We start from the raw sequence: 42,643 nt of genomic DNA, 5'->3' as shown, positions 1-42,643 counted from the left end.
TGTCGGGAACCCTTGTAAGACCTCCCCGGGTAAGAACGACCGCTTTCCTTCCATGTGGCTGCTGCATATACTGTTTGAGATTCGGGCAGTATTGGACTTCACCTTGTTACGCAGGCTTATCCGTCTCTATTCAGCCTTAGTATGCAGTTCTTGTTCATCAGCCCAGAAGTTTGCCTCCGGCTTCCTTCAGATTCCACCTCACGATGGACACCCTTGCCTTTGGCTAACAGTTCCTACTGCCAAGCCTGTAGCGGACTTTCACCGCCTAGCTGTCGTCCATGCCGGGCGCACATACAAAAAACCGGACGAGTAGACCCGTCCGGTTTTTTAACTAATCTAGTTAGTTCACGACATCATAGCCTTGATCTTCGACAGCATCCTTCATCTGGTCGAAGCCAACCTTTGCCTCATCATAGGAAACGTCGACTTTACCACTTGCCAAATCTACTTCTACTGCAGAGACACCTTCCAATTCATTCAAAGCGCCGCTCACCGCCATTTTGCAATGACCGCAGCTCATTCCTTTGACTTCCAATGTGCGTTCAGCCATGTTCTCACCTCCTCAAAAGAATGATCAGGTTAAACTTTCATCCGTTTGAGCCGCAAACTGTTTGCAACCACGGATACAGAGCTGAATGCCATAGCCGCACCTGCCACCCAAGGTGCGAGTAAGCCTAGCGCGGCAACCGGAATACCAACCGTGTTATAAAAGAGCGCCCAGAACAGATTCTGCCGAATGTTGCGCATCGTTTTCTTACTCAAATCAAGTGCCTTAGAAACATGCATCAGTTCACCGCCGACAAGTGTAATATCTGCCGCTTCTATCGCGACATCAGCACCAGTGCCGATCGCCATACCAATATCAGCCACAGCTAGAGCAGGGGCGTCATTAATCCCATCGCCAACCATTGCCACGCTAAGCCCTTGGCTCTGCAACTCCTGAACTTTTTTCGCCTTATCTTCCGGCAGTACTTCAGCAAACACATGATCAATGCCGACCTTTTTCGCAATCGCCTCCGCTGTTCGCTGATTGTCGCCGGTGACCATGTAGACACTGATTCCACGTGCTTTTAGTGCTTCAATCGCGGAAACAGATGAGTCTTTAATTGTATCCGCGACGGCGATCACGGCTTGAAGTTTTCCTCCGACAGCGACAAACATGACCGTCTTGCCATCCGATTCCAGATTTAGGCTGTCATCCAATGCTTGGTGAATACTAATGTCGTTCTGTTTCATCAGTCTTCTTGTGCCGATCAAAATTTGATTGCCGGATACCGAAGCTGTAATACCCAATCCGGTAAGTGTCTCAAAATGATCAACGTCTGGTAAATCGTCGTTTGAGTAAGCGGAAACAATGGCTTTTGCCAGAGGATGTTCACTGGCGCGTTCTGCGGCAGCTGCACATCTTAGCACTGCGTTTTTGTCCCAGTCGCCGAATAAAACGATATCGGTGACTTCCGGTTTTCCATTGGTAATCGTCCCCGTCTTATCAAACATAATGGATTGCAAATTCTGCGTTGTCTCCAGAAATTCGCCGCCCTTAAACAGAATCCCTTGTTCGGCTGCTTTTCCGGTGCCGACCATGATTGATGTTGGCGTCGCGAGTCCTAATGCACAGGGACAAGCGATGACCAGAACACTAATTGCCGCAGCAAGTGCCGCATTCCATTGGCCCGGTTGAATCGCGGCAAGCCAAACGGCGAAGACGAAGACGGCAATGACAATCACAATCGGCACAAAGATGCCTGAAATGCTGTCTGCAAGTCGCTGAATCGGCGCTTTTGAGCCCTGCGCCTCTTCAACAATACGCACAATTCCCGCCAATGCTGTATCCTTGCCTACCTTTTCGGCTTTCATGATAAATGATCCGGTCGTATTCACCGTTGCTCCGATCAACTTATCTTCAGGACGTTTCACTACTGGTAACGATTCACCAGTGATCATCGATTCATCGACCGCAGATTCTCCCTCAACAAGCACGCCGTCTACCGGAATTTTTTCACCCGGTCTGACACGTAGCAGATCACCGACATTAACTCGATCAATGGGCACAAGCTCTTCCGTGCCGTCTACGATCCGACTAGCTTCTTTAGCCTGTAAATCCATCAATTCCGTGATCGCAGCCGTGGTCTGCCGCTTCGCGCGCGTCTCCATATATTTGCCGAGCAGAACGAGCGTGATCAACACGGCACTTGTTTCAAAATAAAGATCCGGATGGTGAACACCCGCAAATTGATAGCGGAGCGTTTCAACTACACTGTAAAAATAAGCGGCACTTGTTCCGAGTGCTACCAGAACGTCCATATTCGCGCTTTTATTCATTAACGCCCGCGCGCCGCCGTTGTAAAATGGCCAGCCAATGTAAAATTGGACGACACTTGCCAGTGCAAACTGAAACCACGGATTCATCAGAAGCATGGGAACGGGACCATGATAGAACGGAAGATGCGTCACCATAGTCAGGAGCAAGGGCAGGGAAACGATTGCGGACAAGATCAGCTTATTCCGTTTCCCACGTATCTCTTTACTTTTCGCTTCATCCGGCGCATCATTTTTCAGCGCTGCTTTATAGCCGAGCTTGCGCACTTTTTCGAACACATCTTCAAGTTCAACAAATCCCGGCTGGTAGTGAACGGTCGCGGATTCCGTCGCCAGATTCACATTTGCGGACCTAATGCCGGGCAAACGATTCAGTCCTTTTTCGATCCGCGTGGCACAAGCCGCACAGGTCATTCCTGTAATTGCAAGATTCATACGCTCGCTTGTTACCCCATAGCCAAGCTTTTCAATTTCTCCAGTAATGTCATTCGGTTTAATTTGTTGATCGTCATAGTCTACTTTTGCCTTCTCCATCGCTAAATTCACATTAGCGGACACACCATCCATCCGGTTCAGCCCACGTTCAATTCGATTGGAGCAAGCGGCACAAGTCATGCCAGTAATGCCTATATGAGCAACCTTCTTCATAGCGTCTTCCCTTCCTTCTTCGCGCCCATCTATTTAAAATGCTTTAAGACCTTAAGCAGTTCATTAATCTGTTCTTCTCCATGTCCTTCTTCAACAGCTTTAGCGACGCATGACTTCGTATGACGTTCAAGTACAGAAAAGCCGATAGTTTGCAAGGCGGCCTGAACAGCAGAAAGCTGAATCAGGATATCGACACAATAACGATCATCTTCAATCATCTTTTCGATGCCGCGTACTTGACCCTCTACTCGCTTCAGGCGATTCATTATCTTCCTTTTTTCTTCAGAAGTTCGCGGTACCAGCGGCGCACGGTTAGCGGACACATCCGCACAATCAGACAACTTCTCGCCGCATGTACACTCATTTTTATGTTCTTCCATGAAATCGCCTCCCCAGATCTCATTATACCCTATAGGGGTATTAAATCAAATGATTCGTTTTTGAAAAGCAAACGGTAAAGTGGACCCCAAAAAAATGAACAAAAAACGGCGCAACTTCATCTGCGAAGTTGTGCCATATCCTGTTCACCGATTCGACATTCAAACAAACCCATTACACATTCGATCAGAGCTGCCCGTTATTTAGCAGGTTAGCCGATTATTTAGCAGGTTAGCTGATTATTCAACAGGTTAGCGAGTTATTTAGCAGGTTAGCTGATTATTCAACAGGTTAGCGAGTTATTTAGCAGGTTAGCGAGTTATTCAACAGGTTAGCTAGTTATTCAACAGGTTAGCTAGTTATTCAACAGGTTAGCTGATTATTCAACAGGTTAACGATTTATTTAGCAGGTTAGCCGGACGATTTTATACCCGCTTGGTTTCAGACACGTCGCTGGTTGTTTCATACGGTGACGCTTCATTGAAAGCAGCTTCCAGTTCGCGCGCGTACTCTTTCGTTTGCTGATCCGACCACTGTAACTGCTCAGCCATATAATCCGTCACCGGCTGCGCCCACTTTCTCGCCGATTGAATAGAGAAAAGCGTCATACCCGAGCGTCTCGTAAAATAGTCCACAGGTGAGAGGATCATTTCATGAGTCAACGCGTAGTGAACGGCAGCCAGCAGTGCAGGAGGCAGTTGATACTTTTTCGCCTCTTCTTGATTCATCTGAATATAACCAAAGAGTTCGCCTATATTCGTTCCATATTTCTTCGCAAGTTCTTCCGCTTCCTTTTCGGTCAAGCCAAGACCGATTCCTATCTGTTTTTGCTCCTGAACATAAGTCGCATAGTGCGTCGAACCGCCGAAGTGTCCGCCCGAGAGCTCAATGTGTGCTGTACGGCATGCTGGATACGTCTTTCCGCCTTCACGATGAAGCTGCGCTGCCACCTCATCAACGACGCGTTCAGCCATTTTTCGATACCCGGTCAACTTTCCTCCTGCTATGGAGATAAGCCCTGAACGTGAAATGAAAATTTCATCTTTTCGCGAGATCTCAGAAGGTGACTTCCCTTCTTCCTGAATCAACGGACGAACGCCGGCCCAACTCGATTCTACATCATCCGAGGTAAGATGAACGGAGGGGAACATGCCGTTAATCGCGTCAAGAATATAATCTCGGTCTTCAGCCGTCGGTTTCGGATCAATCGGCCAGCGCGAATACGTCGTATCTGTGGTTCCTGCGTAAACCTTCCCTTCGCGCGGGATGACAAAAAGCATTCGCTTGTCGCCATTAGTTGTGTCGAAGTACACCGACTGTTTCATTGGAAATCGCTTGCCATCGATCACAATGTGAACACCTTTAGTCAAATGCAGGTGCTTGCCTTTCTTCGAATGATCCCGCTCACGAATCGTATCAACCCAAGGACCCGCCGCGTTGACAATCTTTTTCGCAAAAATAGAGTATTCTTTTTTCGTCAGCCGATCTACAACACGCACACCGATCAATTTCTTCTTCTGGTTATAGATTAAGTCTTCCACTTTTGCGTAATTAACAGCGAGCGCGCCTCGATCCGATGCTTCTTTTATTACCTCAATGGTCAACCGCGCGTCATCCGTCCGGTACTCCACATAATAACCGCTCCCCTTCAGTCCTTCCTTTTTGAGCAGCGGTTCTTTGGCCAAGGTCTCTTTGCGGCTGAACATTACTCGGCGTTCTTCCTTTTTCACACCGGCGAGAAAATCATAGACTTTCAAGCCAAGCGACGTGGAAAAACGGCCAAAAGTGCCACCCTTGTAGATCGGCAGCATCATCTTTTCCGGCGTGGTCACATGAGGCGCATTTTCATAGACGATGGCGCGCTCTTTGCCAACCTCTGCAACAATTTTCACTTCAAACTGCTTCAAATAACGCAACCCGCCATGCACAAGCTTGGTTGACTTGCTTGATGTGCCGCCGGCGAAATCCTGCATATCCACCAAACCGACCTTTAACCCGCGGACTGTTGCATCAAGAGCGATCCCCGCTCCTGTTATTCCCCCGCCAATTATGAATAGATCCAGTGGATTGCCGGCCATTTTTTCCAAGTATTCATTTCTATTAAAAGTTGATAACATCCTATTCATTCCTCCATTTTCAAATTTATAGGCACTACTCGGCATTTCATCCATGTAGAAAAAGACCACAAATACACCTCCGAGCCATTTATTGATTGGCAGGTTGTGTACTGTGGTCTTCTCATTCACCCATGACCTGTGATTAACTTGTTTATGCCTTATTTAAAGGCTCTTGCTGCGTTTACAGCCTTTTTCCAACCCTGATAAAGTTCTTCACGCGTGTTGTCTTCTATTGCCACTTCGAACTTCTTTCCTACCTCCCATGCTTCCGCAAGCTCAGACTCGTTTTTCCAGAGACCGACGGCGAGTCCGGCGAGATAGGCCGCACCAAGAGCGGTAGTCTCACTGCTTGTCGGTCGTTCAACCTCAACACCAAGGATATCGCTTTGAAACTGCATCAGGAAATTGTTCATCGAAGCTCCGCCGTCGACGCGCAATTTTTTCAATGTAATTCCGGAATCTTCCTCCATGGCATTGAGTACATCCTTGGTTCGGTAGGCGAGTGACTCAAGCGTCGCGCGAATAAAATGTTCCTTGGTTGTGCCGCGCGTGATCCCGAAGGCGGCTCCGCGCACATCCGAATCCCAATACGGTGTACCCAGTCCAACAAAGGCCGGAACGAAGTACATGCCCTCGGTTGACACTACACGGCGCGCATATTCTTCACTTTCCTGTGAATAACGGAACATGCGCATGCCGTCACGAAGCCACTGAATCGCCGATCCGGCAACGAAAACGCTCCCTTCAAGCGCATAAGTAATCTTGCCGTTCAATCCCCAAGCGATTGTCGTCAGTAAACCGCTTTTCGAACGCACTGCCTGCTCGCCGGTATTCATCAGCATAAAACAGCCGGTTCCATACGTATTTTTCACCATACCTTTGTCGTAGCATGCCTGGCCGAAGAGCGCGGACTGCTGATCACCGGCAATCCCAGCAATCGGCACTTCCTCACCAAAAAAGTGGTAATCAATCGTTTTGGCATAGATCTCAGATGATGAGTGGACTTCAGGAAGCATGACCTTTGGAATTCCTAAGATGTCGAGCAGTTCGTCATCCCATTTCAAATCATAGATATTGTACATTAATGTTCGGGATGCATTCGAATAATCCGTAACATGTGCCTTTCCCCCAGATAGTTTCCAGACAAGCCATGTATCGATCGTTCCAAAAAGCAGATCTCCTTTTTCCGCCCTTTCACGCGCTCCTTCCACATGATCCAGAATCCATTTGACCTTGGTTCCTGCAAAATAAGGATCCAGAACCAAACCAGTCTTGTTCCGAAATTTATCTTCATACCCGGCCACTTTAAGTTCACGACAGATATCCGCCGTTTGCCTCGATTGCCACACAATCGCATGATAAATGGGATGACCTGTCTGACGATCCCACACAACCGTCGTCTCACGTTGATTGGTGATACCAATCCCGGCAATCTCCTTTGCATTGATTTCTCCGGTAAGCAATGAATCGGCAATCACGGATAAGATTGAGCCCCAAATCTCATTCGCATCTTGTTCTACCCATCCGGGTTGCGGGAAAAACTGTGTGAATTCCTTTTGAGCTATTTGTACGATCTTGCCTTGTTCATCGAAAATCATCGATCGTACACTGGTCGTTCCTTCATCAAGCGCCATAATGTATTTTCCCATAATTAAAAAACTCCTCTCAATTCACCTATAAAAATTAGTAATTATTTTCTAAAGAACTGCCGATTGCCTTGTTTGAATCCATCACTTTATGCTGCTTCTCAGTAATAAGAGCACCAATGATTACAACGAGTAGAACAACTGAACAAATCCAAAAGGCCGGTGTCATTTTTCCGAGGAAAAATGTTTGGTAGAAAAACGCGCCAAATACGCCGCCAAGAATCGGACCAGCAACTGGAATCCACGCGTATCCCCAGTTCGATCCGCCTTTGCCGTCGATTGGAAGCAACGCGTGAGCCAGTCGCGGCGCAAGGTCTCGTGCCGGATTAATTGCGTAACCGGTCGTTCCGCCAAGCGCCATACCGATCACAACGATCAAAAATCCGACAATGAGCGGATTCAATCCATGAGCGAATTCATTCGCACCGATCGCAAGAATGGCAACGACTAGAATAAAAGTACCAATTAGTTCACTAAGAAGGTTTGACCAACTTTGCTTGATAGCGGGTCCGGTGCAGAAAATTCCTAGTTTAACCGCCGGATCCTTGGTCTCGCGCCAATGTGGCAGATAGTGCAGATAAACGACACAAGCGCCGAGAAAACCGCCGATCATCTGCGCGGCGAGATACGCGGGCACATCCCTCCACGGAAATTCGCCAATCGCTGCAAGTCCGAGGGTGAGTGCCGGATTTAAATGCGCGCCGCTGAATTGGCCGACCGCATAGGCACCAATTGCCACCGCTAATCCCCAACCAAACGTAATGACGATCCATCCGGAGTTCTTTGCATAAGACTTCGTCAAATTGACACCGGCACAGACACCGTCTCCAAGTATGATTAATATCATTGTGCCGATTAATTCACCAAGAAACCCCGACATGACAACGACCACCCTTTTCCCTAATATTCAAGTCAACCATTGATTCAAGGAACCGCCACGTTCAGAGCAAAAAAAATCCACAACAACTGACAACGAGCTGCCGATACGCTCGTTATCTTGCGTGGATGGTCCAATCTCAGTATCCGTAGCAGTGCATTAACTTGATAGTTATATAGTAGCTGTTGATGTAAGCGCTGTCAATAAATTGTCACAAAAAATATAAATTTTGTTCACATGTACCTGATTTGAAACGAATACGCCAAGTTACACTCGTCCGAACAGCGATCGATCCCAGAGCTCTGCCCTCGATGTGGATATTGCCGCGGCTCCCGCATGGATTGCCCTTTTCATGTCACGAGTCGTTCGAATTAATCCGCCCGCGATCACCGGCACATGGACTTTGCCGCGTATCTCTTGAATTAATTCTGGAATTATTCCGGGCAGAACTTCTACCATATCCGGTTGTACTTGATCAAACAAGCGATAGCCCGTCTCCATTGAACGCGAATCAAGTAAGAACATCCGTTGAACGGTGACTAGCCCTCGTTTCTTTCCAATCTCAAGCATATTGCCTCGTGTTGAAATGATACCATACGGGCGTATACTTTGACACACAAACTCAGCACCAGCCAGGTCATTCTTCAATCCCTGAATTAAATCCGCGTGAACAAATACGTGTTTATGATTTTGTTTTCCCATCCGCACCATCGTCGTGATCAGCGAAAGACGACTATCCAATAGGATTAGATTGTGACATGGCTCGCTAAGTAAGCGTTCAAAGCTTTTCATGTTATTGGCCGCTGGAATCACTTGTTGACCATCAAGAATCATTAAATTCCCTCCCTACACCTATGAGACTCTAATCATTTGTATGGATAGCCACATTTTTTCATGATGCTTTACTCCTCAATGGACACGCAAAAAAGCAGCGAACGCTGCTGTTTTTGCTGAATCGAGGAGGGGGTATGGGGGAGTTGCTGCCAATTAAGAAATCGGCTCGGTTAGTCAATTCATACAGAGAGGGACTCCGCTTCTTATTCTGCGCCTGCTCAAACCCTGTTGATCTCCGGAAAACAAGCCCGTCATTTCAGAAGCCGTCAGTCGAACTTCGATGAACTAAGATCAGTTGATCTTGTCCTTTTAACGGATCGCTTGTTTTATAAACAAGGATAGCGTTAATTAATGTTTGAGCGCGCGACTGACGGTCAACCTTAATGGGTGCCAGCGATTATCCGTTGAGCAAGTGCCCGATGCTTCGTCATTACTCTCTGTACAAAGATCATAACCTGATTTCAAAATGGATGCAAAAGCATGTTTTACATAGTATAACGCTTACAATACGTCGAATCCATAAAAATAATAACGAACAATCATCCAAAAAAGCGGCTTTATACTATTTTTTACTATTTAGGCAAAAGTTTGAGGGGCTATAGTTGACCCGTTGACACTAGCTCCGATACAATTAAGTTAAACGTTTGCAAAATTGAGCGATGCAAAATCATTATTTTTTTAATGCCGGTTGGCTAGTTGGACATACTTTTAAGTGAAGTATAGTTCAGCATTAGTAAAGATGGGAGCGAATTAATGAATATCAAAGAAACTGATTTACCAGGTATCGGAAGAAAATTTGTACTGACAACAGACCAGGATGAGCGGGTTGTCGTCGTTATTCATGATGACGGACGCAGAGATGTGTACCATTACGCTGAAAATGACCATGATGAATGCATTTCATCGGTAAGTTTTACAGACTCTGAGGCGCGCCAGTTCGCCTCAATTATCGGCGGTATGGCATATAAACCGAAAGCGATGGAAACTGTGGAAGTCGCCTTAAATGATCTAATCATCGAATGGTACAAAGTACTTGGCGACGCACCGATTGCCGGTAAAACGATTGGTGAAGTCGGCATGCGGCAGAATTATAAAATTAACGTGATCGGGATTATTCACAAAGATCAGACCAAACAATTAAATCCGGGAGTGGACTCACGCGTTCTCACCGGAGACACCCTTGTTGTTTCGGGGGAACGCACTGATCTTAAGCGCGCATTTAACGAACTGTTCTCCCGAGGGAAAGAGGAATAAATGGATCATTTAGTCTTTGAGGTAGGTACAGCTCTTGTACTTGTTGCGATTGCGGCATTGATCGCAAATTGGCTCAACTTTTCCATTATTCCTTTCCTGATCCTCGTTGGTATGATTGTTGGTCCTCATGCCCCTCAATTCTGGATCGTCAACTTGAAATTCATTCACAGCGCCGAACTTATTGCATTTCTCGGGAGGATCGGTATTCTCTTTCTCCTTTTCTACCTTGGTTTGGAATTTTCAACCAGCAAGTTGATCCGGTCGGGCAAGTCCATACTCGTCGGCGGCTCGATCTATATTGGCATTAACTTAACGCTTGGGCTTCTCTATCCGACTGTTCTGGGGTTTCCGCTTAAGGAAACGTTGATTATTGCCGGGATCATCACCGTTTCATCAAGTGCGATTGTAGCCAAAGTTCTTGTTGATTTGCGACGTACCGGTAATTCGGAAACCGAGTTGATTTTGGGAATCATCATGTTCGAGGATATTTTTCTTGCCGTTTATCTTTCGGCCGTCTCCGGACTTGTGCTTGGGAAATCGCAATCGTTGGTCGGAACGCTGCTCTCGATCCTGCTCTCATTGGGCTACATGTTGCTGTTCTTCATTATCGCAAGAAAAGCAGCCCCTCTGCTTAACAAGCTGCTCAAAATTTCGTCTGATGAACTTTTTATCATTGTCATTTTCGCATCACTATTCTTTGTTGCCGGATTTTCGGAAACGATCCATGTTGCCGAAGCGATCGGTGCCCTCCTGCTTGGGCTTGTCTATTCAGAAACCAATCAGGCAGAGCGCATGGAGCATTTGGTCATTCCCTTCCGCAATTTCTTCGGAGCTATCTTTTTCTTCAGCTTCGGGCTTAGTATCGATCCGACGAAACTTGGCGGAGCGGTTTGGATTACCCTCGGCGCGGTATTGATCACAATCATCGGGAACTTTGTGGCAGGACTCATCGCCGGAAGGTTTGCCGGACTATCCTATAAGTCTTCAACGAACATCGGGCTGACCATTGTGTCTCGTGGTGAATTTTCCATCATAATGGCTAACCTTGGTATCGCCGGCGGGCTTATGACGATCTTACAGCCGTTTTCCGCGTTATACGTTTTGATTCTTGCGATTGTCGGGCCGATTTTGACGAAAGAATCCAAACACATATTCACTATAATGAACAAGATTTTCAAATGGCAGCCCGTAACTGCTCAAACAAGCAAAGCTGCAGCAAAAAAAAAGCGAGAGCGTTGAGTTTATTTCACCTCTGCATCGGCAGATAAGCAGAATGTTTTGATTTTTACTTGTGACTATTCATATAATAAAACTATGAACAACTTTTTCCGGCAGCATCTCACTTTGCCGGTTATACATAACGTTAAGCTTTGTCATTCAATGGTTCTCATTCATTTTTCGCTCCAGATTTTCTACGCATATACCTGAGTACCATCAACGGCAACGAAGATGAATGGGACAAAGCCTTCATTATTATGTACCTAAATTTTGAGAGGTGTGGTCCACAATTGGAAGCAGCAGAACAACTAAGTAATCCCCCGAAACAGAAACACAAAGGGTTAAAATTTTATCAGTACGTCATTCGCGCGTTACTGATCGCCATCGGAGTGACATTCGAAGCCATTTCACTTGAGGCATTTCTTGTGCCGAACAAAATTATCGATGGCGGCGTTGTCGGCATATCAATTATGATGGAACATCTTACCGGCTTTCCTCTTGGTGTGTTTCTTGTCATTATCAATATCCCTTTTTTCATCATTGGTTACAAGCAAATGGGGAAGACCTTTACAATCACATCTGCGTGCGGCGTAACGCTTCTCGCTTTTCTCACATCACTCTTCACGCCGATTCCTCGGTTCACCAACGATTTATTACTTGCCGCTGTTTTCGGCGGCATTATTATGGGTATCGGCGTTGGTTTGGTCATCCGTAATGGAGGATCTTCAGACGGAACGGAAATTCTTGCTGTGCTTTTCAACCAAAAATCTCCATTTTCCGTTGGTGAGATTGTACTTTTCGTCAACATTTTCATTCTTGGATCGGCAGGATTCGTGTTTGGCTGGAACTATGCGATGTATTCGCTTATCGCTTACTTCGTTGCTTTTAAGATGATTGACATCACAAGTGAAGGACTGGAATCATCAAAAGCCGTATGGATTATCAGCGACCAGCACGAAGAGATTGGCGACGCGCTGAATGACCGGCTTGGACGCGGAGTTACCTATTTGAATGGCGAAGGCGCGTATACAGGGGACAATAAGAATGTCATTTTCACTGTAATCAGCCGGCTTGAAGAAGCGAAAGTCAAGAATATAGTTGACTCAATTGATAAGAGTGCGTTCCTTGCCATCAGTGATATTCACGATGTAAAAGGCGGACGATTTAAAAAAAGAAGCATCCACTAAGTACAGATGCCCCACCTCTTTACATTCAGTTTATCTTTAAAACTATCGGAGTCCGCCTCGCGCGGCTTCGATTTTTCTTTCCCTTTTTTTCACAAGCATTTCCGAGGCGACCACCCATCCGGCATTAATGAACAGGAGCAGACTCGTGGAAAAGAACACATATTTGATACCGTAAATGGCTGCCATATGCCCGCCAAGCAGGGACCCGCCCAAAGTGCCAAGAAATTGGGCAGACTGGTTGTAACCGAACAATTGGCCGGTAATTGCCTCTGGAGCCATCTTTTTGACAATCGTGTTGATCGACGGCAGAATTCCTGCGGTCGCAAGTCCAAGCATAAAGCGCAAAACCGTCAGTTGCCATGCATTGGTAACGAACGCCTGCGGTATAAAGATCACACCGGTGAAGAGCAGTGCGTAAAGCAGGATGCGCCGCGGTCCGATCCGGTCGGAGAGTCTGCCAAGAATAGGCGCAGCGATGACACTGGCTAAGCCTGCGGCAGCAACCACAACGCCACTCATCAGTTCAAGATGCGCCGCTCCTGGGGAAAGGAGCTTCACGTACACAGTAATGATTGGCTGGATCGACATATTGGCAAGCTGCACCATAAACGTGGTGAGGAACATGGCTAAGAACAAACCGACATGCGGCGTCATGGCCCAAACTTGTTTGATGGACGGCTGTTTCTTTTGCGAAACAACCACCTTCTCCTTAACAAAGAATAAGGACGCTAGAAACGCGCACAGCAGCAGGACACTGGTATCAATGAAAACAAGCCGCATCCCCATATACTCGGAAAGCACACCGCCAACCAGTGGACCGATGAGTGATCCGCTGATCCCGCCCGTGGACAACATGCCTAGCGCCCAGCCCGAATGTGATTTCGGCGTCTGCGTGGCAACGAGTATGATTGAGGCAGGAATATAACCGGAAACCACGCCCATAATAAGACGCAGTCCAAACAGCTGATAAACATTCTGCGCAAAAGCCATCAGGAACACGATGAGACACATGCCTAAACTCGCTCGAAGCAGCATCGGTTTGCGCCCGTACTTATCGGCAAGCCGCCCCCATAGCGGGGAAACAAATGCGGATACCAAAAATGTCGCTCCGAAGATCAGCCCTGACCAGCTTTCAATAGCAGATGTTTCTGTTATTCCTAATTTTTCAATGTAAAGCGGCAGGAACGGAATGATCTGGCTCATTCCCGCCGCAGTGGCAAATGATCCGAACCAAACAACATATAAATTTCTCTTCCAAAGTGGCAAAGCCAATGAATACACCTTACTTTTGTTAAATTTCCCGATAGAAAATGCGCCTCGAACGTGGCGCATCGTTTACAGTTACTATATTAGTCTGTATTGCTCATTAATACCAATAGATATATTATTATAAATGTATAGCTTTGAAACTATTAATAAATGATTTTCCAAGGAGGACACAAGTCATGGAGCTGCTTCAATTAAAATATTTTCAAACCGTCGCCCGAACCGAACACATGACAAAAGCTGCGCAAGAACTTTCCATTGCGCAGCCTTCGCTCAGTCAAACAATTAAACGGCTTGAAGACGAGATCGGTGTTCCCCTTTTTGATCGCAAAGGCCGGCGAATCAAATTGAACCGGTACGGAAAAATCTTCTTGGAAAAGGCTGAACTCGCATTCTCCATCCTGCAGGAAGGCCGGCAGGAGGTCGTTGATTTAGCAAAATTAAATGAAGACAGCATCTCCATTGCCGTCATGCGTACACCAATTGTTCCAGAACTGCTCAGCAGTTTCCGAAAGCAGCACCCCTACGTTCGATTCCGCGTAAAACAGATTTCCCGATCGACGATTCAGCATCAGTTGGAAAATGGTGAAATCGATTTGTGCATCACGCCCTATCCACTGGAGCAGAATAAGCCGCTTCAGTCGCGCCTGCTTATGAATGATGAGATCTATCTGGTCGTTCCGAAGACGCACATTCTTGCTTCCAAAAAGAGTATCGATCTGCACGATATTGCTCATGAACCGTTTGTTTTAAAAGCAAACGGCGCATTTCGCGAGACTACCGATACCTATTGCCGTATGGCAGGTTTTCAGCCGGATATTGCCTTTGAAGTGGACGATTCCTTGTCCATTCGCGGACTCGTATCAGAAGGATTAGGCGTCGCCTTTTTCTCCTCGCTCACGTTGAGAACAGTCAAAGACGATTCCATCGTACCGCTCAGAATCAGTCATCCGCACTGCAACCGTACCATTAGCTTGGTGTGGAACAAAGATCGTTTCCATTCATCGATCGTCTCGGATTTCTATCAGTTTATCACGCAGTATTTTGAACACTTCAATCATGACTCGCCAATGATCCGATAGTTCAAGAGACTGTTTTAACCGCTTGATTTTGTTTATGCTGCTTCATACTCTTTCTCTGGCTAAGCCATCCGAAATAAAGCACAACCGCGATGGTGATGATCGCAACCGGCCATTCTGTCCATGCGACGAGATCTCCCAACCATTTAATGATAAACGGTTCGGCGAACAACATCCGAGCAGCCGTCATCGCGAGAATTCCGGATCCAACATAAATTAACCAAGAGAAACGATCCAATAGTTTCAAAATGATCGCGCTGCCGCCCATCAGAAGCGGGATGCTGATGAGCAGTCCGAAGATAACAAGCAGCGGATCATTCTGTGCTGCTCCGGCAACGGCAAGCACATTATCGAGTCCCATTAGAGCATCGGCAACAACAATCGTCTGAACAGCGCCCCACAAGCTTGTCTGTGCCTTGACCTCTTTCTTCGACTTCGATGATTCGGCCGGACTAAGCAGACGGTACGCGATCCAGATTAACAACAAGCCGCCGATAAAGTGAAGGCCGGGAACCATGAGCAAGTAAACAACCAAAATCGTGCACAGTGCACGCAGAATCACCGCACCGACTGTCCCATAAAGAATGGCTCGTCCCCGTTGATGATTTGGGAGACGGCGCGCGGCAAGCGCGATTACCACCGCATTGTCTCCTGCTAAAAACAAATCAATTCCGACAATAATAATTAAAGATGACCAAAATGCCATTGTAAATAGTTCCATAAACCAACAATCCTCCTATGAACCAAGACCAAATTTGAATAGGTAAAAGGCCGACATGAGGCATGTCGGCCGAAACATGGCGGTAATCGCCAAGGTCAATGTCTCGATTAAATCGATTCTTCAACAGGTACCGCTTTAGCTGATTGCTTGTGTCCTTGCTGGCTTCTCCACCCGAAGAAAATCACGGATATAACAATCAAAATGATAATCGGCCATTTTATCCACGACACGCCAGCGATCGCATCGTAGACAATATGATCGGCAAAAATCATTTTCCCGGATGTAAATGCAAGGATACCCGATCCTGCGTATGTGATCCAAGCATAGCGATCAACTAACTTCAAGAACAACGCGCTTCCGCCCATCACCAGCGGAATACTGATCAGCAAACCAATCACCACAAGTACATAGTTACCCGAGGCCGCTCCGCCAATAGCAAGCACGTTATCAAGTCCCATTAACGCATCAGCCATAATGATCGTGCGAATAGCTGCACCAAGGCTGGTCGTCGCAACAATTTTTTTGCTCTCCTTGTGATCCCGAAGTAAACTGTAGGCAATCCAAACGAGCAAAACGCCACCGATCAAATGCAAGCCCGGAACTTTAAGCAGCCAAACAACGGCCAGTGTGGCAACGATGCGAATAGCGAGCGCACCAAGTGTCCCATAAACGATCGCACGTTTTCGTTGATGATCCTGCAAACGCGCTGCTGCAAGTGCAATAACAATCGCATTGTCACCGGCCAAAATCAAATCAATACCAATGATCAGCAGTAGAGCGGTCAAGAACTCAAGCGAAAAGAAATCCATTCAATCATCCTCCTCAAATAGGGTTCTTCAATTTTGTAAAATAAAAACAGCCGCTCCGACAATGACCGGAAAGGCTGCGTATACATAAAAATACCTTTGCCTTTTCATCCGTCCGAGGCAAAGGTCTCGCCAACAGCACCTAGGCTGCCAGAGAAGCCGGGGATCTCTCCCGTAATGACGACTTTACTCTGCTGGCTACTCCCCTTTTACGAGGCTGATTCACTTGTTACTACTATTATATTATGAGGCTATTATTCTGTCAACGCGGACAGTATCCCATTATTTTGTAAACAAATGGTTTTGATAAGCATAGACCGCCGCTTGCGTGCGATCTGCAACATCCAGCTTGCTGAAGATACTGCTGACATGTGTTTTTACCGTCTTGATACCGATAAATAGAGTTGCTGCAATTTCCGCATTATTTTTGCCGTCAGCGATCAATCGCAGCACTTCTTTTTCTCTGGCGGTCAGCTGATCGAACGGCTGAGGACTCTTGCGCAATCCTGCCACAAGTTTTTGCGCGACTTTCCCATCAATCACTGTTTTGCCTCGATGCGCTTTATGAATGGCTTGGATGATTTCCTCCGAAGAAGCTGTTTTCAACAAATAGCTCATCGCCCCTGCTTCAATTGCCGGAAAAACTTGCTCATCGTCGTAAAAGCTCGTGAGAATGATGACTTTCATTAAGGGGGCTTTGGCCAGAATCTGTTTTGTTGCTTCGATACCATTGCCGTCTTCCATAATTAAGTCCATTAAAATCACTTCCGGACGCAATGATTCAAAGGAACGGACTGCTTGATTTCCACTAGAGGCTTCGCCGACAATCTCAATATTTTCCTCCGTTGAGAGATAGGCTTTCAGCCCTTTCCGGACCATGTCATGATCATCGACGATCATGATTTTAATTTTCTCTGTCATTTTCCTTAGCCTCCCTATGAATCGGCACACGTATATGAATGGATGTGCCTTCTCCTTCATGCGCCGTCAGCATAAAATGACCACCGATTTCTTCCGCACGTTCTTTCATCGTCTTTAATCCATATGAAGCTATTTTCTCTTGTTTCGGATCAAAGCCTTGGCCGTTGTCAAATATGGTAAGCGTCACAAGCTGATCCTTCTCATGCAAAGAAAGCACAACCTTTGTCGCTTCAGAATGTCTGAGCGCATTAGACAGCGCTTCTTGGCTAAGCCGGAAAAGATGATTTTCCACTCCCTTGGTGAGACCGGGAACAGGATGAATCGATGCTTCAAAATGAATCATCGTCTTTCCGTCTAATTCATGAATCAGCCGCTCCAAACCTTTATCAAGCGATTCATTATTCAGGCGTACCGGCCTAAGATGAAGCAGTAATGCTCTCATTTCTCCCTGCGCCTTGCGCGCAATATCCGATACGTCGGCGATATTTTCAGCCGCAAGATCAGGATTGCTGTGAATCGTCTTCTCTGCGGCCGACGCCAGCATCGACAGAGCGAACAACTGCTGGCTGACCGCGTCGTGCAAATCTCTGGCTAGGCGTTGTCTTTCCGCAGTAACCGCCTCATTTTTTATTTTTACATTCATCTGTACATTTTCATCAACGAGTCGTTGAAGCGATTTCACCTGTGTATCGATTTTATCAGCCAATTCGTTCAGTGATTGCTCCACATGGCTGATTGCGCCAACGTTTTCAACGTTCATTCTGGCTGATAATTTCCCCGCCGATAAGGTTTTAACGAACAGATCAATACTGTCTATGTGGTCGAGAAGAAGCCGATAGTCCTTCGTTAAAGCATTGGTTTCCAAAATAAACTGAGTGACAAAGCTTACTGTAAAGACAAACGCGCTCACTAGCAAGGACTGTTCAAACGGGAAGAAAAATGCGAAAATCTGCACGAATGTAAACAGTATAAGCGATGAAAAAAAACTGACAATCAATTGAAAGCGAGCTGTTCGAATTCGATAATTTTGCATCGATCACACCTGCACAATACTTAGATCAATGACCTGAAAATCAAACGTAAAATCAATTTTACGCGCCGCCTCATCATAGTTCGGTGTTTGATAGCTGATATTTCGCAGCACACCGCTCTGTTTGTCACCGCCTATTTTGGCGTCACCCACCTTCGCATGCACATGGACGCGGTAAGCCAGATCATCCGGCAGCGTAATCCGGATATTACCGACCCAGCCCGACAAAGTAATCGGAATCGTCTCTTCCGGAATAAATGCCTTGGTAAAATCAAACGTGTAGTCACCGATACGTACGCGTTCGTTCATCGGTTTTACCATCCAGTTTTCATGTTTAAACGTTGATTCATTGACAAATGTATAAGAATCTCTGTTATTTTTTGACGATTGTTCACTGTGGTGGTGCTCATTATCCCAGGAAAAATCAATGCTATGTCTATGATGCTTCTTCTTACTTCTTCTCCGTTCATCTGTAACTGAAACCGTAAAATTTTTTCCAAATAGCATGCCTAATCCAAAATAAATAATCAGGTAAGGCCATAGTTTCCAGAAATCATTCCATTGAAAAACCAACAAATCGGACTGACCGGCAAACAGCAGACTGCCATAAATCAAGAAGAACAAGCCCCAGAAAAAATGTGGTTTCTTCTTATCAAAAAGTGGAGCAATAATGAGCAAGGCCCCGAATAAAATCGGCAAAAATGGAAAATAAGCGCTAAAAATTGGCATCATTCCCTGGGAAATAAGATTGAGGCTGTCCAGCAGCCAATAGACACCGAGCAAAACCACCGCCAGAGCAACCAACAGTTTTCCAAAAGACATTTTGCCTCATCCTTTCTTCTCTATAAAAAGCCGCATGACATCAAGATCCTGACCAAGCTTATAGCTTAACTATACAGAGTAGCGCGTCACATTTCCATAGACTGCGAACGGTTTTTTACTCCGTCCCAAGTCTGAGTGAACCAGTCTAATATGTGAACAGAAGGTGACAATAAGTGTTCTGTTTATCGTTTTTCACGGAATAGGTTTATTATGAGTGCTGTAAGGGTAATTTTAAGATATGTTTGATGAAAGGGTGACTGACATGGACAAGAAAGTCCAAGCTTTAATTGATGGTTTAAATAAAGATCTTGCAGGTGAATATTCTGCGGTTATTCAGTACAACTATTATGCGACAACCGTATCCGGTTTGAATTACCAAATTCTCAAGCCTTTCTTTGAAGAAGAAATTCCTGACGAATTAGGACATGCCTCTTATCTTTCTGAAAAAATTGCCAACCTCGGCGGCGAACCAACTACAGTACCTGCCCCAGTTGCAAAAGTAAGTGACGCCAAAGCCATGCTTGAAGGGGCGCGTCAAGCAGAAGCCGATACACTGGAAAACTATCGTGAACGCCGCAGCCAAGCTCAGGAGCTCGGCATGATCGAATTGGTTGTTAAACTGGAAGACATGATCGCTGATGAACAGAATCATTTGGAAAAGCTAACAAAAACATTGACCGATCCTGTATTTGCTTGATAAAAAGCAAAAAAAAACGGAGTTGAGGAGAAATCCCCAACTCCGTTTTTTTATGCGGCACGCTGAATTCTTCGCTTTATATAGCTCTTTGAGAAAAACAAGCCGACTGCTGAACCCGCACAAATAAAAATCAGAAAAGCCGTAAACGAACGCGTGCCGAAGCCTGCCGCAAGACTAAGTACAACACTCTGCCCGATAAGCAGCCGGGTGGCAAGCTGAACGAATGGATCACGTTTCAATTGTTCAGCGAGCGGATACAAACCGGCAAGTGCCTGCGGAAAAGGATGGTTCCAAATGGGCAGAAGTTGTAATCCAGTTAAATAAACAACCGAAACAACGATAAAAACGGAAAAATAACCGATGTTGAGAAAATAAGCGAGCAAAGCACCGATCACAGTCAGGCGCATGTACATGCCTAAGTACTCATCCGAGCGTATAAATGTCTTGATGAAAATCTGAGCGAACACCGTTTTCTCTTCAAAACGGCGCACAGGGAACAAACTACTCAATAGGCGGCGTGCACGGGTTCGCCGCTTCAGCCGCGGAACATCGGTAAACAAATTGGCAAAACGAAGGAACTGCATTGCCTGCCGCTCATCGTTTTCAAGGATACGCGACCAGCGCAGCAATGCGTCCGCAGCTTGTCGGCGAAACAAAAACACTGCGACCAGGACCATGATTACAGCGCACGCGCCAATAACAATTAAGGTTTGACGACTGAGCACGAAGTAAATGAAGCAGAACGAAAGCGTGGTCCGTAAAAAACGAAGCGGCAGCGTATCCTCAATAAATTGTTCACGCCAACTACAATTGATATTCCATGCTTTTACTGCCAGCAATGCGGCAAAACCGGCAAAAAACATACCTGTTCCTAATCCGGTGGATTGAAAATAGAGCGGCGCGCAAATAATCCAAAGCACAAGCAAACCCACACTTTGCATCCAGAAACTATATCGTTTGCTTTTTCGAAAATAGTCGCCAAGTTCGGCTTCGGCAGGCAGAAGAAATACAAGATCAGCACGCTGGAAAAAGGTCCGAATCGGTGCATGGGCACAAACCAAAGCGAGTACGATGCTGGTCGCAAGTACTCCTGGAAAATTTGCCGGAAGCGTGTCGAGCCATTTTTTATAATAAAAGCCGCCAACTAAGATCATTGCATACACAAAGAACATCAGGCCGCTGTTCCGGCCAATCAAGTTCCAGTAGCGCAGCTGCATCTGAAAATTTTCCTTGCATCGCTTACTCCAAAGCGTGCTCATTCCATCCATTGCGTCTCGCCCCTTGCCACGGCCAGATAAATTTCATGAAGACTTGCCTTCGAATTGCCGAACTGACGGCGAATCTTCTCCAAAGTCCCCTGCACCGCAATTCGTCCTTCATGCAAAATAATGAAGCGGTCGCAATACTGCTCTGCAGTTGTCAGGATATGTGTGGACATTAGAATCGACGAACCTGACTTTTTCATATCAGTCATAAGATCGAGCAGCGATTGGATGCCGATCGGGTCCAAGCCGACGAAAGGCTCATCAACAATATACAGCTCCGGACGCACAAGAAACGCGCACATAATCATCACTTTTTGACGCATTCCTTTTGAGAAGTGAGTTGGAAACCAGTGCTTCTTCTTCTCCATGTTGAAAAGCTTCAGCAACTGCTCGCTTCGTTCTTTGTAGGTTTTCTGATCCAAGTGATAGGCCATTGCCGTCAGTTGCAAATGTTCCTCGAGCGTCAGCTGTTCATAGAGTTCCGGCATTTCAGGAACATAGGCCATGCTCTTTCGATAGCCGATCTTATCCTCGCGAATCGTCCGGCCACTGATACGTATTTCTCCCGAATAGGGTTCTAAAAGCCCAAGAATATGCTTAATCGTTGTACTTTTGCCTGCACCATTCAAACCGACAAGTCCCACAAGTTCGCCCGCGTTCATATCGAACGATACGTCATGGAGTACCGGTCGCTGGCGTGAATAACCGCCACTTAGCTGTTTCACAGATAGCACTGGATTCATAGCTCTCTAGCCTCTTTCATTTTTTGCTTTGAAGTGTAAACGTCTTAACCGCCGAAACAGTTTCATCTGTGTCAATGTACTGAATGGACACGCTGTCCCCAACCTTCAGAAAAACGCTGTATGGATTTTGCCCCGAAGACACGGTAAAGATTTTCTCGCTGCCCTTGATCATAAACTGAGTCACCGTCTGCCGTGATTCGCTATCTTGGTATTTGTATACCTGAGTCACAGCCCCTTCCAACTTCTTGATCAGCGCTTGATTGGTTGGGACCGTACTGTCGCCGCCAAGCTTCGTCGCCACGGCGTATTTATAGGTATCGAAAAGACTGCGCTTATCCGCCTCCGCACTGTAGACATTTTCATTCTTCGCATGAATCAGCATCAGCTCGCGAAGCACATCATTGCTGTCCATTAACGGGACAACCCATGTCTCCTGTCCATAAATCGTATAGAGGTTCGGAATGCCTGCCTCATACTTATTCTGCTTGAACGTCTTTTCCGCGACATTCATCGCTGATTTCCCATTAAGCAGACCGTTTGCCCCCGAATAATAGGTGATTTTCCCCGTCCGAGTATTGAGCATCGAATAGCCGACCATTGCGCCGCTTCCTGACTTCGGACGCGTAAAGTCCGTAAACCAGTTCAAATCAAGTGCGTGATCAAACACACCATTCACTTCATCGGAATGCGACCACTCCGTTGGGCGTTTGATATCTTCCTGAGCGAAGATCTTATTCCAAAAACCGTGGACGTTCTCTCCGTACCATGCATTCCACTGCTCAGCGACATTAGATGGAATCGCCTGATCGATAAATGCGGGAAGTTTATTCATTGGATAGCTGCGGATCTTTCCGGTTTTCGGATCGACAACAAACACACCCTTAATATTGGGAATCTGCCGCAACTTATTATAGTACCCATACGCTACGACATAATAAGGTTTTCCCGATTCATCCGGTTCGAAACTTGGGCGGAACAAAATAGGTGCTTTATTTTCGCTGCGCACAAGGCGTTTCAGATTCTCAGAGAAATAGGCAGAGGGTACATATCTCATCTCTTTTTTTACAAACGATGCGTTCGCGTTTTCATCCTCGGCACTCATCCTAATGTAACCGGGAATGCGATGGCTTTTCATCCATTTGAAGAAACCGCTATAGTCAACCGGCGTCACCCAATAAAGATGCCCGTCAATTTTTTGCAGTGATGTATGACCAAGTTCGTAATAGGATACATGTGCCAGCTCTCCGAGAATTTTCTCACTTTTATAACGCGCATACTTTTCCGGAACAACCGGAATATGCTGTTCATTCATCGATTGCGCATCACGTGTAACCACCGTTGTTTTTTCAGCAACGAAATTATATTTTGCCTTCGTCACCGTGAGAGGGTAAATGACATGCAGGTACCCGAAAAACAGAAGCAGCAACACGCCCGCCAGGAGATTGATCGAGATCAATCGCTCCTTCGCATAGAGTACATCAATAAGCAGAAAGATTCCCCAGAACAAAGACCCATAGCTTAAAAAAGCCTGCCAGGTGTGATCAATGAGACCAACATAAGACAACAGAAACAGGACAATTAATCCCGCAATCACGCGCGTCGCCTGAGCAAAAAGGAAGGTTCTGCTTTTGTACTTTTTCATCCACACAAAAGGATTTAAGGTTAATGCAAGTAAACTGAATAAGTAAATCATAAGTTCCCCCGTCTCTTATCTCACAGCAGTAACTTTTTTTCACTGCCGCAATCTCTTTCTTTATAGTGTAACTTAGTGAGCGCATTGCGCGCCATACAAGTAACTAAATTCACCATGCAGATCTTCAATCCCTTTATAAAATCAGTACAGAATGTGCTAAAATGGACAAAAAAGCAGACAAGGAAGGATGATTTTCATGTGTGAAGCGGCAGATTGCATTTTCTGCAAAATTATTAAAGGCGAAATTCCAGCGGCTAAGGTTTATGAGGATGACGATATCTTGGCTTTTCTCGATTTGGGACAAGTAACGGAGGGTCATACGCTGATCATTCCTAAAGTACATCAAAAAGACATTTTCACTCTTGATCCGAAGGTCGCAGAAAAACTGTTCAGCAAAGCACCTGTGATCGCCCAAGCGATTCAAAAAGCTTTTCACCCGGTGGGTATGAATCTGCTCAACAATAACAGCGAACTTGCCGGACAAAGTGTTTTCCATTTCCATCTCCATTTGATTCCACGCTACGGGGCGGACGACACGTTCTACTTCAGCTTCCAATCGCATATGGATGAGTACTCAAATGAAGCCCGCGCTGAGATCGCTCAGGCGATTGCAAAAGAAATCAATTAATTCGTTTATGTAAAAATTTCTGAATTTGAATTGAAATTTCCGTGTAACACGTGTATAGTATGAATACACCTTGCAGCAGGCCGTTGGGGCACTGCTGAAGGAAACATTAGCTCAGTTGAGGAGAGATCAGAATGAAACTTAAGAATTTGATTGTTGTCGCTTTATTGCTTGCTATTGGAACGGTGCTTCATGCCGTTGTTCCAGGGTTGCCTTTTGGAATGAAATCCGACTTTAGCCTTGTAATGCTTTTCTTTGCTCTTTATTTTTTTGCCGATATCAAGACCTTTCTCATTATCGGACTTGTTGATGGCATTTTAGCTGGATTGACTACATCGCTGCCCGGAGGATTTTTCCCAAATGTGATTGATAAATTAGTGACTTCAACGGTTGTATTCTTTGTCTTTTACTTATTTGCGCATTATTTTCAGGCAAAAGGAAAATATGTCTTCGGTGTTGTTCTCGCAGGACTCGGTACCATGCTTAGCGGGACCATTTTCCTGGCATCAGCAATCTTGATTGCAGGAATTCCTGCGGTAGCGTTCGGTGGGATGTTTATCAGCATGGTACTTCCGACCGCACTAGTCAATGCCGTACTGCTGGCGATCATTTATCCGATCATTGTTAAAATCGGCGAACGCAGCGGATTCTTCCATGCAGCTCCGAAACCAACGCTTCACTAAAAATAGTCTATTGAAATCTCCGATTCTAAACAGAATCGGAGATTTTTTGTTCGTCGACTATATGCTTTCAAGTGATAAGCGTGAACGTCTAGGGTATAATAGAAGTAATGACGAACGTATACTTTAGTTGAAGAGGTGAATGGAATGAGCAAATTTTTTTCGTACACAATCGGAGCGGTTGTCGGCGGTATTATCGGCGGCACCATCGTCCTTCTGACCACACCTAAGAAAGGTGAAGAAATCAGAAGCGACATTAAGGAAAAGGCAGCTTCAATCCAGCAGCCATTGAAGGACGCGGCAAACAGCTTGAGCCAGGTTAAAGATCGCGTCGTCGCATTAAAAGATGAGAGCGTACCGGTTCTCAAGTCTGCAGTCTCAGATATCGGTAATCTTCTTCAGGAATGGAAAGAGGATGTTCAGCCTTATCTGACGAAAATCAAGAACAATGTCGTTCAGTTGGAAGCTGCAAAGGAAAAGCTGACCAATAAATTGACAGAGAAATCGCCCGAGAAAAAACCTGGCGAAGAAGAAACACCGCCCTCACTATAAAAAAAGATCCCCACCTGTGTTTGTTCAGGCGGGGATCTTTTTTTATAGTTAAAAAGCCCAGACTCCGTTTCGGAAGACCGGCTCCCATTCACCGTTGGCATTTTCGCCATCAATGTCCAACTGATCGGAACCAATCATAAAATCGACATGGATCAAACTGACATTTGCTCCGTGCTTTTTTAGTTCCTCCGCAGACATATCCGTGCCCCCATCGAGACAGGTCGGGTACGCTTTACCGATCGCAAGATGACAGGACGCGTTTTCATCATACAAAGTCGTGAAGAAAACGAGCCCTGATTTTGAAATAGGTGAGTCATTGGGCACAAGCGCCACTTCGCCCAAGAAATGTGACCCTTCATCCGTATCGATCATATGATTGATAAGTTCTTCGCCTTCCTTAGCATTCACCCGAGTAATACGCCCGTCCTCAAAAGTGATTGAAAGCTTCTCAATCAATTTTCCACCATAAACAAGAGGACGCGTCGCCATGACCGTTCCATTAACACCATTTTTTAATGGCAAGGTATATACTTCTTCCGTTGGAATGTTTGGAACAAAGGTTGTACCGACGCTGTTCACCGCAGCACCGCCATCCCAATGGTAGTCGGGATCGAACGCGATTTCTAAGTCAGTCCCCGGAGCCTTATAATGCAGTTTTTTATATTTTTTCTTATTCAGAAATGCGACTTTCTCCGCTAGAGTCTTCTTATGATCCTCCCATGCTTGTACCGGATCATCACTATCAACGCGTGTCATTTTGAAAATAACATCCCATAGATCAGCGACTGCAAGCTCTCTTATTTTTCCAGGGAACAGCTTTTTCGCCCATTCGACTGTCGGATAGATCAAAATTGTCCAGCTGACTCGGTCAGACATGCGATAATCATAATATGTGTTTAGCGCGCGCCACATCGTCTCTTGGTCGAGTGCCGCTTTTTTCGGGTCGATCCCATCCATTAAGCCAATTCCCGTTGTGCGGATATCAATACATGCTGCGCCGCGTTTCACCAAATCTTCCAATTTAGTCGCTTTCCAGACCGGATACTCGCCAATCACTTCCTCAGAGGCATAGTTTAGCCGCAAATGATCAAGTTTATCATCCGTCCAATTAAAGTGCACACGTTTGGCTCCGGCTTCATATGCTTTCTCAGCTACAATACGAACAAGCTCGCCCGCGTCAATTGGTGCTTTAATCAATACCTCTTGCCCCTTCTGCACATTTGCGCCGACTTTGACCGCAAGTTCCGCATACTTCTCTAATTTTTGAGCAAAGGTTTTCAAATCGAATGCCTCCCATCTATGATTCACCTATAAAATCTGTTCGAAATTGAGCACAAAGGTTTTTGCCGATTATTCGGACATCATTCGTAAGATGTATTTTCCTACCAACTCTATTCTAACACTTGCTGTATGTATAAATGCAAGCGCTACCAGTAATAAAATTCAAAGCTTTATTACTTTTTCTGATGAACACTGAACGACACATCGTTGTTTGCCAAATCCATTGACTTCGCACGAAGATAAAGTCCCTTTTGAACCTGCACACTTGTCAAGTTAATATAAATTTGACGCTTATTTGGCTGAATCGCAACCCATTTTGGAAAATTAGAGCCGCTTTTTAAGAAACTAAGCACCTGCTTGTCCGGCAAAGGTATGCTTCCTAGTTTAACGTTGGTTTCCTTGAGTACGACATCCCCTTTATAAACGCTTGGGGTAAACGTAAGCGAAAAGGGAATCGCCGTGAAAAGGAGCTTATACTTACCGTTTAACACGAGTTGATCGTCAATATCAACATGGTAGCTTAGCCTCTTGTTTCCTTTTGCATCGATTTGATCGTTCACCATATTTTCCATCTGCTGTTTATTCGCCTGCACGGAAAAAATGGCTTGCCCCTTCGTGCGATCGGTTTGCGGTGTAGGTGTATCTGAGGCAGAGAAACCGTTTGTAATCATTATTAACACGATAAGCACTGCCAATACCTCAAGGCTAAGCAATGTTAGAAGTGCGATTTTCCAAAAATTCTTCTTTTTCTTGGGATAAGCTGCAGAAGTCACTATTCTTCTTCCTCCCCTTTGTATTCTCAATACATAACAGACATATGGACTGATTTTTATCCAAATTAAGACATGCTCCGTAATTTCCTTATTATAGCGCATTTCATGATTTGTGCGAAACGTGCAGATAAAGGTTCATTTTGGAGCCGTTATACGAAAATTTTGTAAAAAAAAACAGCGAACCATTCGGCAATACTCGACAATGAGGGTCCGTTTCAGTTAGAATGAACATTGTCGGTAAGCGGACAACCGCTAAGGGATGGACGAAAAACTTGTCCTTTGCGACGGATAACCGCACGCAGCTACGAAATACTGTTGTAATGTGGAACAATTTAAAATAGGAGTGGACATAGTGAAGAAACTGATGATGATTCTAGCCGCCGTTATCGTGCTCGCAAGCCTCGCAGCCTGCGGAAACGGCGGAGATAACGCCGCTGTTGTAAAAACGAAGAGCGGTAATATTACCAAAGAAGAATTCTACAACGAATTGAAGAAGACGAACGGAGAAGCGGTGCTTCAGAATTTGGTCTACGAAACGCTGCTCGAAAAGAAATACAATGTTTCTAAAAAAGCGGTTGACGCAAAATATGATCAGGTTCGCAAAACCTTCTCCACCGAAACACAGTTCGAACAGGCGTTGACTCAGAACAAGCTGACCAAGTCCCAATTCAGACGTCAGATCAAAGATTCACTGATGATGACGAAGGCACAGCAAACGGGCATCAAGGTTAACGACAAAGTGCTCAAGGATTACTATAATAAAAACAAGGTTACTTTAACTGAGTTAAAAGCGAGCCACATTCTCGTTAAAGAAAAGAAAACCGCGCAGTCGATTCAGAAACAATTGAAAGGCGGCGCAGACTTCGCTAAATTAGCGAAGAAGTATTCAACGGACCCCGGTTCAAAAGCGAAAGGCGGCGAACTCGGCTGGTTCAAACAATCAACGATGGTTCCTGAATTCAGCAACGCAGCGATGAAACTGAAGGTTGGTCAAATCAGCCCGCTCGTTTATTCAAGCACTGATGGCGGTTATCACATCATCAAGCTTGAAGGCAAGAAAGACGCTTATAACGATCTGAAGGCTTCCGTCAAAGAAGCATATCTTGCCAGCAAGGAAAAGTCTCAAGACGCAGTGATCAAAAAATTGATCAAAGACGCCGACGTTCAGGTTAAAGACAAATCCTTCAAAGATCTCTTTAACTCAACGTCAACAACTTCAACGACGACTCAGCAGTAATAGCGAGCACTTAAGAAGAACACGGATCGAAGAAACCTTTCGATCCGTGTTCTTCTATTATGCTTTGAGCCGTGCCAAATGTGGCAAGGCTCGAAGCCAAGAAAAACAATTACTCGTTTTCAATAATTGTTGCGAAAAATTGATAGGCGCTCACTTCTAATTGACCAAGACTCCCTTCAGGTAATTCTGGATGTGACTTGAGAGTCACGACGTATTCACGCTCTCCATTGGTCGAAATTTTATCCGTGGTACGAACCGTGGTGGTCATCCGATTGAAGAAAACAAATCCACCATGGCCACCGTTAAGCATAACAATAGCCGGACTGACATCTCTTTTTTCAGCGACCAGAGTGCTTCCCAAACTGTCTCTTCTCCAAATTTGGATGAGCGCAGGTACGTATTTGGAAATGGCGGCAAATAAGCTTATCCTATTTAACGGAATCACACCTAAAGGGCGCCATTCAATCGACGCATCAAGCCAGACACTGTCCATACTGCTTTTTCCGCCTATTTTAAGTTCACTGATCACGTGTTCTTCACAGAATGGAACAGTGCCGTCATGATGATTTTGTTTATCATTAATACGATCAGAGTTCACATGCTTTTTTCTTTTCTTATCACCATCTTTGTCCGATCCGAATTCAGCCCCCCCACTATTAGAATCATCGTTCACACGTATCACTTCCTTTTCTATTTACGGCTTATCTTATAGTTTATTTTTCTTTACGACCTTTGGCATGGACCGTTAACGGAAGGAATTCACACATTTTCACCTCAACTCTTTTTCAATAAAGTTGGCACGTTCTTAATCGCACAAAAATGACGAGATGAAGTTAAGCTCATCTCGTCGTTTATTAGTTAATTGATCTTCATCTGGGATCAGAAAGACTGCACGCGCCAATTAATTTTGGTTAAGAAAAACGGGGCAAAAAACGCCCGGTCCTTACTCTCCAGCCATGTGTTATTGGTTCGTGTCTTTATGATACTGAATCGTCGCTTCGGTTACTCGCTTGCCGCGGGCGCACCGCGAGCCTCCTCAAACAGGCAGGAATCTGCGGGGTCTCGCTGGCACGCTGGTCCCGCAGGCGTCTCGCACCTCCGCTTTGATTCTCGGCCAAAGAAAACATTTAAAGGAAACGAGTGTAAGCGGTCCGAAAAAACGCCGCGTCCTGCGGCTCATCGGACACTAGGCCGTCCATGGCCGTCGCAACTAAGTCTTCGCCTTCGCCAGGGGCTTGGCGAAGCCAAGTTTTCTAACACTGATAAAAAAGTATAAAAAAATTAAAGATTCAAGGAAACGAGTGTAAGCGCAACTAAGTCTTCGCCTTCGCCAGGGGCTTGGCGAAGCCAAGTTTTCTAATAAATCATTTTGATCCTTAATTCAGTAGCGAGTAAAATAAGCGGAGATTTTCCGGTTATATGCATCCTGACGCTTGTTTTACAGGTAAATAAGGGTAATTTTTCCGGTTAAGTACAGAAAAAGCCTCCATTTTCACGTTTTTCGAATCGATAAGCGGAATTTCTCCGTCTATTTAAGCTATTTTTTCGTTCATTCTCTAAATAAGCGGAATTTTTCCGCTTATTTCTCAGATTTGGCGCTTACCATTGCCCATCCGAATCTTATGACGCTTTTGATCCTTACAAAGACATTGTTTTGTTGATTGGATACAGGGCAAAATCTTATACTCCCTCGCAAAAAAAATCCGAAAGCCACTCAGGACATGGCTCTCGGATTTTTTTGACTTTGGCGCCGCTTTTTCTCAGCGCTGATTCGTTTCATATACACATTTCCTTGTTTCTGCACCCATTCTTCATCGACTTCTTTTTCTTGCTTAGAGAGGTTAAAGGCTTGGTAGCCGCTAAAAATGATTCCTGCGACCACTAGATATACCCACCAAGCAACGGTTTCCAGCTTGTTGATTATTGGATCGATCAAGCCGAATTGCTGCAACATGAAGAGAATAAAGAGTGTGGTGACAACAATTATCGAACGTTTGGCCTGCTTCATCTTTTCCGCCTCCTACTATGGAGCGTTTGTCCCTATTTTTGGTTCGCATTGTAACTTATGCAAGGGGACGGACAAATAGACCTTCATTAATCATTGTCTTTTACTGAGTGTCACGATTCATCATCTGAATCGACCGCGTCAAATGATGGACGATAGAGTGACCGGTTATTCATGGCAAAAATACGCTCCGAGAACTCGCCCGGACGCGTCTTCCGCACTGCACGTGTCATGACATTGATTTTCGCGTCCATATCGTCAAGGATATGAAGAATTTCTGCTTCCTTGAACATCGGCGGCTTCGGGCTGCCCCATTCCGGATTTTCATGGTGACTGAGCACCATATGCTTAAGCAGCAAAACTTCCTCTTTGTCGGCAATGCCAAGTTCATCGGCGATCTTGCCGATGTTATCGACCATGATCGAGATATGACCGAGAAGATTTCCAGACAAAGTGTAGCTAGTCGCTGTCACACCGGACAATTCTTCAAGCTTCCCCATATCATGAATGATAATACCGGCATACAACAAATCCTTGTCTATTTCAGGATACAAAGTAACAACCGCCTTCGCCATATCCAACATACAGCAGACATGGTAAGCAAGTCCGGAAAGAAAATTATGATGGATACTCACCGCTGCCGGATAGTCAAAAAAAGCTTGGTGATTCTTTTTCAAAAGCGCACGAGTCAAGCGCTGAATCACCGGATTTTTAATTTCAAATAAATAGTGGGTGATCTTTTCATTCAATTCGTCAATCGATAACGGAGCAGACATGACCAGATCTGCCTTATTGACAGCGTCATGTTCCGTGGCGGGGCGAATCGTTCGGATTTTAAACTGGTTTCTCCCTCTGAACGTGGTAATATCACCCTCTGCTCGCACAACGGCACCTGGCACGTAATTCGCCTCATCATCTGCTGTGCTGCCCCATAGTTTGGATTCAATATCTCCCGTCTTATCCTGTAAAAATATCGTAAGAAAAGGTTTGCCATTACTAGCTAATCCTTTGGTCACGCTCTTTATCAACAGGTATTCATGAACATGCTCGCCTTCTTTATAAAACGCGATTCCCTTCACCATGAACCCTTCCCTTCAAATAGCGCCGTTTTAAACGGCTGTCTGACTACCGATGACTAGACTGACTGTCGGACTGCGCGAGACAATTAGTCCTTCTTTCCTTTAATTCTATCAGTTTTTCTGTTCTTCTTCTTAGGCGGGGCCGGCAATGTCATTTGAAAAGCAACCCCATCCTTTAGATTCTCAACATAAATGACTCCATGATGATTATGAATGATTCGCTTCACAATTGCCAGTCCTAATCCGAATTGACCTTTCTCACCTTTTTGGAAAGGTTCAAACATGGCTTGTCGTTCGTTTTCTGGAATCCCCGGTCCGTCGTTCTTTACGCTAATCAACGATCGATACTTGCTCCGACCATCAGCATCCATCCATATGTTGCCCTTCGCATAACGCAGCGCATTTTCAAGCAGATTTTCCAATACTGTCTGCATTTGTTCCTGATCGGTGTAAATCACCGTATCTTCTCCGCTAATATGAATGTCAATATCCGAACGTTGCGTAATGAATCGTTCGCGCACAAGTCCTGCAAGGTCTCCAAACCGAACACGGGTGTAACGCATCTGTTTATCCCCAAGGGAATCAAAACGAGTAAAATAGAGCAGCTTGCGTGTTCTTTTCTCCATTTGTATCGATTCTTTAATAATAATATCCATGGAATCGTTAAGCCCGCCCACTGGATAAATGCCATCCTTAACGGATTGCGCGTAACTCTGAATAACCATGATCGGCGTTTTCAATTCATGGGACGCTTGTTGAAGAAATACTTTCTGCGATTGATCATATTTGATCAAATTGAGCCGCATCTCTTCAAATTGGGCGGAAAGCCGTTCAAATTCCACATCGCCCTTCCATTCAAACGGCTTTTCCCAATTCAAGCGCGAAATCTCTTTGAAGCGTTTGCCCAATACATCAAGCGGCCGTTTCAGATAGCGCGCCAGCCAGAATGCGAAAAACAGACTGAGGATGCTCGCCATCACGAACGTAAAGATGAGACGATTCCACAGGTTGTTTCTCAATTCATTATTATAAGTATCCCACATATAGGAAATCAAATAGCCGTCAATTGAATTAATTCGGCAACGTCTGGCAACAAAATAAAGTGTCGAACCATTATGCTTTAACTCGTAGCGGGCGAGATCGCTTTTCTGATTTTTAATCTGAGCCTGCATCTGTTTCATCACACTACGGTCTGCCGGCATATGTCCGCTTATCATTTGGAACTGACGATTGACCAATACTGTCCATATTGAACTTGTTCCACTTTTATCATGTTCTTTACCGCTTCCCGGATTATCGACCGTGAATTCCCCGGATTGTGATTCAAAGCGAAACAACTGCTGGACTTCAATCGTCCGGAACGTGTTTTCTTTAAGCGTGCTTTGTATGGAATACGGATAGACACTAATAATGATAAAACCGATCACGCACTCAAGAAAAGCGAAAGAGAGCCATATTCGTTTCGTCAACGTCATTTTGAGCGGCAATTTCATGAGACAATCCTATAACCAGAACCATAGACAGTTTCAAGCGACAGGCGTCCCATTTTCCGGCGGATACGTCGAACAACATCATCTACCGCGCGGTCGGAGCCGACATAATCCTGTCCCCACACTTCCGTCAAAATATCCTGACGTGATTTGGCTACATTGACATTTTCCACTAAATAGAGCAATACATCAAATTCTTTTGTGGTGAGTTCGATCAACTGGCTTTCTTCATCAAACACCTTGCGTCGAACGACGTCGAGCTGATATTTGGAGATAACCATTCGATTCTCGTGGATGCCGGCTCCGTATACGCGATGAAGCAATTTTTTGACACGGATAACGAGTTCTTTCGGTAGAAAAGGCTTAGCAAGGTAATCATCGCTTCCTAACTCGAGGCCAAGAATTTTGTCAAGATCCTGGTCTCTTGCTGAAATGAAAATAACCGGTTGCTCCGAATGATTCTCTTTAATTCTTTTGATCAGATCATAACCGGACATGCCCGGCAGCATAATGTCCAAGATCCACAAATGCACACCGTTGTGCATATAATCTAATGCATCTTCAGCAGTATGAAAAACCGAAACAGTCCATCCTTCATTCTCCATATAGGCTTTAAGAATGGAGGCTAAGCTTTCTTCATCTTCAACAAGATTAATTTTAAAAAGTGTTTCATTCATTATGAAATCATCCTTATACGATTCTATTGTTGACTCCTAAATTATAGCATGTGCGTCATCTTATTAAGATAATGAAACAAATTCCACAAAAAAACTAACTATGCGAAGCAGACGTGCGATCATCCGCGTGAAGACGCAACACCGCCTCGGGATGGGCGCGCTGAAAATCGTTATCGTGACAGGTCAGTATAATAACTTGTCGATTTTCCGCCACCTTTTCGAGCAATTCATACACTTTTTTTGATCGCGAGTGATCAAAATTCACAAATCCGTCATCGATAATCATCGGTAATGTTTCATAGCCGCTGAACACCTTCATCAGAGCTAAACGTAACGAAAGATACAGCTGCTCCGCTGTCCCGCGGCTTAGCCCAATCGCATGAATCCTTTGGCCGGCTGAATCTATTGCACTGAATCCGTCATCATCAAGTTGAATGCTTTCATAACGACCGTCTGTCATCATTTCGAAATAGGTTGCCGCATCATTTAATACACGCGGCAAACGCTGCTCTCGATATTGTTCTTTTGCCTCGCGGATTGCCCAGAGCGCGGTTTGAAAAGCCGCCCAATCCTTTGCTTTGATACCCGTATCATTTAATAGGGCATGGTAACGATCAAGCGTGTCGCGGTACGAGTCATTTTTCTCCAACGATGCACTCGTTGCGCGATCGCTTGCTAATTGATCACGAAGCTCTGTCAGCTTGAGTTCAACGACCGAAATTCGCTCTTTGAATTCTTGTTCAGATAAATTTTCCCACTGGTGACTGTCTAAATAAGCGACATATTCCTGCACTTGTTTTTCTGATCCGGTCAGCTCCAGCAGTTGCATGCGGCATGTTTCCATCTGCTTTTTAAGCACTCGTCGGCGTTCGTCTCGGTCTGCCGCAATAAAGAACTGTGCTTCATTGGCAACATTCGCCTCTTCAAGTAAGGACGTTTGTTCATGCTTGATCAACTCAATCCGATTCACAATCCGTTCTCTTTGCTTCTGATAGATTAGTCGCTGCTTATCCAAATCTTCGCGCCGACGGATCTCCTCGACCTCCTGCCGATAGCGCTGCTCCAAATAGTCAGCGTCTCCATCCTGAATTCCCAATTTCGCTGCCAATTTTCGAGTTTCATGTTTGAACTTTTCATGCGCCTTTCCTAACGCCTGCTGCCGATCAGAGAATGTATCCAACTTACGGCATATCTCCTGAGCATCGTTCACAAGACGAACCTTTTCTTCCGCGCCATTCAGATCATCAATGGGATAGCCTTGTTCTCTCAGCCATACCCTAATCTCTTCTTCCAGATTTCTGCCAGCGCGCGTATATGCTTCGTGACGTTCATTCAGGCGTCGTTCATCTGCACGAACCGCTCTTAATTGGTCCTCAAGCAAGGTTTGTTCAGCCGCAATCCGATCATCTTCAGAGCGCGCATGCACTTCTCCCTTCGAATTTCCGTCTGTGTGCGCTGTTGCGAAGAAGTAGAGGCTTGCACACATCCCCACGCCAAATAAGAACACAGGAACGCCCGCAAGCGGTGTTATGACAACGGCTGACAGAACAGTGAGTAAAAGTGTCACGCAGCCCGTTAGGATGGTCAGCGCCTGGAAGCGAACGGGACGTGCAGATGGGGCATCATGATGCCTCTTACCTCCCGTCGCCATACGTTTGAACGCACAATCCTTCAAACGCGACTCCAAATTTTTTGCTCGTTCCGAAATAGACTCCAGATCGCGTACACCATCACGCTGTTCATCCAAATTCTTCTTCCAGCAATTAATCTTTTCCTTGAGTTGATGACGCAAGGTTAATTCCGATGATGCCTGTCTAATTCTTTCAGGGGACCAGATTGATCCAAGTAAATCACAGAGCCTTTTTAAGTCCGCTTGCTGCTTGCGGCATTCCTCATCAATCCTTTGCCGCTCTTTTTGGTTCTGCACATCCGTAACCGCATCGTGAAAAAGCCGCTGAAGGGATCCCTCCAGCTCACGCCACTGTTCATTGGCATGGATCAATCGACGCGATTCATCGAGTTGACCAATCTGTTCGTCTGACTCAGCCAAGTCATTGTTCAGTGTAATCAGTCGTTTGCGCGTATCTTCATAGCGCTCTTGTCCGTTTTGCGGGAACGGCAAATCTTGCTCCAAATGTTGGTGTTCATGGTTCAAAGCCTGATAGGTGAGGATCAAAGGACGAGCGGCTGAAAACGCCGTCCACCATTGAAATTCATGCTGTATACTCTTTTTTTGAGCCTCAAGTTCTTCTAACTGTTTTTGGTTGTCCCGGATCTTTTGTTGGAGCTCCTGGTAGGAATCCAGCTTTTTTTCCCATTCCTTTAAATCTGCTGAACAAGCGTTAAGTTCTGTGAAAAGTCGGTTGATTTGCGGCTTTTTTCCGCTTTTCTTGAACAGTTCCGCACAATTTTTCTCCAACTTCTGTTCGAGGCTGCCCAGCTCCCCGCTGCCAATCATTCCTGCCCCAAGCAAAAGATCGTTCATGTCCGATGGATTCTTTTTGTCGATGTCCCGGAGCCCGTCTAAATCAAAACAGAAGACATTTTGGTAAAGAACTCTGTTGATGCCGCGAAGCAGCGCGTGTAAATCAGCTGCTCCACCTGTCGCCGAAACGAAGCGCATTTCTTCTTGATCAAAAAGGTTCCGTTCCACACGGTAGCTTTTTCCATCATCAGCCGTAAACGTGAGGGCGCCTCCAAGTGCGTCAGAACGATTTTTACCTTTCCATTTTTCAAGCGCTTTTTTTGAAGGAAAACCAAAAAGCTGGCCGAGAATAAAAGCCATAATCGTCGATTTCCCAGTTTCATTCTCTCCATAGATCATGACAATCGGAGTCTGTGGAAAGTCAATTTTCTTATCTTCAAAACGGCCAAATCGATGTATCGCAAGCGTGTTAATTTTCATAAGAGAAAGGTGATTTCATTTGAAATCCGCCACTCGCCTCCTCGGAATCATTTCAATCGTCTTCATTTGCGCTCGTTTCCTCCGCCATCAACGCTTCCACGAGTAATTGCTCGCTCTCATTGCGAATCTGGTCCCGATCTTTTGCGGACAACGGCTCAAGATATTTTCTTCCTGAGTGATGACTGTAAAGCGGCTCTACTGCCTTCAGAACGCTCCCTTCTTGTTCAATAAGCCGAAAAAGGTCACCAAGAAAGTGCGGACTGTTCACAATCTGATTCTTATCCCAGTGTTGCCGAAATGTGCATGTTCCGGGAACCAACCAGATAAAGTCGTTCGGTTCATCCTCATCCTCATTGCTCGTCTCAATTAATTCCCGTACAAGATTTTCAACGTCCAAATGAGGCATGCCCGGGTTAATAAAAGAAAAATAGAGACGGATAAAGGCACACTTATGCTTCTCCCGCACCCCTTCTTTAAAAGCGTTTATTGCTTCTTCAATATGATCGGCCGTCGCCATCCCCGAAAAATCAAGTTCCGCGCGCGTCCATTCAATCGCCTCCGTCGAAAGAAAACGAACATGGGCTCCGCTATGGTCCAGCTCGACAAGCGATGCGCCTTTCTGACCAAGTTCAGACTCCTTGAATGACAGTCCTTGCAAATCACCCGGATACCATATTGGCACAGGAGACGACAATTGTTGTCTTTTATGAATATGCCCCAGTGCCCAGTAATCAAAATTTTGCGCTTCAAGCTCACCGATCGAAAATGGCGCATAGTTGCTCTCGTCCGATCCCGAACGCTGCTCACCGTGAAGGATCGCAATGTGATAATCCGCTTTACCGCTCCGCAAATATTGTGAAATCATGTCTTGCTTAATCCATCTCCGGTGATAACTAAATCCATATAAATTGACAACCTGTCCATCGGCACACGTCAGAGAAGTGACGGACGGTTTCTCTGGGAATACGTGAACATTATCCGGAAGCCGCAGATGATTCCATTCTTTATTAAGAAAATCATGATTGCCGTATACTAGGAAAACGGGAATGGATGCATCGTGCAGGCGCCTCATTTCGCGGACAAACGCTCGCTGTGCTCTGATACTTCTATGGCTGTTGTCGAAAATATCACCGGCAATAATCATAAAATCGGGTTGTTCGTGCAAAGTGATTGTTACGAGTCGGGTAAGTGCGGCGAATGTGCTGTCCGCGGACCTACGCTGTAACGGTTCAGGCAAATGTGTGAGGCCATCAAATGGCCGGTCAAGATGCAGATCGGCAGTATGAATGAACCGGATCAAAATGCTTCCTCCTTCCGAACTCATCTATTTGTTTCATTTTACCATAACCGATCACACGTTCTCAATTGTCGGCCGATCCCCTATGTATAAAAACCATTGAAAGCAGCTTGGTTGAGCCGCTCTCAATGGTTTTTTTCTAAACAGTTAATGAACGCGAATTTGTTTTCTAAATACTTCTCGAACCATGTATGCTACTCCATCCATATCATTCGAGCGTGTAACCCAATCCGCTTTTGCTTTAACGTCCGCCGGGGCATTTCGCGTCGCCACGCCCAGTCCGCATTTTTCAATCATTTCTGTATCCTCAATACCGTCGCCGACAGCGACAATCTCATGAAGCGGAATACCGAGCTGCCCGGCAAAAAACAGCAGACCGTTGAACTTGGATGTACCTTGACGTACCAATGTCAGACTGTCCGGTGCGGTTCGCCAAGCGTCGATTGAAGGAAAATAATCACTCAACGCATGTTCAAGATCATCTACGACCTTCGTATCTTGAAGTTTCACTTTAACATCTGTTGCGCCCTCATAATTTTCAAGCAAATATTGGCTAAGCGAATCCACATAAGTCACCGGATAAAAAAGCGGTTCATTCATGCCGATCGTCATTTTTGCGATCAAATTTTTTTGATGCGGCCGATTGCTGATGGAAAGCCGTTCGTGCGACATTTGAATCTGACACGGGTACGTTTCCAAAAATTCAGCCAGCTGCATCAAAACACTGTGGTCAATCTTGCTCGTATAAACCGGATCATCCATAGATGACGATACAAACGCACCGCTATGCGTGATGATCGGTTTTGTTAGCCGCAATGCTCGGGCGACCTTTGCCGCTGAGTGGAAATGACGTTCTGACACCAATGTTACAATAACACCTTTTTTCTGTGCATACTGAATGGCATCCTTTGTCTGCCGATCAAGCCGATTATTGCTGCTTAACAGGGTTCCATCGATGTCCAGTGCAAGTAAGCGATATACCAAGGTTATCCCCCTCTTCGGAATCCATATCAGTACTTCATTCCTGTCAAAAGTTTATGTATGGATGCAAACAAATAGAACCAGGCATCTGTTTGTCCGGTTTGAAAAAGCAGGCAAAACAAGAAAAGAGAACAGCCGAAGCCGTTCTCTTCTTTATCTTTCGTACACATTGTTTCAAATTACTTTTGGTATCCGCCAAATTGAGACTGGGCTTGAGCTACCAGACGTTTTGTAATTTCTCCGCCAACAGAACCATTTGCTCTAGATGTTGTGTCCGGTCCTAGGTTAACGCCAAATTCACGTGCGATTTCTTCTTTCATTTGATCAACTGCTTGCTGTACACCTGGCACTACTAACTGATTTGAATTTGCCATGTGTTTCACCTCCCTTACGAGCTTTATTTTGCTCTGTAGTCGTTTTCTATATTCCAAAATCGAATTGGAAATTTATAGGTGGCAAAAGACTTTAAAGGAAGGTGATCTTCATTCATTAATTATACTTGCTTCAACTCACCGGTTTTGGGATCCATCACAAGACCAATCACCGGCGTATGTTCCGGTAAGAGCGGATGATTTTTCACAATCGACACACTCTTTTTCACTTCATTTTCAACGGATTGAAAGCCAGTCAGCCATTGTTTCAGATCTACTGTTACCTCTGCAAATTTCTGATCATCGAGACCACGATTTTTGATATCGTTAATCATTTTATCCGCAGTAAGGCCGTGCATACCGCAATCGGTGTGCCCAATGATGTAAACCGCTTCAGATTCGAGCTCATACAACGAGACAAGAATGCTTTTCATCGTGTTGCTGTATGGGGATTCCACCATTCCGCCTGCTGATTTAAGCATGATGGCATCGCCATTCTTCAGATTCAGCGCTTTTGGCAACAGCTCAATTAATCGGCAGTCCATACATGAGACAATGGTCATTTTCTTAATTGGCCGATTTGGCGCTTCATAAGGGCGATACGATTCATCCTTAACAAATTGTTCGTTATAAGCCAGTATCTCTTCAAGCTGTGACATATTTTCTTCCCCCAAGTCAAGTATAAACGTCACAGATAATCATAAAAGAAATCGAACAAGTAATCCAATAACTTGCTTATCATCAGCAAGTTCGATTTTGTCATCAGGTGAAGCATTATTTTATAATTTTCTTTATGTATCAAAAAGGAGCCGCCTCCCTAATGGGAAACGGCTCCTCCTAAAACGTTAATTACAGCTTAACAACGTTAGCTGCTTGAGGTCCACGGTTGCCTTCAACAACTTCGAATTCAACTGCTTGACCTTCGTCAAGAGTCTTGAATCCGTCAGTTTGGATAGCGCTGAAGTGAACGAATACATCGTTTTCGCCTGGAACTTCAATGAAGCCAAAACCTTTGTCGCTGTTAAACCATTTAACTGTACCTGTTTTCAAAAAGAAAACCTCCTAATAATAAGTGGATGTTCAAATGAATTTGAACGCACTTTGAAAATTTAATATATGCGTATGTTTTATCTGGCGTATCTTATCCCTGCGGCTACAGATTTAAATCCTTCACCGACCGGGGTCTTCCCGCAGAAATAAAAAATTCACATATTATAAAAAGTATCAATAAAAAAGTACAAACACATTGATAATCCTTTTATAACACGTGAATTATAAATGTTACCTTTTATCATACGTACATAATCATAAAATTAGACCTAACCAAAACGATCAAAAACAAAAACATTAATCGGCTTTTTTACGGCGCCGAAACAACGAAAGCCCTACCTCTCTTCCATCCTTACGGTTCCTCTGACCGAGCCAGTATGATTCAGCGCAAAGTTCAATCTGCTTTTCATACAATCTGTTGCCCAGTATTACCAAGTACACAATCGTATATTCATGAAAACCACAAATAATTTGTCATTCATATTAGGTCTACTTTAGTATAGAGCCTATTAATGAAAAAGTCAACTCATGAAGAAGCTGAACTCTTATTCAATTAATGAGGAATGTTTCAACAGAATTGTTAGTGGGTCGCAAAAACGTTCAGTATTTTTTCTAGATCATCAATTTTCCGTGCATACAGTAGCATTCTGCGCCTACTCGTATCGACAACCAGAACCCCGTCCTCTGACAAATTCATTTTTTTCACCTGATCATACTTTATGAATCCCAAACCATAGAAAAAGCCAGTCTTCTTAAATCGAGCTGTCGGCACTTTGACAAAGGTATTGTACAGCAAGGTCAGCACCAAAAGAATTAATGCGGTATTGATTACCGTGCTGCTCTCACCCCTAACATTATTTGAAATGTAGATAATGACAAGTAATGTCGCTAATATGAGTTGATCCAAATAATTCCGTTTTCTCAACCGTACCGACAATACTGTTTTCCCTTTCAGCAAGCGCACGATCAGATCATCAAAAAGAATATAAGCGAACAGACCGGCAAAAATAAGATACATCAGAGCAATTGTAAGTGTCATCTGCAATTCCCTCTTTCAATCATGACCTATTAATAAGTACATTCATTTTAACTCATTCAACTGGTTTATGAGACAGCTGCTTGATCATTAATCATCATAAAATTGAAAAAAACGCGGCAGATTCCGACTTGGTTCATCTCTGTCGATCATAATAGAAAACAGTAAGTCGATCTTTTTTAAAATTTTCATATAACTCAATTTTTGCAACTTGCTCGGCTTAGAAAATTGCCTTTGTTTTAATGAAAAGTAATTCCCATTGCAGCGAGGCCAGTGCCTAGGTTTTTTCTTAGCAATCCCGTGGTTGAAATTTCCATGTAAAATAGACCAACCTGAGGACTTAGTTTAGATTGAACGGTTAATCGTTTAACCGCTATCTGCCGCAATCCTTCAGCTAAATACATTAGCCGCCTTTCAAAATCTTTGTCTTTCTCAACATTATTTTTAAAAGCAATTAACACGTGTCGTTCATCATCTTGTATTTGTTCATCAAGGATAAGATCGTAGACTTTTTTTAGAAGTGCCTCTTCTTGGTCTTTCCGGCTCAATTTCTTGTTTATAGACATAAACCTTTATCCCTCTCTTTTATGGAAAGATATAACCCACCGGCAGTTGGACTTCCCCAAACGATGGCAATACCATGAAGGTGTATGAAAGCAAAGTAATTTATATTTTTACCCTTTTTCTAACTCACGAACGTAATCCATAACTCTCTCATCAGAGTATGCTTTGTTAAAGAATATATCGAGTAGGAGGAGATAATTTCTCCGACCTCTCACACCACCGTACGTACGGGTCCGTATACGGCGGTTCAATAGCTTAAGTGTGCATGCTCGAACAGATGGACTAGATTTTTGAGTCCCACCTGTTCGAGTATTTTGTTTGTGATCGACCGATGTAAGATATGGCTACAGGCGATGCGCCAGTAGCCTTTTCGTGTATTCGCCCATTCCCATGCTTTTGGTTTTGGAACGTTAAGTTTCATGAGACTTTTATATCTCGTCTTGACTTTCTTCCAACGTTTCCAAATGATCTGGCGAATTCTTCGCCGGAGCCACTGATCAATATGCTGAATATAGCTCT

General features: G+C 44.9%; 40 protein-coding genes and 1 pseudogene. 9 read left to right on the top strand and 32 right to left on the bottom strand.

Features of this window, described 5'->3' with window-relative positions:
* Window positions 1-340 precede the first annotated feature (340 nt).
* The 7 genes from copZ to BM003_RS15625 all read right to left on the bottom strand — a co-directional run bounded on the left by copZ (window position 341) and on the right by BM003_RS15625 (window position 8,819).
* Entirely contained in the window at window positions 341-550 is a 210-nt protein-coding gene (gene copZ, locus BM003_RS15655; RefSeq protein WP_093674589.1) for a copper chaperone CopZ, read from the bottom strand.
* A gap of 29 nt (window positions 551-579) precedes the next feature.
* The gene (locus BM003_RS15650) at window positions 580-2,967 is read right to left on the bottom strand and encodes a heavy metal translocating P-type ATPase (RefSeq protein WP_093674588.1); all 2,388 of its coding nucleotides are present in this window, start codon (window positions 2,965-2,967) and stop codon (window positions 580-582) included.
* 29 nt (window positions 2,968-2,996) lie between these two features.
* A complete protein-coding gene (locus BM003_RS15645; protein ID WP_093674587.1) occupies window positions 2,997-3,347 on the bottom strand; it encodes a metal-sensing transcriptional repressor in 351 nt (116 codons plus the stop codon).
* Window positions 3,348-3,770: 423 nt separating this feature from the next.
* Window positions 3,771-5,462 carry a glycerol-3-phosphate dehydrogenase/oxidase gene (locus BM003_RS15640; RefSeq protein ID WP_093674592.1) on the bottom strand — a complete coding sequence of 564 codons (1,692 nt, stop codon included), beginning with the start codon at window positions 5,460-5,462 and terminating at the stop codon, window positions 3,771-3,773.
* Window positions 5,463-5,620: 158 nt separating this feature from the next.
* The gene (gene glpK, locus BM003_RS15635; RefSeq protein WP_093674586.1) at window positions 5,621-7,111 is read right to left on the bottom strand and encodes a glycerol kinase GlpK; all 1,491 of its coding nucleotides are present in this window, start codon (window positions 7,109-7,111) and stop codon (window positions 5,621-5,623) included.
* Window positions 7,112-7,145: 34 nt separating this feature from the next.
* On the bottom strand, window positions 7,146-7,988 hold the full coding sequence (locus BM003_RS15630; RefSeq protein ID WP_093674585.1) for an MIP/aquaporin family protein: 843 nt from the start codon (window positions 7,986-7,988) through the stop codon (window positions 7,146-7,148).
* 264 nt (window positions 7,989-8,252) lie between these two features.
* Window positions 8,253-8,819, bottom strand: a complete 567-nt coding sequence (locus tag BM003_RS15625) for a glycerol-3-phosphate responsive antiterminator (RefSeq protein ID WP_093674584.1) — start codon at window positions 8,817-8,819, stop codon at window positions 8,253-8,255.
* Window positions 8,820-9,572: 753 nt separating this feature from the next.
* Here BM003_RS15625 and BM003_RS15620 point away from each other — a divergent pair.
* The 3 genes from BM003_RS15620 to BM003_RS15610 all read left to right on the top strand — a co-directional run bounded on the left by BM003_RS15620 (window position 9,573) and on the right by BM003_RS15610 (window position 12,478).
* Window positions 9,573-10,073, top strand: coding sequence for a cation:proton antiporter regulatory subunit (locus BM003_RS15620; protein WP_093674583.1), 501 nt, complete (start codon window positions 9,573-9,575; stop codon window positions 10,071-10,073).
* Complete coding sequence (locus tag BM003_RS15615; RefSeq protein ID WP_093674582.1) at window positions 10,074-11,312, top strand: cation:proton antiporter; 1,239 nt, start codon at window positions 10,074-10,076, stop codon at window positions 11,310-11,312. It abuts the gene before it with no gap.
* A 269-nt stretch (window positions 11,313-11,581) separates the two neighbouring features.
* On the top strand, window positions 11,582-12,478 hold the full coding sequence (locus tag BM003_RS15610) for a YitT family protein (RefSeq protein ID WP_245734314.1): 897 nt from the start codon (window positions 11,582-11,584) through the stop codon (window positions 12,476-12,478).
* A gap of 42 nt (window positions 12,479-12,520) precedes the next feature.
* On the opposite strand, the gene BM003_RS15605 is transcribed toward BM003_RS15610, so the two are convergent.
* A complete protein-coding gene (locus BM003_RS15605) occupies window positions 12,521-13,744 on the bottom strand; it encodes a multidrug efflux MFS transporter (protein ID WP_177184836.1) in 1,224 nt (407 codons plus the stop codon).
* A 179-nt stretch (window positions 13,745-13,923) separates the two neighbouring features.
* On the opposite strand from BM003_RS15605, the gene BM003_RS15600 reads away from it, so the two are divergent.
* Window positions 13,924-14,826, top strand: coding sequence for a LysR family transcriptional regulator (locus BM003_RS15600; RefSeq protein WP_093674580.1), 903 nt, complete (start codon window positions 13,924-13,926; stop codon window positions 14,824-14,826).
* Window position 14,827: 1 nt separating this feature from the next.
* On the opposite strand, the gene BM003_RS15595 is transcribed toward BM003_RS15600, so the two are convergent.
* The 5 genes from BM003_RS15595 to liaF all read right to left on the bottom strand — a co-directional run bounded on the left by BM003_RS15595 (window position 14,828) and on the right by liaF (window position 19,123).
* Window positions 14,828-15,544 carry a TerC family protein gene (locus BM003_RS15595; protein WP_093674579.1) on the bottom strand — a complete coding sequence of 239 codons (717 nt, stop codon included), beginning with the start codon at window positions 15,542-15,544 and terminating at the stop codon, window positions 14,828-14,830.
* A gap of 107 nt (window positions 15,545-15,651) precedes the next feature.
* Window positions 15,652-16,353 carry a TerC family protein gene (locus BM003_RS15590; RefSeq protein WP_093674578.1) on the bottom strand — a complete coding sequence of 234 codons (702 nt, stop codon included), beginning with the start codon at window positions 16,351-16,353 and terminating at the stop codon, window positions 15,652-15,654.
* A gap of 279 nt (window positions 16,354-16,632) precedes the next feature.
* Window positions 16,633-17,271: a response regulator gene (locus BM003_RS15585; RefSeq protein ID WP_093674577.1), complete on the bottom strand. Its 639-nt coding sequence runs from the start codon at window positions 17,269-17,271 to the stop codon at window positions 16,633-16,635.
* Window positions 17,255-18,304: a sensor histidine kinase gene (locus BM003_RS15580; protein WP_093674576.1), complete on the bottom strand. Its 1,050-nt coding sequence runs from the start codon at window positions 18,302-18,304 to the stop codon at window positions 17,255-17,257. Before BM003_RS15580 ends, BM003_RS15585 begins: the two co-directional genes overlap by 17 nt.
* 3 nt (window positions 18,305-18,307) lie before the next feature.
* On the bottom strand, window positions 18,308-19,123 hold the full coding sequence (gene liaF / locus BM003_RS15575) for a cell wall-active antibiotics response protein LiaF (protein ID WP_093674575.1): 816 nt from the start codon (window positions 19,121-19,123) through the stop codon (window positions 18,308-18,310).
* 262 nt (window positions 19,124-19,385) lie between these two features.
* Here liaF and BM003_RS15570 point away from each other — a divergent pair, with 262 nt between their 5' ends.
* Window positions 19,386-19,820 (top strand): ferritin-like domain-containing protein, encoded by a 435-nt coding sequence (locus tag BM003_RS15570; RefSeq protein ID WP_093674574.1) that lies wholly within the window; start codon window positions 19,386-19,388, stop codon window positions 19,818-19,820.
* Window positions 19,821-19,870: 50 nt separating this feature from the next.
* Here BM003_RS15570 and BM003_RS15565 read toward each other — a convergent pair whose 3' ends face one another.
* From BM003_RS15565 to BM003_RS15555, 3 genes are read right to left on the bottom strand one after another with little or no spacing between them, the layout of a single operon-like run.
* Window positions 19,871-21,088, bottom strand: a complete 1,218-nt coding sequence (locus BM003_RS15565) for an ABC transporter permease (protein WP_093674573.1) — start codon at window positions 21,086-21,088, stop codon at window positions 19,871-19,873.
* Window positions 21,076-21,828, bottom strand: a complete 753-nt coding sequence (locus BM003_RS15560) for an ABC transporter ATP-binding protein (RefSeq protein WP_093674572.1) — start codon at window positions 21,826-21,828, stop codon at window positions 21,076-21,078. The genes BM003_RS15565 and BM003_RS15560 overlap by 13 nt, the downstream gene beginning before the upstream one ends.
* A gap of 16 nt (window positions 21,829-21,844) precedes the next feature.
* The gene (locus tag BM003_RS15555; RefSeq protein ID WP_093674571.1) at window positions 21,845-23,521 is read right to left on the bottom strand and encodes a hypothetical protein; all 1,677 of its coding nucleotides are present in this window, start codon (window positions 23,519-23,521) and stop codon (window positions 21,845-21,847) included.
* A gap of 196 nt (window positions 23,522-23,717) precedes the next feature.
* Here BM003_RS15555 and BM003_RS15550 point away from each other — a divergent pair, with 196 nt between their 5' ends.
* The 3 genes from BM003_RS15550 (at window position 23,718) to BM003_RS15540 (ending at window position 25,378) form a co-directional block, all read left to right on the top strand.
* Window positions 23,718-24,149: an HIT family protein gene (locus BM003_RS15550; RefSeq protein ID WP_093674570.1), complete on the top strand. Its 432-nt coding sequence runs from the start codon at window positions 23,718-23,720 to the stop codon at window positions 24,147-24,149.
* 131 nt (window positions 24,150-24,280) lie between these two features.
* Window positions 24,281-24,829 (top strand): tryptophan transporter, encoded by a 549-nt coding sequence (locus BM003_RS15545; RefSeq protein ID WP_093674569.1) that lies wholly within the window; start codon window positions 24,281-24,283, stop codon window positions 24,827-24,829.
* A 144-nt stretch (window positions 24,830-24,973) separates the two neighbouring features.
* A complete protein-coding gene (locus tag BM003_RS15540; protein WP_093674568.1) occupies window positions 24,974-25,378 on the top strand; it encodes a YtxH domain-containing protein in 405 nt (134 codons plus the stop codon).
* A gap of 48 nt (window positions 25,379-25,426) precedes the next feature.
* Here the strand turns inward: BM003_RS15540 and BM003_RS15535 are convergent, their stop codons facing one another.
* Both BM003_RS15535 and BM003_RS15530 read right to left on the bottom strand, forming a co-directional pair.
* Window positions 25,427-26,659, bottom strand: coding sequence for an aminopeptidase (locus BM003_RS15535; RefSeq protein WP_093674567.1), 1,233 nt, complete (start codon window positions 26,657-26,659; stop codon window positions 25,427-25,429).
* Between the two features lie 173 nt (window positions 26,660-26,832).
* On the bottom strand, window positions 26,833-27,432 hold the full coding sequence (locus BM003_RS15530) for a YpmS family protein (RefSeq protein WP_245734312.1): 600 nt from the start codon (window positions 27,430-27,432) through the stop codon (window positions 26,833-26,835).
* A gap of 352 nt (window positions 27,433-27,784) precedes the next feature.
* On the opposite strand from BM003_RS15530, the gene BM003_RS15525 reads away from it, so the two are divergent.
* The gene (locus tag BM003_RS15525; RefSeq protein ID WP_093674565.1) at window positions 27,785-28,669 is read left to right on the top strand and encodes a peptidylprolyl isomerase; all 885 of its coding nucleotides are present in this window, start codon (window positions 27,785-27,787) and stop codon (window positions 28,667-28,669) included.
* Between the two features lie 109 nt (window positions 28,670-28,778).
* On the opposite strand, the gene BM003_RS15520 is transcribed toward BM003_RS15525, so the two are convergent.
* From BM003_RS15520 to BM003_RS17880, 14 genes and pseudogenes are all read right to left on the bottom strand, one after another.
* A complete protein-coding gene (locus BM003_RS15520) occupies window positions 28,779-29,342 on the bottom strand; it encodes a hypothetical protein (RefSeq protein ID WP_093674564.1) in 564 nt (187 codons plus the stop codon).
* A gap of 1,041 nt (window positions 29,343-30,383) precedes the next feature.
* On the bottom strand, window positions 30,384-30,677 hold the full coding sequence (locus BM003_RS15515) for a sporulation YhaL family protein (protein WP_093674563.1): 294 nt from the start codon (window positions 30,675-30,677) through the stop codon (window positions 30,384-30,386).
* A gap of 110 nt (window positions 30,678-30,787) precedes the next feature.
* Window positions 30,788-31,756 carry a 3'-5' exoribonuclease YhaM gene (yhaM, locus tag BM003_RS15510; protein WP_177184834.1) on the bottom strand — a complete coding sequence of 323 codons (969 nt, stop codon included), beginning with the start codon at window positions 31,754-31,756 and terminating at the stop codon, window positions 30,788-30,790.
* A gap of 83 nt (window positions 31,757-31,839) precedes the next feature.
* Window positions 31,840-33,246 carry a sensor histidine kinase gene (locus tag BM003_RS15505; RefSeq protein WP_093674562.1) on the bottom strand — a complete coding sequence of 469 codons (1,407 nt, stop codon included), beginning with the start codon at window positions 33,244-33,246 and terminating at the stop codon, window positions 31,840-31,842.
* Window positions 33,243-33,920, bottom strand: coding sequence for a response regulator transcription factor (locus BM003_RS15500; RefSeq protein WP_093674561.1), 678 nt, complete (start codon window positions 33,918-33,920; stop codon window positions 33,243-33,245). Before BM003_RS15500 ends, BM003_RS15505 begins: the two co-directional genes overlap by 4 nt.
* A 94-nt stretch (window positions 33,921-34,014) precedes the next feature.
* Entirely contained in the window at window positions 34,015-36,825 is a 2,811-nt protein-coding gene (locus tag BM003_RS15495; protein WP_093674560.1) for an ATP-binding protein, read from the bottom strand.
* A gap of 52 nt (window positions 36,826-36,877) precedes the next feature.
* Window positions 36,878-38,125, bottom strand: coding sequence for a metallophosphoesterase family protein (locus BM003_RS15490; protein ID WP_177184833.1), 1,248 nt, complete (start codon window positions 38,123-38,125; stop codon window positions 36,878-36,880).
* A 144-nt stretch (window positions 38,126-38,269) separates the two neighbouring features.
* Window positions 38,270-39,106, bottom strand: coding sequence for a Cof-type HAD-IIB family hydrolase (locus BM003_RS15485; RefSeq protein ID WP_093674558.1), 837 nt, complete (start codon window positions 39,104-39,106; stop codon window positions 38,270-38,272).
* A 176-nt stretch (window positions 39,107-39,282) separates the two neighbouring features.
* Window positions 39,283-39,477, bottom strand: coding sequence for an alpha/beta-type small acid-soluble spore protein (locus BM003_RS15480; protein ID WP_093674557.1), 195 nt, complete (start codon window positions 39,475-39,477; stop codon window positions 39,283-39,285).
* 119 nt (window positions 39,478-39,596) lie between these two features.
* A complete protein-coding gene (locus tag BM003_RS15475; RefSeq protein ID WP_093674556.1) occupies window positions 39,597-40,133 on the bottom strand; it encodes a beta-class carbonic anhydrase in 537 nt (178 codons plus the stop codon).
* A 190-nt stretch (window positions 40,134-40,323) separates the two neighbouring features.
* Window positions 40,324-40,524, bottom strand: a complete 201-nt coding sequence (locus BM003_RS15470; RefSeq protein WP_093674555.1) for a cold-shock protein — start codon at window positions 40,522-40,524, stop codon at window positions 40,324-40,326.
* A 580-nt stretch (window positions 40,525-41,104) separates the two neighbouring features.
* Window positions 41,105-41,563 carry a DUF986 family protein gene (locus BM003_RS15465; protein WP_093674554.1) on the bottom strand — a complete coding sequence of 153 codons (459 nt, stop codon included), beginning with the start codon at window positions 41,561-41,563 and terminating at the stop codon, window positions 41,105-41,107.
* Window positions 41,564-41,799: 236 nt separating this feature from the next.
* On the bottom strand, window positions 41,800-42,126 hold the full coding sequence (locus BM003_RS15460) for a bacteriocin immunity family protein (RefSeq protein WP_093674553.1): 327 nt from the start codon (window positions 42,124-42,126) through the stop codon (window positions 41,800-41,802).
* Window positions 42,127-42,371: 245 nt separating this feature from the next.
* A pseudogene (locus tag BM003_RS17880) lies at window positions 42,372-42,643 on the bottom strand (group II intron reverse transcriptase/maturase); the annotation flags it as partial.

It is taken from the genome of Sporolactobacillus nakayamae (assembly GCF_900113325.1).
GTDB lineage: Bacteria > Bacillota > Bacilli > Bacillales > Sporolactobacillaceae > Sporolactobacillus > Sporolactobacillus nakayamae.
This window is presented reverse-complemented; position numbering and strand designations above follow the sequence as displayed.

Coding starts and splice junctions, on each gene's coding strand:
- BM003_RS15540 (WP_093674568.1), top strand. CDS start 24,974: ATGAGCAAATTTTTTTCGTACACAATCGGAGCGGTTGTCGGCGGTATT.
- BM003_RS15580 (WP_093674576.1), bottom strand. CDS start 18,304: ATGCAAAATTATCGAATTCGAACAGCTCGCTTTCAATTGATTGTCAGT.
- BM003_RS15460 (WP_093674553.1), bottom strand. CDS start 42,126: ATGTCTATAAACAAGAAATTGAGCCGGAAAGACCAAGAAGAGGCACTT.
- BM003_RS15615 (WP_093674582.1), top strand. CDS start 10,074: ATGGATCATTTAGTCTTTGAGGTAGGTACAGCTCTTGTACTTGTTGCG.
- liaF (WP_093674575.1), bottom strand. CDS start 19,123: ATGTCTTTTGGAAAACTGTTGGTTGCTCTGGCGGTGGTTTTGCTCGGT.
- glpK (WP_093674586.1), bottom strand. CDS start 7,111: ATGGGAAAATACATTATGGCGCTTGATGAAGGAACGACCAGTGTACGA.
- BM003_RS15585 (WP_093674577.1), bottom strand. CDS start 17,271: ATGACAGAGAAAATTAAAATCATGATCGTCGATGATCATGACATGGTC.
- BM003_RS15500 (WP_093674561.1), bottom strand. CDS start 33,920: ATGAATGAAACACTTTTTAAAATTAATCTTGTTGAAGATGAAGAAAGC.
- BM003_RS15545 (WP_093674569.1), top strand. CDS start 24,281: ATGAAACTTAAGAATTTGATTGTTGTCGCTTTATTGCTTGCTATTGGA.
- BM003_RS15650 (WP_093674588.1), bottom strand. CDS start 2,967: ATGAAGAAGGTTGCTCATATAGGCATTACTGGCATGACTTGTGCCGCT.
- BM003_RS15495 (WP_093674560.1), bottom strand. CDS start 36,825: ATGAAAATTAACACGCTTGCGATACATCGATTTGGCCGTTTTGAAGAT.
- BM003_RS15560 (WP_093674572.1), bottom strand. CDS start 21,828: ATGAATCCAGTGCTATCTGTGAAACAGCTAAGTGGCGGTTATTCACGC.
- BM003_RS15570 (WP_093674574.1), top strand. CDS start 19,386: ATGGACAAGAAAGTCCAAGCTTTAATTGATGGTTTAAATAAAGATCTT.
- copZ (WP_093674589.1), bottom strand. CDS start 550: ATGGCTGAACGCACATTGGAAGTCAAAGGAATGAGCTGCGGTCATTGC.
- BM003_RS15465 (WP_093674554.1), bottom strand. CDS start 41,563: ATGACACTTACAATTGCTCTGATGTATCTTATTTTTGCCGGTCTGTTC.
- BM003_RS15505 (WP_093674562.1), bottom strand. CDS start 33,246: ATGAAATTGCCGCTCAAAATGACGTTGACGAAACGAATATGGCTCTCT.
- BM003_RS15595 (WP_093674579.1), bottom strand. CDS start 15,544: ATGGAACTATTTACAATGGCATTTTGGTCATCTTTAATTATTATTGTC.
- BM003_RS15630 (WP_093674585.1), bottom strand. CDS start 7,988: ATGTCGGGGTTTCTTGGTGAATTAATCGGCACAATGATATTAATCATA.
- BM003_RS15515 (WP_093674563.1), bottom strand. CDS start 30,677: ATGAAGCAGGCCAAACGTTCGATAATTGTTGTCACCACACTCTTTATT.
- BM003_RS15625 (WP_093674584.1), bottom strand. CDS start 8,819: ATGATTCTTGATGGTCAACAAGTGATTCCAGCGGCCAATAACATGAAA.
- BM003_RS15480 (WP_093674557.1), bottom strand. CDS start 39,477: ATGGCAAATTCAAATCAGTTAGTAGTGCCAGGTGTACAGCAAGCAGTT.
- BM003_RS15565 (WP_093674573.1), bottom strand. CDS start 21,088: ATGGATGGAATGAGCACGCTTTGGAGTAAGCGATGCAAGGAAAATTTT.
- yhaM (WP_177184834.1), bottom strand. CDS start 31,756: ATGGTGAAGGGAATCGCGTTTTATAAAGAAGGCGAGCATGTTCATGAA.
- BM003_RS15550 (WP_093674570.1), top strand. CDS start 23,718: ATGTGTGAAGCGGCAGATTGCATTTTCTGCAAAATTATTAAAGGCGAA.
- BM003_RS15645 (WP_093674587.1), bottom strand. CDS start 3,347: ATGGAAGAACATAAAAATGAGTGTACATGCGGCGAGAAGTTGTCTGAT.
- BM003_RS15475 (WP_093674556.1), bottom strand. CDS start 40,133: ATGTCACAGCTTGAAGAGATACTGGCTTATAACGAACAATTTGTTAAG.
- BM003_RS15590 (WP_093674578.1), bottom strand. CDS start 16,353: ATGGATTTCTTTTCGCTTGAGTTCTTGACCGCTCTACTGCTGATCATT.
- BM003_RS15600 (WP_093674580.1), top strand. CDS start 13,924: ATGGAGCTGCTTCAATTAAAATATTTTCAAACCGTCGCCCGAACCGAA.
- BM003_RS15555 (WP_093674571.1), bottom strand. CDS start 23,521: ATGATTTACTTATTCAGTTTACTTGCATTAACCTTAAATCCTTTTGTG.
- BM003_RS15640 (WP_093674592.1), bottom strand. CDS start 5,462: ATGTTATCAACTTTTAATAGAAATGAATACTTGGAAAAAATGGCCGGC.
- BM003_RS15620 (WP_093674583.1), top strand. CDS start 9,573: ATGAATATCAAAGAAACTGATTTACCAGGTATCGGAAGAAAATTTGTA.